We start from the raw sequence: 56952 nt of genomic DNA, 5'->3' as shown, positions 1-56952 counted from the left end.
AGCTGCTGTCGACGACGCTGCGCGCGGCGCTGCTGACCACCGGCGCGCAGGGCGGCTACTACGCGATCACGACCTGGCTGCCGACCTTCCTGAAGACCGAGCGGCACCTGACCGTGATGGGCACCGGCGGCTATCTCGCGATGATCATCTTCGGCTCGTGGGCCGGCTACCTGACGAGCGCGTACCTGACCGACCGGCTCGGCCGCAAGCCGAACTTCATCCTGTTCGCGCTCGGCTCGATGGTGATCGCGTTCGCCTACACGTCGCCGGTGCTGCACCTCACGAACGCGTCGATGCTGTGGCTCGGCTTCCCGCTCGGCTTCTTCGCATCGGGCATCTTCTCCGGGATGGGGGCGTTCCTCACCGAGCTGTTCCCGACGCGGGTGCGCGGCTCGGGCCAGGGCTTCTGCTACAACGTGGGCCGCGCGATCGGCGCCCTGTTCCCGTTCCTGATCGGCGCGCTGTCGAAGCACTACGGGCTCGGCGCGAGCATCGGGATCTTCGCGGTCGCCGCCTACGGCGTGTTGATCGTCGCCGCGCTGACGCTGCCCGAGACGCGCGGCCGCGAACTCGACGCCGCATAACGCCGCATGGGCGGGCGCCCGCCCGCCGCCTTTCTACCGCTCCCTTTTCATCGAAGCCCTCACGCGGCGCGCGACGCGCGCCGTGCGGCGGCGCTCGTCCTTCGTTCAACGACGCATCGAGTTCATCGCCATGACTGACCGACACACTTTCCCCGTTTCCTCCGACGCCGCGCGCTGGCAATTCTGGATCGACCGCGGCGGCACCTTCACCGACATCGTCGCGCGCCGGCCCGACGGCTCGCTCGTCACGCACAAGCTGCTGTCGGAGAATCCCGAGCAGTATCGCGATGCGGCCGTGGCCGGCATCCGCCACCTGCTCGGCCTCGCCGACGGCGAGCCGATCACGCCCGAGCGCGTCGACATGGTGAAGATGGGCACGACGGTCGCGACCAACGCGCTGCTCGAACGCAAGGGCGAACGCACCGCGCTCGCGACGACGCGCGGCTTTCGCGACGTGCTGCGCATCGCGTACCAGAACCGGCCGCGCCTGTTCGATCTCGACATCGTGCTGCCCGATGCGCTGTACGAGACGGTCGTCGAGGTCGACGAGCGGATCGGCGCGCACGGCGACGTCGTCGTGCCGCTCGACGTGCAACGCGCGGAAGCGGCGTTGCGCCGCGTGTTCGACTCGGGCGTGCAGGCGCTGGCCATCGTGCTGATCCACGGCTATCGCTACACCGCGCACGAGCGCGCGCTGGCGGACCTCGCGCGCCGGATCGGCTTCACGCAGGTGTCGGTGTCGCACGAGGTGTCGCCGCTGATGAAGATGGTGTCGCGCGGCGATACGACCGTGGTCGACGCCTACCTGTCGCCGATCCTGCGCCGCTACGTCGAGCAGGTCGCGCACGAGATGCCCGGCGTGAACCTGCAGTTCATGCAGAGCAGCGGCGGCCTGACACGCGCCGACGCGTTCCAGGGCAAGGACGCGATCCTGTCCGGCCCGGCCGGCGGCATCGTCGGGATGGTGCGCGCCGCGCGCGCGGCCGGCTTCGAGCGCGTGATCGGCTTCGACATGGGCGGCACGTCGACCGACGTGTCGCACTACAACGGCGAATTCGAGCGCGTGTTCGAGACGCAGGTGGCCGGCGTGCGGATGCGCGCGCCGATGATGAGCATCCACACGGTCGCGGCCGGCGGCGGTTCGGTGCTCGGCTTCGACGGCGCGCGGCTGCGCGTCGGGCCCGAATCGGCCGGCGCGAACCCGGGGCCGGCCGCCTACCGGCGCGGCGGCCCGCTGACGGTGACCGACTGCAACGTGATGCTCGGCAAGATCCAGCCCGATCACTTCCCGCGCGTGTTCGGCCCGCATGCGGACCAGCCGCTCGACCGCGACGGCGTGGCCGCGAAATTCGCGGCGCTCGCCGACGAGATTCACGCGGCGACCGGGCGGCGCGACACGCCCGAGGCGCTGGCCGAAGGGTTCCTGGAAATCGCGATCGGCAGCATGGCGAACGCGATCAAGAAGATCTCGGTGCAGCGCGGCCACGACGTGTCGCGCTACGTGCTGACGACGTTCGGCGGCGCGGGCGGCCAGCACGCCTGCGGCGTGGCCGACGCGCTCGGGATGACGCAGGTGTTCGCGCATCCACTCGCGGGCGTGCTGTCCGCTTACGGGATGGGGCTCGCCGACCAGACCGCGATGCGCGAGCGCGCGGTGGAAGCCGTGTTGTCCGATGAATCGTTGCCGGCGCTGAACGCGGCGCTCGACCGGCTGGCCGACGACGCGGTCGGCGCGCTGCTCGAACAGGGCGTGGCGCCGGAGCGCATCGCGACCGAGCGGCGCGTGCACCTGCGCTACCAGGGCACCGATTCCGCGCTCGACGTGCCGGCCGGCAGCGTCGCCGCGATGCAGCAGGCGTTCGAGGCCGCGTACCGGCAGCGCTATGCGTTCCTGATGCCCGGCACGCCGCTGGTCGCCGAGCTGGCATCGGTCGAGGCGATCGGCCGCTCGGATGCGCCGGTCGAGATCGCGCCGCTCGTGCCGCGCGACACGGGCGCGGCGCCACGCGCGCACAGCGCCGTGCGTTTCCATTCCGGCGGCCAATGGCACGACGCGGCGCTGTACGTGCGCGACGCGCTGCTGGCCGGCGACACGATCGACGGCCCGGCGATCGTCGCGGAGAAGAACGGCACGACCGTCGTCGAACCCGGCTGGCGCGCGCAGATGACCGCGCAAGGCAACCTCGTGCTGACCCGCACGACGCCGCTGCCGACGCGCCGCTCGCTCGGCACCGATGCCGATCCGGTGCGGCTCGAGATCTTCAACAACCTGTTCATGTCGATCGCCGAGCAGATGGGGCTGCGGCTGCAGAACACCGCGTATTCGGTGAACATCAAGGAGCGGCTCGACTTCTCGTGCGCGATCTTCGATGGCGACGGCAACCTGATCGCGAACGCGCCGCACATGCCGGTGCATCTGGGCTCGATGGGCGAGAGCATCCGCACGGTGATCGAGCGCAACCGCGGCCGCATGCGCGACGGCGACGTGTTCATGCTGAACGACCCGTATCACGGCGGCACGCACCTGCCGGACGTCACCGTCATCACGCCGGTGTTCGCGGACGGCTCGGACACGCCGCTGTTCTACGTCGGCTCGCGCGGCCACCATGCGGACATCGGCGGCACGACGCCGGGCTCGATGCCGCCCGATTCGACGCACATCGACGAAGAAGGCGTGCTGATCGACAACTGGCAGCTCGTGTCGGCGGGCGTGCTGCGCGATGCCGACACGCGCGCGCTGCTCGCGTCGGGCCGCTATCCGGCGCGCAACGTCGAGCAGAACATGGCGGACCTGCGCGCGCAGGTCGCGGCGAACCAGAAGGGCGTCGACGAGCTGCGGCGAATGGTCGGGCAGTTCGGCCGCGACGTCGTGCTCGCGTTCATGGGGCACGTGCAGGACAACGCGGAAGAAGCGGTGCGGCGCGTGATCGGCGCGCTGCAGGACGGCGCGTATCGTTATCCGCTCGACAACGGCGCCGAGATTCGCGTCGCGATCCGCGTGGACCGCGCGGCGCGGCGCGCGGAGATCGACTTCACCGGCACGTCCGCGCAGCTCGGCAACAACTTCAACGCGCCGAAGGCCGTCTGCATGGCCGCGGTGCTGTACGTGTTCCGCACGCTGGTCGGCGACGACATCCCGCTGAACGCCGGCTGCCTGAAGCCGCTGACGGTGATCGTGCCGGCGCGCTCGATGCTGAACCCCGAGTATCCGGCGGCCGTGGTATCGGGCAACGTCGAGACGTCGTCGGCGATCACCAACGCGCTGTACGGCGCGCTCGGCTGCGTCGCATCGAGCCAGGGGACGATGAACAACTTCACGTTCGGCAATGATCGCTACCAGTACTACGAGACCATCGCCGGCGGCAGCGGCGCGGGCGACGGCTTCGCGGGCGTCGGCGCGGTGCAGACGCACATGACGAACTCGCGGCTGACCGACCCGGAGGTGCTCGAATGGCGCTATCCGGTGCGGCTCGACTCGCATCGGCTGCGCGCGGGTTCCGGCGGCGCCGGGCGCTGGCGCGGCGGCGACGGCGCGGTGCGGCGGATCCGCTTCCTCGAGCCGATGACCGCGTCGATCCTGTCGAACAACCGGATCCACGCGCCGTTCGGCGCGGCGGGCGGCGAGGCCGGCGCGCTCGGTCGCAACACGATCGAGCGGGCGGACGGCACGGTCGAGACGCTCGAGCATATCGGCCGCGCGCAGATGGCGCCGGGCGACGTGTTCGTCGTCGAAACGCCGGGCGGCGGCGGGTACGGCGCGGCGGGCTGAGCGGCAGGGGGGCGCACGCGGAAAGCGGTGCGGCGGGGCGCCCGCCGCACCGCTTTCGCGCGTTCCGGGGCGGCGATCGCACCGGTTCCATTCATGCCGCTGCATCGGCTGCGCGGTCCGGCGATCTATTCGCTCGCACCGATCGACGCGATGTTGCAATAGCGCTGGGAATAAGGGCGCGCATTCACGCACGAACGGGCAACGAGAATCCCCGATTCCGCGCGCGGCGCAATGCGATCCGACCCCGCCGCAGCGCCGTGCCGACACATCGCTGCCGGGATGCCTCGATTTCCCGCAAACCGCCGTCCGGCGGGGCGCTCCGGCGATTCCACCGGCCGGGTTCGACGCGTTCGCGACCGGCTTCGTGCCTCCCGCCGATCACGAAAAATCCGTCATGCCAACCGAGTTCCGATTCCTTGACACCCCGTTCCAAATGTGAGTGCCAATCTTCTTCGTCATTTGATAAGATGGGTTCCATCATTCGTTTGGAAAACCTGCGCGCGAGATGCGCGAACGCCGGTTCGCATTGGTTGGAAACAAGTACGGAACGAGGGCCACTGGCACGGTCATCACGACTGCCCCACCAGGTACGCGCACTGCGCGCCCCGGGATCGGGGGCGGCCGGCTCGCCTCCGTCTACACTGTGCGTTTTTTCTGGATCGGGGCGTGTCCATGGATGACGAAAACGATCGCGCCGTGCTCGAAGCGCATCTCGGTACGCATAGCCCGTGCTGGCGGCTCGGCAGCGACAGCAATGCACTCGAGCTGGCCGCCGTTCGCGGCCTGACCAATGTCGCGGTGGCGCTGACCGGCGAGCAGGCCGCGCGAATCCGCGCGCTCACCGGCGTCACGTCGCACCTCGTGCTCGAACTCGCGCTGTTCGGCGATCCGGTCAGCCTCCATCTGGTCGGCAGGAAGGTCGACACCGCCAATTGGGCCGGCACCGCCTCCGCCTATTCCGATACCGCGTCCGTCGCGGGCGACCTCGCGCACGGGCTCGCGTTCGCCGAGCAGGTCGTGTCCGAGGTGAATTCGCTCGTCGTGATCCTCGACCGCAACGGCATGGTGCAGCGCTTCAACCGCCTGTGCGAGGAAGTGACCGGCAAGCGCGAGGTCGACGTGATCGGCCGCAGCGCGTTCGAGCTGTTCATGAGCCCCGACCAGGGTGCGCAGTCACGCAGCAACATCACCGGCTTTTTCGCGAGCAACCGGGCGTTCGAGGTCGAGCGCTACATCAACACGGTCAACGGCCCGCGCCTGTTCCAGTTCCGCAACAAGTTCGTGCAGAGCGGCAGCGGCGCCGACGAGCAGTTCCTGATCTGCTCGGGCGTCGACGTCACCGAGGAGCGCAACGCGCAGCAGCGGCTCAGCGAACTCGCGAATTCCGACGTGCTGACCGGCTTGCCGAACCGTCATGCAATCAGCGAGCGCATCCGCGTCGCGCTGGCCGCGGACCGCACCGACGTGCGCGGCCAGGTCGGCATCCTGTTCCTCGATCTCGACAACTTCAAGCGCGTCAACGACCACTACGGGCACATCACCGGCGACCGCCTGCTGCAGGACGTGTCCGCGGTCATCGGCGGCTGCCTGCCGTCCGGCGCGACGCTCGCGCGGCTCGGCGGCGACGAATTCCTGGTGCTGTTCGAGCACGGCACGCGGCCGCTGCTCGAGGCGACCGCGCAGATCATCCTCGAGCGGCTGCGTACGCCGATCCACCTCGGGCTGGTGGAGGTCTACACGAGCTGCTCGATCGGCATCGCGATGTATCCGCAGCACGGCGATTCGCTCGAAACGCTGATCCGCAGCGCCGACACCGCGATGTACGTCGCGAAGGAAGAGGGCAAGCATACGTACCGCGTGTTCTCGCTGGAGATGAACCAGAAGGTCGCGAAGTACATGTGGCTCGACACGAACCTGCGCAAGGCGCTCGAGGAAGAGCAGTTCGTGCTGCACTACCAGCCGGTCGTCGACATCGCGACCGGCGACGTGCACGCCGTCGAGGCGCTGATCCGCTGGCAGTCGCCGGATCGCGGGCTCGTCGCGCCGATCGAGTTCATCCGCTTCGCCGAGGAATCGGGGCTGATCGCGCCGCTCGGGCGCTGGGTGATGCGCACCGCGGCCGCGCAGGCCGCCGCGTGGAAGGCGAAGGGGCTCGACGTGCGGATCGCGGTGAACGTGTCCGCGCGGCAGTTGCAGGACATGAACATCGTCGATCAGTTCGCGTCGATCCTCGACAGCGCCGGGTTGAAGCCGAGCCTCGTCGACATCGAGCTCACCGAAAGCAGCTTCATCGAGGACGAAGAAGCGGCGCACGAGCTGATGAAGCAGTTCCGCCAGCTCGGCGCGGAGGTTCACCTCGACGATTTCGGCACCGGCTATTCGTCGCTGTCGCAACTGTCGCGGCTGCCGCTCGATTCGATCAAGCTCGATCGCAGCTTCATCACGGGCATCGACCGCAACCCGCGCTCGCAGGCGCTGGTGCGCTCGGTCGTGTCGCTCGCGCGGGCGCTCGGTTTCTCGGTGGTCGCCGAGGGCGTCGAGACGCACGCGGAAGCCGAATTCCTGAAGCAGATCAGCGTCGACCACGCGCAGGGTTTCTACTTCGCGCGGCCGATGCCGGCCCAGGCCTTCGAGGCCTGGCTCGCGGAAACCAGAAAGCTCAGGCTGATCGCCTGAGCCTCCCCGCATGACGGGCGCCGCCGCTTGCGCGGCGGCGCGCCGCTCACGTCACACCGTGCGCAGCTTCGATACGCGCCGGTTCTGCAGCATCACCAGGCGTTCCATGTACGCGAGATCCTTCGGCTCGATCGTGAACGCCGCGTGCACCCATTCCTCGGTGATGTCCATCAGCTCGGAACGCGTGAGATGGAACACGCGTTCGCGGGCGCGCAGCATCGCGCGGATGCCGTTCAGCTTCGGCTTCATCACGTCGATGAAGGTGCGTGTCGCGAGATATGCGTCGCCCGCGTCGAACGTCTGGTCGATCAGCCCGCGATCCTCGTACCACTCGGCCGCATGCGCCTCGCCGGACGAGATCAGCGATTCCGCGAGCCCGCGGTCCGCCTTGCGCGCGACCAGCGAATAGCCGCCCATGCCCGGGAACAGGTTGAACGCGATCTCGGGGAAGCCGAGCTTCACGCCCTTCTGCGCGAGCATGTAGTGGTGCGCGAGGGCGGCCTCGAAGCCGCCGCCCAGCGCGCTGCCCTCGACCATCGCGATCGAGATCGCCCCGGTGCCGAAGCCCGTGTAGATCTCGTATACGCCGTCGATGCACGAGCGCGCGTAGGCCATCAGCTGGTCGCGGCGGCCGCTGCGGATCGCGTCGACGAAGAAGCTCAGGTCGCCGCCGACGTTGAACAGCTCGGGGACGAGCGAGCCCGTCACCCAGAAGTCGAACGGCAGGCCCGAGTCGCGTGCGACGCGCGCGAGATGGATGATGTCGGTGACGAGTTGCTGGTTGAAGCACGGCCGCGGCTCCGATCGCAGCATCATCCACATGACGTTGCGGCCTTCTTCGTAGAACGCGGTCAGTTGCGTGAGTTCGCCTGCTTCGTAAAACGGACGGCACGCCGGATGGGATTGGAGTTGCATGGTATGTCCTCGAGAGATGTGGTTTTTCAGAGACCGACGCGGCCGGCGACGTGGAACCTGCCCCCGCACGGCGCCGGCCGCGAGGCACCGCCATTGTTGCGCGCGCACAAATGTCGAATTGCGGGGAACAACGCATGACGGGGGCGCGGGCGGGTATCGCGTCCGGCGCGAACCGTGCGGGTCATGCGGGTGATGCGAACGATGTGGTCGATGTGATCGCCCGGCGGGAGAACCGTGATGAGAGGTGGGCGGGATCGGGCCGGTGGTCGTCCGGGGCGGTGAAGGTAGCGAAGGCAGCGAAGGCAGCGAAGGCGGTGAGGGCGGCCGCGATGACGATGCCGTGCGCGATCCGCGCGATCCGCGCGATCGGCCGGCGGCCGGCGGGCGGTACGGGCACGCCGCTTCGGCCGACGCGCGGCGTGCCGGCCGCTTACGCGGTGAAAGCGACGCCGTGCCGCCGACCGCGTCTCATGGATTGTGCGGACTGGTGCAGCGGCCGGGCGTCGGCTAGCTTTAGAAGATGACGCCGCCGCGCCCGGCGTCCCGGGAGGGGACCGTGACCGCATTCCAGAAGATGTGGCAGCTGCTCGTCGGAAAGCCGCTGGACCCGCTCGATCCGCGCACGCGCCATGCGATCGCGGTGACGCCGTTGCTGGCCTGGGTCGGGCTCGGTGCGGACGGCCTGTCGTCGTCGTGCTACGGCCCGGAGGAGGCGTTCCTCGCGCTCGCGCACCACACGCCGCTCGCGCTGTTCCTCGCCTGCGCCACCGCGGCGACCGTGTTCATCATCGCGCTCGGCTACAACCAGGTGATCGAGCTGTTCCCGACCGGCGGCGGCGGCTATCGCGTCGCGACCTCGCTGCTCGGGTCGAAGCCGGGGCTCGTGTCGGGCGCGGCGCTGCTGGTCGACTACGTGCTGACCGTCGCGACGTCGCTCGCGAGCGGTGTCGACGCGTTCTTCAGCCTGCTGCCGGTCAGTGCGCAGGCGTTCAAGCTCACGACCGAGATCGTGCTGATCCTGCTGATGACGGGGCTCAACTTCCGCGGGATGCGCGAATCGATCATGGTGCTGCTGCCGATCTTCATCGGCTTCGTCGTGCTGCATTTCGGGCTGATCGTGTACGGCGTCGCGGTGCACGGCAGCGCGCTGGCGACGATCGTGCCCGACGCGGTGCACGAGGCGCACGGGATGTCGCAATCGCTCGGCGTGTTCGTGATGCTCGCATTGCTGATGCGCGCGTTCTCGCTCGGCGGCGGCACCTATACGGGCCTCGAGGCCGTATCGAACAACGTGAACATGCTCGCGGATCCGCGCGTGCCGAACGGCAAGGCGACGATGTGGTACATGTCGACGTCGCTCGCGTTCACGGCCGGCGGCATCATCCTGCTGTACATGCTGTGGCACGCACGGCCCGTCGAAGGCGAGACGCTCAACGCCGTCGTGTTCGGCAGCGTGATCGATCATCTCGGGCTCGGCTCCGCGGTCGCGCGCCACGCACTGCTCGCGGCGGTGCTCGCGTTCGAGGCAGGGCTGCTCCTGGTCGGCGCGCAGACGGGTTTTCTCGACGGGCCGGCGGTGCTGTCGAACATGGCGTCGGACTCGTGGGTGCCGCGCCATTTCCGCGACCTGTCGACGCGCCTCGTGCGGCAAAACGGCATCATCGTCGTCGGCCTGTCGGGCCTGCTGATCCTGCTGTGGACGCACGGCAGCGTCGACGTGCTCGTCGTGCTGTACAGCATCAACGTGTTCCTCACGTTCAGCATGTCGCTGCTGGGGCTGTGCACGTACTGGTGGCGCCATCGCAGCGAGCGCGGCTGGTTCAAGCACTTCTTCCTGTCGGCGCTCGGGTTCAGCGTGACGTCGACGGTGCTCGTCATCACGCTGATCGAGAAGTTCACGGCCGGCGGCTGGCTCACGGTGCTCGTGACGAGCGCGGTGATCGCGCTGTGCGTCATGATCAACCGCCACTACGCGTACACGCGCGCGCAGCTCGCGAAGGAAGACGCGCTGTTCTCGGGGCCGCCGCCGGCAGTCGACGAGGCGACGGCGCCGGGCAAGCCCGACCCGTCGCAGCCGACCGCGGTGCTGCTGGTCGGCAAGCATCGCGGCGCGAGCATGCATGCGCTGCTGTGGGTGAACCGGCTGTTTCCCGGGCACTTTCGCAACGTGATCTTTCTCGCGGTGGGCGAGGTCGATGCGAAGGCGTACGACGGGCACGAGCATCTCGAGCGGCTGCGTCACACGATCACCGAAGCGCTCGACTACTACGTCGCGCACTGCCGCCGCAACGGCATCGCGGCCGACTACCGGATCGCGTTCGGCACGAACCCGGTCGTCGAATTCATGAACCTCGCGTCGTCGACGCTCGATGCCTATCCGAACGCGGTGTGCTTCGCGAGCAAGCTGATCTTCAGGCGCGTGAATTTCCTGACCGCGTGGCTGCACAACCAGACGCCTGTCGAGTTGCAGGCGCGGCTGCACGTCGAGGGGCGGCAGATGGTGCTGCTGCCGATGAACGTCGGGTAGCGATGCACGCGGGAGACGCCCGCGCACGCCTGGAAACGATTCAACATGACGTGGCGCGTCAGAACGTTCAGTATCCGAAAGCTATTGCCCGTTTTCCCGGAAAGATTTGATAAGATGCGCGCGCTTCGACGCCATCAACAGAACGACAAATCCTTTCCGAGGGGCTCAATGAAGAACGCAGCATCGTCCGTATTCCATGTCGCGCGCCGTGGCCGCAACGCACTGTTCGCCGCCGCGCTGCTGTCACTTTCGTCGCTGGCGAGCGCTGGCGGCGACAAGCCGGGTGCGAAAGATCATCCGTTGCTCACGCGTTTCGCCGGCGCGACCATCACCGCATATTCGCAGACGCCGTTCGACGAGGCCTTCCTGCCGAACCAGCCGATCGACGACGAGAGGACCGCCAAGGGCCTGAATCTCGAAGGCAAGATCACGCGGATCTCGTACGCGATCGACGGCGGCCGGTCGACGCTGGAAGTCGAGCGCAACTATCTCGACGCGCTGCAGAAGGGCGGCTTCCAGATTCTGTTCCGCTGCACGGCGGAGCAGTGCGGAAAGAGCGGCGGCAACGACTTCCAGAGCGTCGTGATCAATTCCGGCCGGCTGCGGCAGGCGGGCGGCGGCGACGCGAACTTCGGCGACAAGCACCGCACGATCCTCGCGAAGCTGCCGCGAGCGTCCGGCGATGCGTATGTGTTCCTGCACATCATGGACAATTCGGCATCGAACAAGCGCACGCTCGTCTACGAGGAAGTCGTCGAAGTGAAGCCGATGCAGACCGGGCAAGTCAAGGTACTCGATTCCGGTGCGCTGCAGAAGGGCCTCGTCGCGACGGGCAAGGTCGCGCTGTACGGCATCTACTTCGACACCGACAAGGCGCAGGTGAAGCCCGAGTCGAAGCCGCAGCTCGACGAGATGGCGAAGCTGCTGACGGCGAATCAGGCGCTGAAGGTGTACATCGTCGGCCATACCGACAATCAAGGGCAGTTCGCGCACAACGCCGACCTGTCGCAAAAGCGTGCGGAGGCCGTCGCGCAGGCACTGGCGACGACCTACAAGATCGCGCCGGCGCGGCTCGTCGCGAAGGGTGTCGGGTCGCTGTCGCCGGTTGCGTCCAACGGCGACGACGCCGGCCGCGCGCAGAACCGCCGCGTCGAACTCGTGCAGCAATAACGCACGCCGGGCCGGGCGCACGCGCTGCGCGAACGAACAGGGCCGCGGCAACGCGACCGTGACGGGCGATGTGACGCCGACGCGCGACGACCTCAAGGGGCAATTGCACGGGCAGCATGCACAGGCCGGCGCATACACGCTCGCGTGGACGTGGCGCGGCAAGCGCGGCGGCGATTGCCATTGAGCGCAACGACGCTCGACGCGCAAGCAGCCGGACCGCGAGCGCCCTTCTGCGCCCGTTGATGTCCTCGAGAAACATGTGCCGCTATTCCGGGGCTGTACGCATGAAGGGGCTCGACGTGCGCGGCGCGCTTTCCGCTTACGAATGGTGATGCGTATGCGAGCGTGCCGAGCGCTGCGACGAGCGGTGCAGCAGCCGGTCGCGCGTGCGGTCGCGGCTGCGCCGTTCCGCGAAGAACAGCACTGCGAACACGAGGACCGCGAGCATCAGGATGATCGCGACGATAGCGTTTTCCATGTCGCCTCCGGCAGGTAGGGGCCGGTGCCGGTCGTTCCGACCCCGAGCCGCGAACGCGCACACGGCGCAGCGGAAAGGGGGGGCAAGAACGAGGGCCAGGCCGCGTTCGCGTCAGCATCGGCATCGCTTCGATCAGCGCGATTCCGAGCCGCGCGCCGATCGCGGCGCCGACACGTTCAGGATGCCACCGTTCGAGATGCAGCGCACCGATCGGGATCACGCCCGGCAGCGCGAACGCGATCACGAGATACCGATTTCGAATTCGTGTCGATCGGCACGATGTCTCCATCCCCATGTCGGCGTGTCGAATTCACCCGATCGTCATGCGTTTCGGCGACCTCGCACGCGCGCGTTACGCGCCCAAATAATATGTCGCGACATGACATAAATGGCGATCGCGCAGCCAGCAGGGCGCGAAAGTGCGACAGTCATGCCTGCATGACGCATGCGCGCTTCCTCGTGCGCCCGCTGCATGGCGGCGCGGGCCGCCGCCCCGTGGCTTGACGCTCGCGGGCACGTCACCCACACTGGGTTGAACGACGGGGCGCGGCGCGCGCCAATGCGTGCCCGTTGCGTCCCGACCTGAACACGAACGCGCGGAGAGCTTCGACGTGGTGCGTTTTCCGTTCCGATCGACCGGCAGGCTGCCGGGTCGCGCCGCAGCGCTCGCGGTTGCCGTGACCGCGATCGCGCTGGCGTTCGTGCGTCCCGCGTTCGCCGACGCGGGCGACGCCGCGCCCGTCACGCTCGTCAGCGACGTCCATGTATTCGTGATCCAGCACGACGGCTCGCTCGACGAGGACGACGATTCGACACTGCGCGCGAACGATGCGAACGGGATCGATGCGATCGCGCAGCGTTACGTGTGGTTCGACAAGAACCTCGAGAAGGTCGACCTGGTCGCGGCCGAGACGATCGATCGCGACGGCGTCGCGCATCCGGTCGGTCCGGAAGGCATCCGCGATGTGCAGGAGCCGCGCTCGGCCGGCGCGCCGACGTTCCAGGACGGGCTGCTGCGCACCGTCGTGTTTCCCGGCGTCGAAGCCGGATCGAGCACGCGCGTCGCGTTCCGCAAGTCGCGCACGAAGCCGGTCAACGCAGGTTACTTCGGCTACTACGTCGAACCGTCGCGTGAGCCGGTGGAGAACCAGCGGTTGATCTTCGACGTGCCGGCCGACATGCCGCTGCATGCGGACGCACGCGGTTACGTCGCGCTGCCGCCGGTGACCGCGAACGGCCGCACGCGCTACGCATTCGAATACCGGCACGGCACGTACGACCGGATCGAGAACGGCTCGGTCGGCTATCCGACCTACGGCGACCGGCTCGTGGTATCCACGCTACCCGACTACGCGGCGTTCGCCGCGCGCTACCGCAACGCGGCCGTCGACCCGGGCGCAAACGATCCGGCCGTCGTGCAACTGGCGCGCGCGCTCACCGCCGGCACCGCCGATCCGCGCGATCGCGCGCGCGTCCTGTACGACTGGGTGCAGGCGAACGTGCGTTACGTCGCGCTTTTTCTCGGCGAGACGGCCGCCGCGCCGCACCGCGTGACCGACATCCTGCGCAACCGCTACGGCGACTGCAAGGACCACGTCGCGCTGTTCGGCGCGTTGCTCGCGGCGGCCGGCATCCGCAGCGAAGCGGTGCTGATCAATCTCGGCTCCGTGTACACGCTGCCGTCGGTGCCCGGTTACGGCGGCGGCGCGATCAATCACGCGATCACGTGGCTGCCCGATCTCGGCGTCTACGCGGACACCACGACGGCCGGCATCGCGTTCGGCTACCTGCCGCCGATCGTGATGGACCGGCCGGCGCTGCTCGTCGACACCGGCGTGCTGTCGCGCACGCCGGCCACGCAGCCGAAGCACCGCGCCGCGCGTGTGGAGATCGATGCCGCGCAACCGGGCGCCGCGCGGTTTCATGCGCGCGTCGAGGACGACGGCTGGACCGCGGAACTCGAACGCACGCTGTTTCGCCGGGCGGCGCCCGACCGCATCCGGCAGCTCGCGAACGAACGCCTGCGGCAAAGCGGGCTGCGCGGCCGCGCGCAGATCGCGACGAGCGATCGCCGTGCGACGGACGGGCCGTTCGACGTCACGTATGCCGGCACGCTCGATCACTTCGTGTGGCCGGACGGCACGACCGCCGTGCCCGCGCTGTCGAGTCTCACGGGCGGCATCGCGACGCAGGTCGAGGGCTGGCTGGCCGAGCCCGTGCGCACGCAGCCGTGGGCATGCATCGGCGGCACGTTCGACGAGACCGGCCAGGTCGCGCTGCCGGCCGACGTCGCGGTGACCGACCTGCCGGCCGATACGGCCGTGCACGACCGTTTCGTCGAGTTCACTTCGCATTACGTATTCGATGCGGCCGCGCACGTCGTGCAGGTCACGCGGAGGATGAAGGCCGAATTCGGCCGCCAGGTCTGCACGCCCGACGAGTTCACGGCGCTGCGCGCGTCGCTCGAACGCATCGAACGCGACACGCAGGCGCAGATCGTCGTGCGGGCCAGGCAACGTTGAAGGTAGGGCGCGGCGCACGCGGCGCCCGGTGCAATCGCGCGTGCGGCCGAAGCCGGCCGGCGCGCAGGAGAGGAACATGACGGAACGGGAACACGAGATCGCCGACCTGTCGAAGGAATTGCTGGGCCGGATCGTGCAGGGCGCGGTGACGAACGGCGCGCCGGTGGATGCGCAACAGTGCGCGGCGCTGGCCGTGAAGTGCGCGACGGCGCTGATCGACGAGCTCGACGCGCGCAGCGGCTGAACGGAATCGTCACGCGCGGCGGCCGATCGTGCGATGCCGGGGCGACCCGGCAGGCGTTCGCTGCGCCGTGCGTTGCGCGTGACGCGTTACACGTCACGCATCGGCGTGCGTGTCGCCTTCGGCACGCACCGCGCCCGGCGGCCTGCCGACCACGCGCTTGAACGCGCGGCTGAACGCGGCGAGCGACCCGTAGCCGAGCCGGTACGCCACCGCTTCGATCGTCTCGCCCTCGCGGGCGATCCACTGCGCGGCGAGCCGCATCCGCAACTCGGTCAGGTAACGCACCGGCGTCATCCCGGTGGCCGCGAGAAAGCGCTCGGCGAATACCGAGCGCGACACGCCCGCTTCGGCGGCCAGTTCCGCGACGCTCCAGTTGCGCCCCGGATCGCGATGCAGCGCGACGATCGCGCGGCCGAGCTTCGGCTCGCGCAACGCCTGCACCCAGCCCGTCGCGTCGCCGCATCCGCACTCGACCCAGCCGCGCACGATGAACGCGGCGACCACGTCCGCGAGCCGCGCGAGGATGCCCGCGAACCCCGCGCGCGCGGCGCACGATTCGCGTTCCATCGCGTCGAGCATCGGGCGGATTTCCGGGTAGCGCGCGAGCAGCGTGCCGACGTGCATGAATGCCGGCATCGTCCCGACGAGCGGCTGCATGCCGCCGAGATCGAGCTCCATGCACGCGCTGAAGATCAGCGCATCGCCGGCGGCCGGCTCCGTCGCGGCGCACGTCGTCGCGCCCACCGACGCGACCGTGTCGCAGATCTTCGCGGCCGCGAAGCCGCCGATCTCGCGGCACGGCGCGTCCGGATCGGACACCAGCGCATGCGTGCGGCCGTGCGGCAGCAGGATCGCGTCGCCGGCCTCGAGCCGCACCGTCGTGCCGTCCGCGTCGCGCAGCAGCACGGGCCCGCGCCCGACGAAATGGAACTGCGCGCGGCCCGGCGCATGGCCGAAGCTCAGCCCGAACGGCCGCGGCACCTGGATCCGGCGATACTGCACGCCGCTCAGGCGCATCCCCAGCAGCAACTCGCTGACGAGGTCGTGTACGTCGGGCACGGGGGGAAGCAAGGGCTCGGACATCGCGAGATTCGGACGATCGATCAACAAGAACGGATTGTATGTCATAGACCGTCCTGCCGCTGTTCCTTACGATACGCCCTTATCAGTACTTTCCCTAACCGACACGGAACCCCGCATGAATCCCGGAATCTCCTCGGCCGCTTCGACGGCGGCCCCCCGTGAACCGGCCTGGGGCGCGGTATTCGCGATGACGCTCGGCGTGTTCGGCCTCGTCACCGCCGAATTCCTGCCCGCGAGCCTGCTCACGCCGATGGCCGACAGCCTCGGCGTGACCGAAGGCGTGGCCGGCCAGGCCGTCACGGCCACCGCGACGGTCGCGCTCGTCACGAGCCTGCTGATCTCGGCGCTGACGCGCACGATCGACCGGCGGCGCGTGCTGCTCGTGTTCTCGGTGCTGCTCGTCGCGTCGAACCTGGCGGTCGCGTTCGCGCCGAACCTGGCCATGCTGCTGATCGGCCGCGTCGTGCTCGGCATCGCGCTCGGCGGCTTCTGGACGATGGCGACGGCCACCGCGATGCGGCTTGTGCCGACCGCGATGGTGCCGCGTGCGCTGTCGATCATCTTCAGCGGCGTGGCGGTCGCGACGATCGCGTCCGCGCCGATGGGCAGTTATTTCGGGCACCTGATCGGCTGGCGCAACGTGTTCCTGATCGCGGCCGGGCTCGGCGCGCTCGCGTTCGTGTCGCAGGTCATGACGCTGCCGTCGATGCCGCCGAGCGGCACCACGCGGCTGCGCACGCTCGTCGACGTGCTGCGCCGGCCGACCGTCGGCCTCGGGATGTTCGCGACGATCCTCGTGTTCACCGGGCATTTCGCGTTCTTCACGTATCTGCGGCCGTTCCTCGAACAGGTCGCGGGCGTCGGCGTGAACGGGCTGTCGGCGATCCTGCTCGGCTACGGGATCGCGAACTTCGTCGGCACGTCGCTCGCCGGGCGCGTGCTCGAGCACCGGCTGCGGCCGATGCTGATCGGGATGCCCGCGCTGATGGTCGTGCTCGGCGTCGCGCTCGTCGCGCTCGGCCGCGCGCCGATGATCGACGCGGTGCTCGTCGCGTTGTGGGGGATGGCGTTCGGCGGCGTGCCGGTCGCGTGGTCGACGTGGGTCACGCGCACCGTGCCCGACGAAGCCGAGAGCGCGGGCGGGCTGATCGTCGCGGCGATCCAGCTCGCGATCGCGACGGGCGCGGCGGCCGGCGGCGTCGTGTTCGACGCGAACGGCGCGGGCGGCGTGTTCCTGGGCGCGGCCGCGGTGCTGGCCGTCGCGGTCGCGACGATCGTGACCGGCGTGCCGAAGCGGGTCGGCGTGGCACCGGCGCTGGCCGAGTGACGGATTACGGCACGCCGATGCGCGCGATCGCGCATCGGCTAGTGGCGCGGCGAGGTCGCGCACTAGCCGGCCCGAGTTATGCGGCGTGGCGTTGCCGAGTCAGTCGCGTCCGGCGGATAGCGGGACAGGACGCCTCCTGGGCGATGTGCGCCGCCGGCATGGAGGCGCAACGCCCGAAGCGTGCTTTCGGCATCTGCTCGCTGTCGATGAAACCGCCGGAAACCTACGCGCTGCGGCTCGCGACCGTCATCGACGGCGCGCTCAGCAGCGGGCAGGCACTGCATGCGCACGGGCCCGTGCGCTTCCTGCAGGAATGCGCGCAACTGCTGATGCCGAAGAAGGGCCGGAAGTGAATGACGTGACGCGCCGCTTCAGCCGCGCGTAGCCGGATCCTCCGACAGCGCGCGCAACTGGCCGCGCAACACATCGACTGCTTCCGGCGCGAACGGCCGTTCGATCTCGGTATGGGTCTGCTGCCAGAGCGGGAACGCTTCGGCCAGCAACTGATGACCGGCCGGCGTGAGTTCGAGCAGGCGGCTGCGCTTGTCGTCCGGATCCGTCGTGATAGTGAGCAGCCCGCGCCGCTCGAGCGGCTTGAGCGCGGCGGTCAGCGTGGTGCGATCCATCGCGAGCAATGACGCGACCGATTTCATCGCGGCCGGCTGCGGCCGGTTCAGCGACATCAACAGCGAGAACTGGCCGTTGGTGAGATCCAGCGGACGCAGCACATCGTCGAAGATGCGCGCGAGATTGCGCGCCGCGCGCTGCATGTGCAGGCACAGGCAGCAATCGCGCACCATCAGCGTCGTTTCGAAAGGGAGCTTTTCTTTGCGTGCCATGTTGCAATTGTGTTGATATCAACCTACTGTGTCAAGGGCGAGGTGCGGCAGCCCGCCGTGCCTGCCATCGGACGGAGGAAGCATGAGTGCTCAACAGCAGTTGTATCTCGCGGTATTCCTCGGCAGCAAGGATAGCCCGGGCATGAAGGCGTGGATGGCGTTGCCGGAGGACGAGCGGCGCACGCGGGAGCGCGAAGGGATCGCCGCGTGGCATGCGTGGGTCGAGCGGCATCGCGACGCGATCGTCGAGCCCGGCGGGCCGCTCGGCAAGACCAAGACGATCGGCAAGGGCGGCGTGACGGACACCGCCAATGCGATGAGCGGCTTCACGGTCGTGCGTGCCGCATCGCACGACGCGGCCGCCGCGCTATTCGAGGGCCATCCGCATTTCACGCTGTTCCCGGGCGATGCGATCGACGTGATGCCGGTGCTCCCGGTACCCGGCATGTGAGCGGCGACAGGCGCTGCATGCGCGGGCGAAGCGGCCGAAGTGATCGAAGCGTTCGAAGCATTCACATCATTCGAAGCACTCGAAGCACTCGAAGCACTCGAAGCACTCGAAGCACTCGAAGCACTCGAAGCACTCGAAGCACTCGAAGCATTCGAAGCACTCGAAGCATTCGAAGCGGCCGATTGGCCGTCGCCTGCGCGCGGCGATTTTTCCCGACATTATCGATGGAGACATTGCGATGAAGCTTTACGGATTCGCCGGCACGCGCACGCAACGCGCGCTCTGGGGGCTCAAGGAACTGGACGCGGATTTCGAGTTCGTGTCGGTCGACCTGCTAAAAGGCGAGCACAAGCGGCCCGAATTCCTGCGTCTCAATCCGGCCGGCAAGGTGCCCGTGCTGGTGGACGGCGACCTCGTGATTCCCGAGTCGGCCGCGATCGTGCTGTATCTCGCGGACAAGTACCCGGAGAAGGCGCTGCTGCCTGTCGATCTCGCTTTGCGCGCGCAGGCCTATCGATGGGTCATGTTCGCGGTGACGGAGCTTGAACAGCCGTTGTGGCGGATTACGCGCCATTCGTTCCTCTATCCGCCGGAAAAGCGCTCGCCGGCCGATATCGAGCTGGCACGCGAGGATTTCGCGACGATGGCCGCGATCCTCGACAGGCATCTCGAAGGGCGCGAATTCATCGTCGGCGACACGCTGACGGTGGCCGATTGCGTGACGGTCTACCTGATCGACTGGGCGAGCGAATGCCACCTGATCGAACCGTTCCCGCAATTGCGTGCGTACCTCGAGCGGCTTTATGCGCGGCCGAAGGCGCCGCAACGGATCGCGGACGCACGCAAGGCGGCGTGAAGCGGCGGTCGGTCATGTCGACGGGCGTGATCGACCGCGGCCGCGCGATCTTGCGGGCTTGCGGTTACGACACCGCGTCAGGCGCACCCAGCGCGCGACACAGCACTGACAAGTCGCGAACGGTCAGATGCGGCGACGGGGCACGATGCGCAGCATGCTCCGCTTGCGCCCCTGCGTGACGCACGACCCACGCTGCCTGAAGCCCCGCATTCAACGCGCCGACGATATCGAAGTGAAAGTCGTCGCCGACGTGCAGCAGCTCCGCCGCAGGCACGCCGAGCGTCGCGGCGGCCGCATGGAAGATTTCCGGCTCGGGCTTCGCGAACCCGAACGCACGCGCGCTGAGCGTTTCACGGAAGAACTCGCCGCCGCCGGTCAGTTGAAGGTCCGCATTGCCGTTCGTCACCGCGATCAGCGGAAACCGCGCGCTCAACCACGCGAGCGCCGGCAATGCATCGTCGAAGAACTCGACCTGGTTTCGCGCCGAATAGAACACGTCGTATGCGCGGTCGGTCAGTGAGACGTCTTCGTTCGCGCGCTGCAACGCCAGCCGGATCGATCCGATGCGCAACGCGCGATAGTCGCCGACGAGATCCGGCCGCGAGCGTTCGTATTCATCGCGCAGTTGAGCCAGCGTCTGCGACGTCGGCAGCACGCTCGCGGTATCGGGGGCGTGCGCGATCAGCCACGCATGCAGCGACGCCTCGGCCCGTGCGACGGAAGGGCCGAACGGCCATAGCGTGTCGTCGAGATCGAACGAGATGGCGGAAACTTTGGATAGACGCATGGCGATGGAAGATATCACGCCGTTGCCGTTCACCACGGCCACGGGATCGAGCGTCCCGTGCCGCGCTCGACGGCCTGCCGATACAGGAAGCGCGCCACGGTCAGGTCCTGCAGCGCGAGCCCCGTCATGTCGAATACGGTGATCTCGCCCGGCGAGCGATCGACCGACACGGTCCCGGCGAGCACGTCGCCGATTTCGGTGCGCGGCAGATCGGGCGCCCATTGGCACTCGCCGATGCCGCGCGCCTGCTCGTGATCGTCCACGAAAATGCGCGCGCGCTGCAGCACGCCTTCGGGAAGCTCGCGCTTGCCCGCGGTGTCCGCGCCGACGCAGGTCAGGTGGGTGCCGGGCTGAACCGCGTCCGCATCGAACAGCGGGCCGCCGCCCGGCGTGGCCGTGATGACCACGTCGCTGTCGGCTACCGCATCGTTTCGGTCGCGTGCGACGCGGATGTCGCAGCGTTCGCGGAATGCCGATTCGAACACCGCGTCCGCTTCGCCGCGCGCGTTCACGTACTGCACCGTGCACCGTTGCGGCAGCAGCGTGAGCGCATGGTCGAGCTGGACGCGCGCCTGCACACCGGTGCCGAACACGCAGATGCGCGTACTGTCGCGGCGGGCCAGCGCCTGCAGGCCCAGGCCGCCGGCCGCGCCGGTCCGGGCGGTGGTGATCGCGTTGCCGTCCATGATGCAGAGCGGGCGGCCGGTGGCCGGATCGAACAGCGCGATCGTCGCCTGGTGCGGCTCGCCGCCCAGGCTGCGATTGCCGGGCCAGAATCCGGCCGCCTTGAAGCCGAGCAGATCCTGGCTCGCGACGTCGCCCGACTTGATGCCGAACACGCCGCCGGTATGCAGCTTCTCGCGCACGACCGGGAACACGCGCCCCGCGCGTTGGCTGTGCAGCACGAAGGCTTCGCGGACCGCTGCCATCACGTGTTCGGCTTGAAGGGCCGGTTCGACGACATCCCGGTCGAGAAGAAGGAGGTGGGCGTCGGTCGGCATGGTGGGGGAGCCTGTCGGATGCAATGTGAATCGCGGGTTTATAGTTTGTATAGAATTGGACAAATAGTCAATGTTGGGAGGGCGGTCAGTCGGTCGCGCGCGGCGGCCGGTTGCGTCGCCGGACGTCGGCGTATCAGTTCGCCGCACCGGCGAACGCCACCGCGCCGCCTCTGCTTACCACCCATAGAAGCGCGGCCAGCTCTGCACGATGCCGTCGTCGCCCACCGCGTGGTATTCCGGATGTTGCGCGCCGGTCGCGCACGCGTGGTTCGGCAGAATCCGCAAACGGGTCCCGATCGGAAACCGCTTCGCGATATCCGTGTCCGGCGTCCCGATGCGGGACACGATGCCGTGCTCCTGATTGGCCGCGCTCATCACGTACTCGCCGAGCACGTCACCGTCTTCGCTACACACCTGCCCGTAGCCGAAATCCCGCGCCTGCCGCTGCGTGCCGCGATCGCGGCTCATCGCCATCCAGCCCGCGTCGACGATGGCCCAGCCTTTTTCTTCCTGGTGCCCGATGACGGTGGTCAGCACCGACAGCGCGATGTCGGACAGCGCGCACACGCCGACGTTGTGCATCACGAGGTCGAACAGCACGTACACGCCCGCGCGGACTTCGGTCACGCCGTCGAGACGCTCCGCGGACAGCGCGGTCGGCGTCGAACCGATGCTGACGACCGGGCAGGGCAGCCCGGCGGCCCTGAGGCGCTCCGCGGCGTGCACGGTCCGGCTGCGCTCCTGTTCGGCGATCGCGACCAGCGCGTCGCGGGTGTCGTATTCGTAGCTGGAGCCGGCGTGCGCGAGCACGCCGCCGAGCGTCATGCCGCCGTCGACCAGCGCGCGGCCGACGTCGATCAGCAGGTCGTCGTCGGGGGCGATCCCCGAGCGATGGCCGTCGACATCGACCTCGATCCAGACTTCGAAGCGCTCGCCGTGCTCGCGCCCGAACGCTGCGATCGCATTCGCGGCCTGCAGGCTGTCGGCGACGATCTTCAGGTCGCAGCCCTGCCGGCGCAACGCGAGCGCCTGGCCGAGCTTCGCGGGAATCATGCCGACCGCGTAGACGATGTCGCGCACGCCGCCCGCGAAGAACTGCTCGGCTTCCTTCAGCGTCGACACCGTGATGCCTTGCGCGCCGGCCGCAACCTGCGCGTCGACGACGTGCTGGCACTTGGTCGTCTTCACGTGCGGCCGGAACCTGACGCCGAGCGCGTCCAGACGCGCCTGCATGCGCGCGATGTTGTCACGCATGCGGCCGACGTCGATCAATGCGGCGGGGGTGTTGAGAAGGAGGGGAATGCCCATGATGCGTTGCCTCGGTGGATTGCCGACAGCGAACACAGTAGGGCGTTTGGCGTGCAGCGTGTTTAACGCGTGCCAAATCGAGCATTAAGCAGCATTTAATCCCGGGACCGCGCTCATGCCTTGCCGCGCCACGGCGGCGGAGCGAGGAATTGCGTCGCGGCTTCGAGGAAAACCCGCTGCCGCGCGGAGCGGCCCGTGCGTGACGGCAGCAGCGCGGTCACGGGCGCGGGCGGCAAATGCCAGTCGGGCAGCAGTCTGACCAGCTTGCCGTTCGCCAGCAGCGGCGCGACGTCCCACTCGGAGCGCTCGACGATGCCGAGCCCGGCCAGTGCCCAGTCGGTAATGACGGTGCCGTCGTTCGACGACAGCGCGCCCGTGACGCGAATCACCGCCGATCGTCTGGATTCGCCCTTGCCGTCGCCGGCTTGCGAGAAGCGCCAGCGCGGCACGTCCTCGTCGTTCTCGCGCAGGCACAGGCAGTCGTAGCGCGCGAGGTCGGACGGATGGTCCAGTTGCTTGATGCGCCGCGCGTAACCGGGGCTCGCGCACAGGAAGCGCTCGTTGGGCGCGAGCGGATAGCCGATCCACGACGACGACTTCAGGCTGCCGACATGGATGACCACGTCGGCCCCCGACGCGCTGGTCAGCGGACTCTCCGACAGGTGCAGCGAGATTTCGAGCTTCGGATGCGCGCGTTGCACGTCGCGCACGATCCGCGCGACGTACTTGCGTCCGAAGCCGAACGGCGCGACGACGCGCAGCGTGCCCTGCACGTCGCCGCGATCGCCCGCGATGTTGCCCGGCAGCGCGTCCACGCGCTCGAGAATCTCCACGGCTTCCTGATAAAGCCGCTGACCTTCGTCGGTCAACTCGATCCCTTTCGGCTGCCGCACGGCGAGCCGGACGTCCAGCCGCGCCTCCATCCGCTGCAGGCGGATCGTGACCGCGGGCGGGGTGAGGTCGAGCAGGCGCGCGGCGGATGCCAATGAACGCGACGCGCCGATCGCGCGCACGAGGCGAAGGTCGTCGAGGTCGAGCATTGCGTGTCCTTTAATGCTGGCGTTGCCGGGCATTAAACATCACATTGCATGAAGCATGTAGCGCTACGCCGCCGCGGTCCCCATGCGGGGGCATGCGTTTCACGTCGCGCGCCCGAATTCGCGCGATTTTGGGGTGAAGGCGGTACGCCGCCGCAAGCCGCGCTGACGCGCCGCAACATCGCGGCCGACACCCGGCCGACCCCCGATAGCCGGCAGTCCGATGCAATCCGGCGCGGCGCAAAACCCGCGCGCCGCTGTGTTCTGTCCCCCAACTTCTGCCCGGTTCGCCCGCCACAGGGCAAAATACGGGTTTTCCGCACCCGAGAGGGCGCGCCCGAATCACGCGCCGGGCGGCGGCAGTGCGCATTCGCACGCCGCCGCCCGGCGCCCAGGCAAGCTGCTCGCCGTGTCGCGAGCCCACAGGAGTCCAGACCCCATGCCCGAATCCAACCTGTCCTTCTTCGGCCGGCTGTCGCTGGCCGTCGGCACGTTCTTCTCCGTGATCGGCAACCGCGAGTTCGCGGCCGGCGTGCTGCGCGTGCGCGACGGCGCCCCGGCACCGGTCGCGCCGGCGCCGGTTGCGCCGGCCCCCGCGGCAGCCCCGGCGCCCGCGCCCGTGAAGGCGCCGGCCCCCGAGCTGCGCGAAGCGAGCCCGCAAGCCGCGCTGCAACTACTGGGCCTGCTGCAGCGCGATGCGCGCTTCATCGACTTCGTCGAGGAAGACATCGCCGGCTACGCGGACGCCGACATCGGCGCCGCCGCACGCCTCGTGCACGACGGCTGCCGCGCCGCGCTGCGCGAACATTTCACGATCGTGCCGGTGCGCGACGAAGCCGAAGGCAGCCGCGTGACGCTGCCGGCCGGCTTCGACGCGACGGCCGTGCGTGTGACGGGCAACGTGGTCGGCGCCGCGCCGTTCACGGGCACGGTCAGCCACCGCGGCTGGCGCGTGGCCGACGTGCGCCTGCCGAAGCTGACCGGCAGCCACGACGCCTCGGTGGTCGCACCGGCGGAGGTGGAACTGTGAACGATCCGCGCTATTCGATCGGTATCGACCTCGGTACGACCCACTGCGCGCTGTCGTACGTCGACAGCGCCGCGAGCGACGGCGAAACGATCACGCAGCAGGTGCTGCCGATCGCGCAGCTGACCGCGCCCGGCGCGCTGGAGTCGCGCGACCTGCTGCCGTCGTTCCTCTATCTTCCGCATGAAAGCGAGCTGACGCAGGGCGACCTGACGCTGCCGTGGACGGCCTCGCGCGCGTTCGCGGTCGGCGAGATAGCGCGCACGCGTGGCGCCGGCACGCCGATCCGCCTCGTGTCGAGCGCGAAGAGCTGGCTGTGCCACCCGGGCGTCGATCGCCGCGCGGCGATCCTGCCGAGCGATGCGCCGCCGGAAGTGGCGCGCGTGTCGCCGCTGGAAAGCTCGATCCGCTACCTGACGCACCTGCGCGAAGCGTGGGACCACGCGCATCCCGACGCGCCGTTCGCCGACCAGGACGTGACGGTCACGATCCCCGCGTCGTTCGACCCGGCCGCGCGCGAGCTGACGGCGGAAGCCGCGCGTGCCGCCGGCTATTCGCGCATGACGCTGCTCGAGGAGCCGCAGGCGGCGCTCTACAGCTGGATCCAGAAGAGCGAAGGCGGCTGGCGCAAGCAGGTGCAGGTCGGCGACCTGATCCTGTGCGTGGACGTCGGCGGCGGCACCACCGACCTGTCGCTGATCGCGGTGGTCGAGCGCGACGGCAATCTCGAACTGCATCGCGTGGCGGTCGGCGAGCACATCCTGCTCGGCGGCGACAACATGGACCTCGCGCTCGCGCACGTGGTCGCGCGCAAGCTCGCGCAGCAGGGCACGCAGGCCGACCCGTGGCAATTGCGCGCGCTGACCTACGCGTGCCGCTCGGCGAAGGAAACGCTGCTGTCCGACCCGACGACCGACGCTGTGCCGCTCGTCGTGCCGAGCCGCGGCTCGAAGCTGATCGGCGGCTCGATCCGCACGGAACTGACGCGCGCGGAACTCACGCAGACGATCCTCGAAGGTTTCTTCCCGCAAGTCGACGCGGCCGCGCGCCCGGTGAGCCGCGCGCGCGTCGGCCTGACGCAGCTCGGCCTGCCGTATGCGCAGGACGCGGGCATCACGCGCCACCTCGCGGCGTTCCTCGGCCGCCAGGTCGCGGCGCTCGACGCGCTCGAAGGCGTGCAGCGCACGCTGCCGCAAGGTGCGACGTTCCTGCATCCGACCGCGGTGCTGTTCAACGGCGGCGTGTTCAAGTCGCCGCTGCTCACGCAGCGCGTGCTCGATACGCTCAATAGCTGGCTCGCCGCCGAAGGCGCGCCGGCCGCGCGCCTGCTCGAAGGCGCGGACCTCGATCTGGCGGTCGCGCGCGGCGCGGCGTATTACGGCTACGTGAAGCGCGGCCGTGGCGTGCGCATTCGCGGCGGCACGGCGCGTGCGTACTACGTCGCGATCGAGTCGGCGATGCCCGCGGTGCCGGGGCTGGAGCCGCCGGTGCAGGCGCTCTGCGTCGCGCCGTTCGGGATGGAGGAAGGCTCGGATGCGGCGTTGCCGCCGCAGGAGTTCGGCCTCGTCGTCGGCGAGCCGGTGCAGTTCCGCTTCTTCGGGTCGTCGGTGCGTCGCCAGGACCAGGTCGGCACGCTGCTCGACTACTGGTCGCCTGAAGAGCTGCAGGAACTCGAGGAAATCCAGGCCACGCTGCCCGCCGAAGGGCGCACGATCGGCGAGGTCGTGCCGGTGAAGCTGCATGCGCGCGTGACCGAAGCCGGCACGCTCGAACTCGAGGCGATCCCGAGCGGCACGAACGAGCGCTGGAAGGTCGAGTTCGACGTGCGCGGCGCCGCCTGAGCGCGATGAAGCGCTATACGGTCGGCATCGACCTCGGCACGAGCAACACGGTCGTCGCATACGTCGAGGCCGGCTCCGACGCGATCCGCGTGTTCGACGTCGAGCAGCTGGTCGGCCCCGGCGCGGTGGCCGCGCAGCCGCTGCTGCCGTCGGTGCGTTATCACCCGGCGGCGGGTGAACTGCCGCCGGACGCGCTGCGGTTGCCGTGGGCGGCCGATTCGAAGGCGGGTGCGAAGGCTGATCCGAAGGCCAACGCGAATGCGGCCGGCGCACCGCCGGCCGTGATCGGCCGGTATGCGCGCACGCTCGGCGCGCAAGTGCCGGGGCGGCTCGTCACCAGCGCGAAGAGCTGGCTGTCGCACGCATCGGTCGACCGGCTTGCGGCGATCCTGCCCTGGGGCGCGGCCGACGGCGTCGACAAGGTGTCGCCGGTCGACGCGAGCGCGAGCTATCTCGCGCACGTGCGGGCCGCGTGGGATGCGCGTTTTCCCGATGCGCCGCTCGCGAAGCAGGACGTCATTCTGACGGTGCCGGCGTCGTTCGACGACGGCGCCCGCGCGTTGACGGTCGAGGCGGCCAAACGCGCGAAACTGCCGGCGCTGCGCTTGCTGGAAGAACCGCAGGCCGCGTTCTACGACTGGTTGTACGGCCAGCGCGCGACGTTGCGCGACACCTTCGCCGCACCGCGCCGCGTGCTGATCTGCGATGTCGGCGGCGGCACGACCGACCTCACGCTGGTCGATGTCGCGCCGGGCGACGACGGCGAGCCGTCCTTTACGCGCGTCGGCGTCGGCAATCACCTGATGCTCGGCGGCGACAACATGGACCTCGCGCTCGCGCGGCTGGTCGAGACGCGGCTGACCGAGCCCGGCACGCGGCTGTCGGCCGCGAGCCTGTCGCAGCTCGTCGAGCGCTGCCGCGCGGCGAAGGAGCGGCTGCTCGGCGACGACGCGCCGGCCTCCGTCACCGTGACGCTGCTCGGCGCGGGCAGCAAGCTCGTCGGCGGCGCACGCTCGGCCGAGCTGACGCGTCAGGAAGTCGAGCAGATCGTCGTCGACGGCTTCTTTCCGCAGGTCGAGGCCGGCGAGCTGCCGCGCCGCGCGCGGGCCGCGATCGTCGAATTCGGCTTGCCGTATGCGAGCGACCCGGCCGTCACGCGCCACGTCGCCGCGTTCCTGAATCGTCATGCGGAAGGCCCGCTGCCCGACACGCTGCTGCTCAACGGCGGCGTGTTCCGCGCGGGTGCGCTGGCCGGCCGTCTCGCGCAGACGCTCGGCGCGTGGCGCGGCGCGCCGCTCGACGTGCTGCACAACGCGCATCCGGACGTGGCGGTCGCGCGCGGCGCGGTGGCCTATGGCCTGGCGCGGGCGGGGCATGCGCCGCGCATCGGCGGCGGTTCCGCGCGCAGTTATTTCCTCGTGCTCGACGACGGCGAGGGCGCCACGGCGGCGCGCGGCGTCTGCCTGCTGCCGCGCGGTGCCGAGGAAGGCCGCGAGATCCGGCTCGAGGAACGCACGTTCGCGCTGCAGCTCGGGCAGCCGGTGCGTTTCCACCTCGTGTCGACGGTCGCCGACACCGCGTACCAGCCGGGCGATCTGGTCGAGCTGGACGGCGGCGACTTCGTTCGGCTGCCGCCGATCGCGACGGTCGTCGACGCGAAGGCCGGTAGCGATGCGCGCGAAACGCCGGTGAAACTCACCGCGTCGCTGACCGAGGTCGGCACGCTCGAAATGCACTGCATCGCGACCGACGATGCAGCGCGCCGCTGGCGGCTCGAATTCCAGTTGCGCGGCGATGCGCCCGCGCAAGGCGACGATGCCGCGTTCGCGCGCCATCCGCGCGTCGATCACGCGATCGAGCTGATCGACCGCTCGTTCGGCAGCAAGGCCGCGGACGTCACGCCGAAGGACACGCGACGGTTGCGCGCGCAACTTGAACAGGTGCTCGGCCCGCGCGACGAGTGGGACGTCGCGCTCGCGCGCGAGCTGTTCGACGCGTTGCTTGCGCGCGCGCGTCGCCGGCGGCGCTCGGCCGATCACGAACGCGCGTGGCTGAACCTCGCCGGCTATTGCCTGCGCCCGGGCTTCGGCCATCCGCTCGATGCGTGGCGCATCGAGCAGCTGTGGCCGCTGTTCGACGACGGGATCCAGTACGTGAACGACGCGCAGGTGTGGTCCGAGTGGTGGACGTTGTGGCGGCGCGTGGCCGGCGGCCTCGACGACGACGCGCAGACGCAGGTGCGCGATGCGATCGCGTTCCTCGAACCGTCCGACGACAAGCGCCGCAAGCTGCCGTTCGACCCGGCCAAGGTCGGCCCGGCCGACATGACGCGCCTGTCCGCGTCGCTCGAACGACTGCCGGTCGAGCGCAAGGTGGAACTGGCCGAGCGGTTGATCGTGCAATTGCAGAAGCCGGCCGAGCGCACGCTGTGCGCGTGGGCGCTCGGGCGGATCGGCGCGCGCCGGCCGTTCTACGGCAGCGCGCACAGCGTGGTGCCGGCCGACGTCGCGAACCGCTGGCTCGACGCGCTGTTCGCGCTGGACTGGAAGCAGGTCGAACCCGCGGCGTTCGCGGTCGCGCAAATCGCGCGGATGACAGGCGACCGCGAACGCGATTTGCCGGATGAAACGCGTGAGGCGGTGATCAAGCGCCTGTCTTCCGCGAATGTGTCGGCCGCGTGGATCGACATGGTGCGCGAGGCGATTGCGTTCGACGAAGCCGACACCGCACGTGTGTTCGGCGAAACGTTGCCGGCCGGGTTGAAGCTGCTGGCGGGGTGATGAACGGGCGGGACGATGCTTCGATCTGATTCGCAGATCGAAGCATCGTCCGGCGACGCCATCGGGCTATTCGCGCAGGATGTCCGTTCAGGCCAAAGCGTCGTCCGGCTGCGCCATCGGGCTATTCGCGCAGGATGTCCGCTCAGGCCGAAGCATCGTCCGGCGGCGCCATCGGGCTATCCACGCAGGATGTCCGCTCAGGCCGAAGCGTTGTCCGGCGGCGCTTTCGGGGCTATCCGCCGCAGGATGCCTGCTCAGGCGTGCGGCACCGGTTCGCGTTGCCGTGCCGCCGAATCCATTTCCTTCACGTCATGTGCTGCGGCTCGCCGCGCGAGATGAATGCCTGCGAGCATGCAGCGCACCGAGCCGCCTGCCAGTTCGATCATCGACACGTCGAGCGGCAGCAGCCGCGCGGAGCGTTCGATCGTCGCGCGCTGGCCGCCGGTGAGGCAGTCGAACGCGCGCCGCGACAGCGCGAGCACGCGCCCGTCCTTGCCCGACAACTCAAGCGTATTGCCCGCGAAATTCGCGATCTGCGCATGATCGAGCGCGATCACGGTGCGGCCCGTTTCGGTCAGGCGTTGCGCGATTTCGTCGCGGCGCCGGCGGTCGGCGATCAGGTCGAGGCCGATCATCGCGAACTCGGTGGCGACGCTCATCATCACGTTCGTGTGATAGATCGGGTTGCCGTTCGCATCGGCCGTATCGAAGCAGATCGGCTCGAAGTTGAAGTTCGTGCAGAAACGCTCGAGCGCGACCGGATCGGCGCGGCGCGAACGCGCGGTGTACGCGATGCGTGCGACGTGGTCGAGCACCATCGCGCCGGTGCCTTCCAGGAACACGTCGTCGTATTCGAGCCCCGAGTAGTCGATCACGTCCTGCACGCGGTATTCCGCTTTCAGCATCTCGACGATGTCCGCGCGCCGCTCGCGGCGGCGGTTCGGGCTATGCATCGGAAACAGCGCGATATGCCCGCCCGGATGGGTCGAGAACCAGTTGTTCGGGAACACGGAGTCGGGCGTGTCGCGCTCGCCGTGATCGTCGAACACGTGCACGCGCACGCCTGCATCGGCGAGTGTGCGCGCGGCGGCCGTGACTTCGTCGCGCGCGGCGGCCGACACCGACAGCGTGTCGTGCGCGCCGCCGACGGCCGTGCGCTGGAACGCGTTGTCGGCCGCGGTCTGCGGATTCGGCAGGAAGCGGTGCGGCCGGATCATCACGACGGCGGCCGGCGCCTGGATCGATACGAGATTCATGAACGTTTGAAGAGACAGGCGGAGAATCGGGCGGCGCGCCGGCCGCCCGGGATGACGATCAGCGTGCGAACGCGGCGACGGCTTCGGTCACGAACGCCGCATGACCCTGCGCGATCGCGGCCGGATCGTCGATCAGCGCGAACAGGTTTTTCGGATCGACGGCCGGCGGAATCAGCGCGATCTCGACGCCCGCGTTGTGCTGCTGCGCGAGCGCATACAGGTAGCGCAGCGCCGAGTAGTCCTCGAGCGCGAAGCCGACCGAGTCGAACACCGTGACTTCATCTGCGCGCTCGCGGCCGGTCGTCTCGCCCTGCAGCACGCGCCACAGTTCGGTCACCGGGAAGTCGGCCGGCATCTGCTGGATCTCGCCCTCGATGCGCGACTGCGGCTCGAATTCGACGAACACGCGGCCCGCCTGCAGCACGCCCGCGTCGAGCTCGGTCTTGCCCGGGCAATCGCCGCCGACCGCGTTCACGTGCATGCCGGGCTCGATCATGTCGGCCGTGACGATGGTCGCATACGCCTTGTCGGCGGTGACGGTCGTCACGATGTCGGCGCCACGCACGGCGTCGGCGGTCGACGCGGCGCGCACGACGCGCAATTCAGGGTAAGCGGCGAGGTTCTTCACGAGCTTGTCGGTCGCGAGCGGATCGACGTCGAACACGCGGATTTCCTCGATGCCGAGCAGCGTATGGAATGCGATCGCCTGGAATTCGCTCTGCGCGCCGTTGCCGATCAGCGCCATCGTGCGCGCGTCGGGGCGGGCGAGCGCCTGCGCGGCCAGCACCGACGTCGCGGCGGTGCGCAACGCGGTGGTCAGCGTGAGTTCGGCGAGCAGCAGCGGGTAGCCGGTGTCGACTTCGGCGAGCGCGCCGAACGCCATCACGGTGTGCATCCCGCGCGCGGCGTTGACGGGGTGGCCGTTCACGTACTTGAACGCGAACAGCGACGCGTTCGCGACGGGCATCAGCTCGATCACGCCGTCGCGCGAGTGGCAGGCGACGCGCGGCGACTTGTCGAAGTCGGCCCAGTGCAGGTAATCGGCGCGCAGCGTGTCGACGAGCGCGCGCAGGAACGGCGTGACGCCGGTCTGGGCGATCAGTCGGGCGGTGGCGGGAACGTCGAGGAAGCGGGTCATAGGTCTGTCTCCATTTTGTTGCCCCGGACGCGTGTCCAGGCGTTCTGGTCGACCGGGGCGGGCGTGTCGGCCCGGGCCCCGGCTCCATCAAAAGCGGCGTTGCGGCCCATGCGGCCGGTCGATGGAGTCATTATTTCCGTGAGTCGAGCCAACAAAAAGACGGCAAAAATGGCAGATTTCTCGATAGACTTGGCAGATTGCTGGCCGGATATGGCAGTTTGTTCAAATCATGCTGGTCGAAATGCGTGCCGTCCGGCACGCTGGCGGCCGTGTCACGTTCAACAGGAAGGTCCGTTCATGATTACGCTCGACGACGTCGACCGGCAACTCATCGCGCTGCTGCGCGACAACGCGCGGATGCCCGTCGTCGCCCTTGCGAAGGCGTTGCGCGTCGCGCGCGCGACCGTGCAGAACCGGCTGACGCGGCTGGAGAAGAACGGCGTGATCGTCGGCTATACGGTGCGGCTCAAGCCGGCCGCCGAGCGGCACCGGATCCGCGCGCTGATGTCGATCGCGGTGCAGGGCAATCGCGGCGCGGAAGTGGTGAAGGTGCTGCGCGGGCATCCGAACGTCGCATCAATCCACAGTACCAACGGGCGCTGGGATCTGGTCGCCGAGCTGCACGCCGATTCGCTCGAGCATTTCGATCGCGTGCTCGGCGCGATCCGGTTGATCGACGGGATCGCGAATACGGAGACGAGCATTCTGTTGTCGACGCACAAGGCGTGACGCGCGGCGGCGCGCGTCGGCCGGCGTGCTCGCCTGCGCCCGCGCCGGCGCGGCGGCGAGTCAGTTGCCCGCTGCGGATTCGGGAAACACCGGTTCGCCCAGCGTCAGCATCAGCCGGTTCGCCCACGCGAAGATCGCGACGGCGTGCGACAGGTCGAGAATTTCTTCGTGGGTGAGCCCTTCGGCTTCGAGCGCGGCGATGTCGCGTTCGTCCACCGTGTCGGGCCGCTCGGTCAGCGCGACCGCATAGCGGATGATCGCGCGTTCGCGCGCGGTCGTGCCGGCTGTCGACGGATCGTCGAACACCTGGTCGATCGCATCGGTGCGTTTCGCGAGCTGCGCGAAGCGTTGTGCGTGCACCGATGCGCAATACACGCAGCCGTTCACGCGCGACACGGCCGTGCTTGCCAGCTCGCGTTCCGCGCGCGACAGTCCGCCGGGACCGTACATGATCGCGTTGAACACGCCGGAACGCTGCCGCAGGATGTCGGGCAGGTGGACGAGCAGCAGGTAGTAGTCCGACGTTTTCGCTTGCGGATGGCTCGCTTCGAGCACCGCGAGCTGGTCGGCCGTGGCGCGCTCGAGCGGCACCGTGTCGAGCCATGCACGCCAGCCGAGCGTGGCGGACGTGAAACCGTGCGTGGCCATCGTCATGCGGCCTCCCGGGCGGCCCGCGCCTGCAACGCTTGCGCCGCTGCCGCGACACGCAGCTGATACGAGACGAAGGCGACGAGCTGCGACAGCGCGACGATCGCGGGTGTCGTGAACCCGGCCGACTTCAGTGCGTCGAGATCGGACGGGCGTGCGTCGGCGGGCGAGCGCGTCAGGCGCCGCGCATGCGCGAGGAGCGCGCCGAGGCGTCGAGGCAGCGCGTCGAATGCATCGGCATCCGCGCGGGCAATGTCGTCGGGCGTGCCGCCTGCGTCGATCAGCCGTGCGCGATAGGTTGCGGCCAGTGCGTGCGCATTCGAGCGCTGCGCGACGTACCGCGCCGCATGCAATCGTTCGATCAACGAAAGATCGGGCAGCGCGGTGTCGAACAGCGCGGCTTCGCTGAGCCGCGTATGGAGCAGCACCTTGTCGCGTGCGCGACGCAGCGCGGCCACGGCATCGCCTTCGCGCAGGCCGGCGATGGCGTCGATCGTATCCGGCGCGGCGGCCGGCGGGATGGGTTCGGTCATCGTGATGGATTCCAGTCGTCGTGAGTAGCGTGGATCGCGGCGGCGCTCATGCGTCGGCGTCGCGCCATTCGTCGCCCTGCAGCTCCGCGGTCGCGAACGCGACGAGCGCGTCGTAGTGGCGGTCGCGATCGGCGTCGAACAGCCGGCTCGCGATGCCGCGTGCGAGCCGCCCGGCGCCCGCGCTGATCGCGGGGATGTCGCCCGACAGCTTGCCGTGGCTCAGGCTCGCCGCATGGTTGAAGCAATGGATGCGCGTGACGGCCGGGCAGGCGCCGCGCTCGCGTTCCTGGAACGCGAACGCGGGGCCGAGATCGGGCGACTCGGCGAGCTCGTCGAGCCATGTGCCCGGTTCCGGTTGATAGCGATCCTTCCAGCGCCGCACATGCGGCCCGAACGACGCGAATTCCGCGCGTGTCGTCCAGTCGGAATGAAAGCCCGTCGCGAAGATCAGGAAGTCGACCGTGTAGCGGCCGCGCGGCGTGACGACGTCGAGGCCGTCCGCGTGTTCGACCAGCGTTTCGATCGGGCTGGCTGCATGGAAGTGTGCGTGAGCATGCCGCGACACGCGCAGCACGCTGTCGCGCGGCGGCGGTGTCTGCGACGTCAGCGCGTAGTGCATGAAGCGCCACTTCGTCGCATCGTCGAGATCGGCATAACCGTGCACGAGGCCCGGGCTGCCGATGCCCGTCAGCTTGTTGATGCGCGGAATGTCCGCGCGACGGAAGAACAGGTCGACGCGCGCGGCGCCCGCTTCGAGCGCGGTGCCCGCATTGTCGAACGCTGACGCGCCCGCGCCGACCACGCCGACGCGCTTGCCGGCGAGCGAAGCGAAATCGATCGGCTCGGACGAATGGGCCCAACGCGAGCGCGGCGCGCGTTGCGCGACGGGCGGCACGTACGGGCCGCCGAGCCCGTCGCGGCCGGTCGCCAGCACGACGTGTCGCGCGAGCACGGTCTGCGCCTGGCCGTTCGCGCGCAGGTCGAGCGCGAGCAGGCCGTCGTCGCGCGGACGCAGTGCCACGAGCGCGGTGTCGTTGCGCACCGGCAGGTCGAGCACGCGGCGATACCAGCGCAGGTATTCCATCCATTGCGTGCGCGGAATCTTGTAGAGCGCATCCCACGCGTCGCGGCCGTATCGTGCTTCGAACCACGCGCGGAACGTCAGCGCGGGCAGGCCGAGCGCGGGGCCGGTGAGCTGCTTCGGCGAGCGCAGCGTCTCCATCCGCGCGAACGTGATCCACGGGCCTTCGTAGCCGGCCGGTGCGCGGTCGATCACGCACTGGTTGTCGATGCCGAGCAGGCGCAGTTCGGCGGATGCCGCGAGCCCCGCCATTCCGCCGCCGACGATCGCGACGTCGAGCACGCGCGTGCCGTCGACGTCGCGCGGCGGCACCCACGACGGCGCGGGCAGGTCGAGCCAGCGCAGGTCCTGGGCGAGGCGGGCTTCGAGTGCGTCGAGCGTGTCAGGTGTGTCGGGTGTGTCGGGCGTCGCCGTCATGCGGCCTCCGGGCGGGTACCGCGTGTGCGTGCGGTTCGTGTGGCGCGTGTCACGCGAGGCGGGCGATCGATGCGCAACCGGTCGCCTCGCAACAACGCGTCGTGCACGGATGCATCGTGAAAGGTCACGTCGTCGAGCAGCGCGCGCGTCGTGTTCTGCAGTGCGTCGAGCAGCGCCTCGACGGCGGCCGTGCGCGTCTTGCCGGCGGGCGTCGCGACACCGAACGCGAACGGGATGTCGACATCGAGCGGTCGTGCGACGACGCCGTCCACCGGCAGTGCCACGCCGGTCGCCGGGTCGACGATGCCGATCCCGACGCCAGCGCGCGCGGCCATCACCGCGTTCAGCGATGCATTGGTTTCGATGAACACGTGCGCGTCGACGCGTGCGGCCGCGAATGCCGCATCGATCCGCTGGCGCAGCCGGTGCCGGTTCGCGACCGTCACGATGCGGCGGCCCGCGAGATCGCGCAGCGCGATGCGCGGCTTGCCCGCGAGCGGATCGTCGGCCGGCAGCACGGCGACGCAGGGCGTTTGCGCGATCCAGTGCACGTCGAGCCCCGCATGCGCCATCGGCAGCGTGACGACGCCGATATCGGCCGTGCCGGCGAGCACTTCGTGCACGACGTGTTCGGCCGACTCGCTGCGAAACTGGTAGTGCGGCGCGTGCGCGCCGTCGGGCAGTGCGGCGAGCGCGGCCGGCACGAGCGTGGCCGCGAGTGAAGGCGTGGCCGCGATGCGCACGGGTTCGGCGGTTTCGTCGCCGAGTGCGCGCGCCCGCGCTTCGATCGCGCGCAGGCCGACGAGCGAGCGTTCGACTTCCTCGTAGAGCAGGAATGCACGGCGCGTCGGCGTGACGCGCGGGCCGTGCCGGTCGAACAGCGCATAGCCGAGATCGGCTTCGAGCTCCTGGATCTGTCGCGTGACGGCCGGCTGCGAGCGGCCGAGCAGCTCGCCCGCGCCGGTCACGCTGCCGGCCGACATGACCGCGGAAAAGGCTTCGAGTTGATGCAACTCCATGACGCGTTCCGATGATGCGATTTTCGCATTGTAGGAGTGCGAGCATGCACGATTCATATAATGATTTTTGCTATCGACAGTGCCAAACATGCGAAGGGCACGCGCGCCGGAACGACGAGCCGTGCATGCATGCGCGTCGGCCGGCAGCGCTGCACGACGGCAAACGTCAATCGAATCAATGCGCTGCAGCGCATGCCGATGCGTCGCGCGGGACGCGCCGTGCAGGAGACCGTGGCAGTGATGTTGCGCTTCGCGCCGCGCACGATATCGATATGCGCAAAACTTCGTTGGAACGCCCTGAACCGGATGGTTACATGCCCTCACTCTTTTCGACTGACTGAAGCTGGGGGGACGCATGAACGTTTCGGGGAACGACGCACGCGGCGCATGGCGGCGCGTGCTGGGCACGGTGGCGGCACTGGCTGCCGCATGGGGCTTGTCGACGGGCGGCGCGCTCGCGGCGGGCGTGTCCGGCGAGCCGGTGGTGATCGGCGTGAGCGGGCCGCTCACCGGGCAGGACGCGCAATACGGCGAACAATGGAAGCGCGGCTTCGATCTCGCGCTCGACGAGATCAACGGCAGCGGCGGCATCCACGGCCGGCCGCTCGCGGTCGACTTCCAGGACAGCCGCAGCGATCCGCGCCAGGCGGTGGCGATCGCGCAGAAATTCGTCGCGGACCCGCGCATCGTGATCGAGCTCGGCGACTTTTCCAGCGCGACGTCGATGGCCGCGTCGCCGATCTACCAGCGCGGGCAGCTGATCCAGTTCGGCTTCACGAATTCCCATCCGGATTTCACGAAGGGCGGCGACTACCTGTGGAGCACCGCGCTGAGCCAGGCCGAGGAGCAGCCGCTGCTCGCGCGCTACGCGGTGAAGGAACTCGGCTTCAAGCGGATCGCGGTGCTGTACCTGAACACCGACTGGGGCCGCACCAGCAAGGACATCTTCGCGAAGGCGGTGACGGGGCTCGGCGCGCAGGTCGTCGCGGCCGAAGGCTACCAGCCGGCGGAGAAGGATTTCCGCTCGACGCTCGTGCGGATCGGCGCGTCGAAGCCCGATTCGATCGTGCTGATTTCCTACTACGCGGACGGCGCGCAGATCGTGCGGCAGACGCGCACGTCGGGGCTCACGCTGCCGATCGCGGCGGTCGGCTCCGTGTATTCGCCGAAGTTCCTCGAACTCGGCGGCACGGCCGTCGAAGGCGTCTATACGGAATCGAACTTCTTCCCGGCCGAACCGCGACCGGAGGTGCAGGCGTTCGTGCAGCGCTATCGCGCGAAATTCCATGCCGATCCCGATTCGTTCGTCGCGCGTGCATACGATGCGCTGATCCTGTCGGCCGAAGTGCTGCGCCGCTACGGCGTGACGCGCCAGGCCGCGCACGACGGCTTCGAGAAAGTGAGCGACGTGCCGAGCGTGATCTTCGGCAAGGTGCGTTTCGATCCGCAGACGCGCCGCGTCGCGGGCGCCCGCACCGTGTATCTCGTCGTGAAGCAGGGGCAGTGGGCGCTGTGGGACGGCGCGAAGCCGCAGCTCGCGGCGCGCTGACCCCGACCCGGAACCGCATGCAAATGACGGACGCATCGTGATGGCTTCCTGGCTCGACTACACGCTCAACGGCCTCATCGTCGGCAACATCTACGCGCTGCTCGCGGTGGGGCTCGCGCTGATCTTCGGCGTGTCGCACCTGATCAACTTCGCGCACGGCTCGGTCTACATGGTCGGCGCCTTCATCGGCTGGCTGTGCCTGACGCGCTTCGGCTTGCCGCTGCCGGCCGCGCTCGCGGCGGTCGTCGTCGGCTGCGGCGCGCTCGGCATCGCGATCGAGCGGGTCGGGCTGCGGCCGTTGCGCCACGCCGCGCGCATCGCGCCGCTGCTCGCGACGATCGGCATCAGCTTCATCCTCGACCAGCTCGCGCAACTCGCGTTCGGCGCGGACCCGCGTGCGGTGCCGACGCCGCTGCCCGACTGGCACCTGCGCATCGCCGGCGCGACGCTCGGTGCGCTCGACCTGCTGATCGCCGGCATCGGCCTCGCGGCGGCCGCGCTGCTGTACGGCTTCCTGCGCTTCACGCGGCTCGGCTGGGCCGTGCGCGCGACCGCGCAGGATCGCGACGCGGCGCTGCAGATGGGCGTGGACGTCGATCGCGTGAACCAGACGGTGTTCGCGATCGCGTGCGCGCTCGGCGGTGTCAGCGGGCTGCTGGTCGGCATGTACTACAACAGCATCGATCCGGCGATGGGCTTCCAGGCGACGCTGAAGGGCGTGGTCGCGCTGCTGATCGGCGGGCTCGGCAACGTGCCCGGCGCGATCGCCGGCAGCCTGCTGCTCGGCCTCGTCGAAAGCTACGGCGTCGCGCTGTTCGGCACCAGCTATCGCGACCTGTTCGCGTTCGGGCTGCTGATCGTGTTCCTCGTGTGGCGGCCGAACGGCCTGTTCAGCGGGAAGCGCGCGCTGCCGCCGGAGCCGATGACGGGCACCTTCCTCGCGGCCGCGAAAGCCGTGCGCGTGCCGCGCCCGGTGCTCGTGGTGCTGATCGTGGCGGCGGCCGTGCTGCCGTGGCTCGGTGCATCACCTTATGTGCTGCAGACGCTGACCAACGCGTGGCTGTACGGGCTGCTCGCGCTGAGCCTCACGCTCGTCGCGGGCACGGTCGGGCAGATCTCGCTTGGCCACGCCGCGCTGCTCGTGATCGGCGCGTATGCGTCGGCGCTGCTGTCGTCGGATCTCGGCTGGTCGCCGGCCGTGACGATTCCGTGCGCGGGCGCGATCACCGCGGTGCTCGGCACGCTGCTCGTCTATCCGGCGTTCCGGCTGCGCGGGCACTACGTGTCGATCGCGACTCTCGGGATCGGCGAAGTGGTGAGCCTCGTGATCCTGAACTGGGACGGTCTCACGCGCGGCCCGCTCGGCATCACCGGCATCGCGCCGCTGCCGTGGGCGACGACCGCGCGCGCCGCGTACTGGTTCACGCTCGCGGTGCTCGTCGCGTTCGCGCTCGTGCAGGTGCGGCTGCTGCGCTCGCATCTCGGCCGCACGCTGCGCGCGGTGCGCGAGGACGACGTCGCCGCACGTGCGCACGGCATCGCACCGAACCGCTACAAGGCGATCGCGTTCGCGGTCGGCGGCGTCGCGGCCGGCGTGAGCGGCGGCATCGCCGCGCACCTGTACAGCTACATCAATCACCAGACCTTCGATTCGCAGGTGTCGATCCTCGCGCTGACGATGGTGATCCTCGGCGGGCTCGGCAACGTGCTCGGCGGCGTCGTCGGCGCGATCGCGCTGATCGGGCTGCCCGAGCTGTTCCGCTGGGCGGCCGACTACCGGATGCTGATCTACGGCCTCGTGCTGCTGCTGCTCGTCCGGTTCCGGCCGCAGGGCCTGCTCGGCACGGTGTGAGGAGGAATGCGATGACCACCACTCGACCCTTGCTCGACGTACGGGGTTTGACGCGCCGCTTCGACGGCGTGACCGCGCTCGACGCGGCAAGCCTGACGCTCGCCGACGGCGAGCTGCTGAGCGTGATCGGCCCGAACGGCGCGGGCAAGTCGACGCTGTTCAACCTGATCGCGGGCGCGGACCGCCCCGATGCCGGGCGCGTGACGTTCGACGGCCGCGACATCACCGGCACGCCGCCGGAACGGCTCGCGGCGCTCGGCATCGCGCGCACGTTCCAGCACGGCCGCGTGTTCGGCAACCTGAGCGTGCTCGACAACGTGCTGATCGGCGCGCACGCGCGGTTGCGCGCGGCGCGGCCGGGCTGGCCGGCGCTCGGCGCGGCGGCCGAGGTGTGGCGCGCGCTCGTGCGGCCCGCGTCGGTGCGGCGCGAGGAAGCGGCGCTGCGCGACGAGGCGCGCGACATCATCGCCGGGTTCGGCGAGCGGCTCACGCCGCGCATCGATCATCCGGCGCACAGCCTGTCGTATGCGAACCGGCGGCGCGTGGAGATCGGCCGCGCGCTCGCGCTGCATCCGCGCCTGCTGCTGCTCGACGAGCCGACCGCCGGGATGAACGAGACCGAGACCGCCGAGATGCTGCAACTGATCCAGTCGCTGAAGACGCGCGGCCTGACGATCCTGCTGATCGAGCACAAGCTCGAACTCGTGATGCGCGTGTCCGACCGCGTGATGGTGCTCGACAACGGCGTGAAGATCGCCGAAGGCGCGCCACGCGACGTGCGGCACGATCCGCGCGTGATCGAGGCTTATCTCGGTCGCCGCCATGCAGGCGGCACGGCGGCCGAGCGCACCGTGCAGGCGGCCGCATGAGCGCACCTTCTTCCGGACCCGACACGACCATGACCGACGCGCTGCTGAAACTCGAACACCTCGACACGTTCTACGGCCCGGTGCAGGTGCATTTCGACGTGAACGTCGAAGTCGGCCGCGGGCAGATCGTCAGCATGCTCGGTGGCAACGCGAGCGGCAAGTCCACGACGATGAAGCTGATTCTCGGGCTGATGCGGCCGCGTCGCGGCGTCGTGCGTTTCGACGGCGACGACGTGACCGCGCTCGCGACGCCGCAGCGCGTGCGGCGCGGGATCGCGGCCGTGCCCGAGGCGCGGCGGCTGTTCGGCGACATGAGCGTGCGCGAGAACCTGCTGATGGGCGCCTATACGCGCGGCGATCGTACGGCGGTGGCCGACGACTACGCGCGCGTGCTCGAACTGTTTCCGCGCGTGCGCGAGCGGCTCGCGCAGCGCGCGGGCACGCTGTCGGGCGGCGAGCAGCAGATGCTCGCGATGGCGCGCGCGCTGATGGCGCGTCCGAAGCTGATCTGCATGGATGAGCCGACGATGGGGTTGTCGCCGCTCTACGTCGACAAGGTGCTGGAACTGATCGACACGATCAACCGGCAGGGCGTGACGGTGTTCATGGTCGAGCAGAACGCGAGCCTCGCGCTGGAGATCGCGCATTACGGATACGTGCTGCAGACGGGGCGCGTCGTGCTCGAAGGGCCCGCGAAAACGCTGCTCGACGACGAACGCGTGCGCGATGCGTATCTCGGCGGGGAGGCGGTGGCGGCGTAGTCGACGGAAGGGGCGCCGCATCCCGCCGATTCATGCGTGACCGGCGTGCGCCGTTGCCGGCCGCGGAAACGTCAGCACCACCGCGAACCCGCCCGCATCGGGAAACGCGAACCCGACGCGCCCGCCGTGCGCCTTCATCACTTCCTGCACGATCGCGAGCCCGAGCCCCGACCCGGTGCGGCGTTCGCTGCCGTCCGGCGCGATCCGCACGAACGGCTGCAATGCCGCGTCCCAATGCTCGCGCGGAATGCCGCGCCCGTTGTCGGTGACGGTCAGCGTCACCGACCGATCCGCGTTGCCCGCGGTGGCGACCGACACGACGATATCGTCCGCATGCCCGTGCAGCAGCGCGTTGTGCAGCACGTTCGACAATGCCTCCTGCAGACTGATTGCATCGCCATCGATCCACGCATGCGGCGCGTCGCTCGCGAACGCGACGGCCACGTCGCGCGCGTCCGCGAGCGGAATCGTGCGGCCGAGCACGTCCTTCGCGAGCGCGACGAGATCGACGGGCTGCAGCGGCACGACCTCGGTGCGATGAATCACCATCGCATGATTGAGCAACTGCCCGGTGAGACGCCCGACATCCGAGCAGGTCGCGCGCAACGCATCGAGCCGCGCCGCATGACGCGCGGGATCGATCTCCCCGTCGAGCAGTTCGATCTGCGCGTCGAGCCGTGCGAGCGGCGTGCGCATCTGGTGCGCGGCGTCGGCGATGAAACGCTGCATCGCGTTGATCCGCTCGGCGAGCCGCCGCATCAGCCCGTTGATCGACCCGATGATCGCGTCGATCTCGCTCGGCGTGTCGACGGCCACCGGCCGCAGGTCGGCCGGGTCGCGCGCGGCGATGATCGCGCCGATCTGCGCGAGCGGGCGCAGCCCGCGCCGGATCGCGAGGCCGCTCGCGCCGATCGCGAGCACGCTCATCAGCAGGATCAGCGTCCACACCTTGATGCTCATGTCGTTCGTCAGCTGTTGCCGCGCATTGGTTGTCTGCGCAACCGTCACGAGCGCCCAGCCCGGCGTGCTTTCCTCCGGCATGTAGCGCGCGATGGTCGCGGTGCGGATCCGGTGACCCTGGTAGACGGCGTTCGCGAATGACGGGCCCTGTTTCGCGGCCGCGAGCGTCGCGGGGCTCGCGAGATCGTTGTAGCCGGCCACGACGACGCCGCGCGAATCGACCACCTTGTAGTAGACGAGGTCGTAGCGCGACAGCGTCGACAGCGCGGCGACGGGCGGGTTCAGCGCGAGCACGCCGCCTTGCACATACAGGTTCTCCGCGACCTGGATCGACGCGCCGGCGAGCAGCTGGTCGTACGCGCGCTCGGCCGCGACGCCCGCGTAGTAGCGCGCGATCGCGGCCAGCGCGAGCGCACCGGTCGCGACGACGAGCGCGATGAACAGCAGCGTGCGCCCGAACAGCGTCTTCGGGAACCAGTCAGTGCGCGGCAATCTGATACCCCATCCCGCGCGCGGTGCGGATCTCGACCGAGCTGCCCTGCAGCTTCCTGCGCACGCGCGTCACGTATTGCTCGACCGCGTTCGCGGTCGGCTCGTTGCCGAAGCTGAACAGCTGGTTCAGCAGTTCGTCCTTCGAGAATATCCGCTGCGGACGGCTCGCGAGGATCTCCAACAGCGCGAATTCCTGGCGCGACAGCGACAGCGGCTGGCCGTCGAGTTCGGCAAGCCGGCTGCTGCGGTCGATCACGAGGCCGCCGAGCGTCAGCACGTCGTTCGCATGGCCGCTGTTGCGGCGCAGCAGCGCCTGCACGCGCGCATCGAGCTCGCGGTAGTCGAACGGCTTCACGAGATAGTCGTCGGCGCCGAGGCCGAGGCCGCTCACGCGGTCGTCGATCGCCGAGCGCGCGGTGACGAGCAGCACCGGCGTCGTGCTGCCCGACGCGCGCAGGTTGCGCAGCACCGCGAAGCCGTCGAGGCCGGGCAGGTTCGCATCGAGCACGACGAGGTCGAAGCGCTCGACGCGCAGCAGGCCGTTCGCGGTCGAGCCGTCGGTTTCGAGATCGACGGCATGGCCGAGCCGCGCGAGGCGGCTGCGGATCGCCGCGCCGATTTCGGCATCGTCCTCCACGACGAGAATGCGCATGGTGCCGTTTGCAGGGTGAGGGGTTAGGGGTTTTCCCGGGGGCGGGATGTCAGTATTTTCTCAGACTCGCTCGATAACCTGTGTTCAGCCGGAGCAAGCGACGACGGCATTAATACCAGAGGAGACGGCAACATGCAGCATGTCACGGGCACGACGAAGGCGCGGCCGGATGCACGGCGTAGCCTGACGCCGGCTGCCGCGTTGCGGCTGGTCGCGCGCCGCATGGAGGCATGCGCATGAAGACGTCGCCGTGCCGCCGCGCGTTGCTCGCCGCCGGCCTCGGCATGCTTGCCGCACCGTCGCTGGTGCGCGCGAAGCCACGCACGGTGCGGATCTCGAAAGGCTATGGCGTGTTGTACCTGCCGCTGCTCGTGATGGAGAAGCAGCGCCTGTTCGAGCGGCATGCGGCGCGGCACGGCCTGCGCGACGTCGCGGTCGACTGGGTGCTGCTCGATGGCGGCAATTCCGTCAACGACGCGATGATGGCCGGCACGCTCGATTTCGCGGGTGCCGGCGCGCCGGGCTTCATCGAGCTGTGGGCGCGGGCGCGCGGGATTCCGAACGTCGAGGTGATCGGCATCAGCGGATTGTCCACGACCTCGCTGTCGCTCAATGCAAACCGTCCGGGCCTGACGTCGCTGCGCGACTTCACGCCGTCCGACCGGATCGCGGTGCCGGGCATCCGCACGTCGCTGTCGGCGGTCGTGCTGCAGATGGTCGCGAGCCGGCAGCTCGGCGCGCGACATTTCGCGCAGCTCGACTCGATCACCGTGAACCTGCCGCATCCGCAGGCGATGCAGGCGCTGATCCGCCGCGAGAACGGCGTCACCGCGCACTTTACGTCGCCGCCGTTCTCGACCCTCGAATTGCGGCAGCCGGGCATTCATCGTGTCGTGAATTCGGTCGACGTGCTCGGCCCGCTGACGCTCGACGTCGTGTTCGCGCCGAAGCGGCTCGTCGATACGGAGCCCGCGCTGGCTGCGGCGTTTCTCGGTGCGCTCGACGAAGCGAACCGCCTGATCGCGCAGGACCCGCGCGCGGCGGCCGCGCTGTATGCGGCGTCGTCGGGCGTCGCCGTGTCGCACGACGATGTGATGCAGATGCTCGCCGCGCCTGACACGCGTTTCTCGGTGCGGCCGAACCAGCTGATGGACTACGTCGAATTCCTGTATCTCGCCGGCACGATCAAGGCGAAGCCGCGCGCGTGGCACGAGATGTTCGCGCCGATGCTCGACGACTACCGGACCGGCTGACGACGGCGGCCATCCGTTTCCGGATCACGATTTCATCGAACCCCACCGCGCCCGCGCGTTCGTCGCGCGCGGCGCCGATTCAACCGACAAGCAACCGCTTCACGGAGGAGCCCGCAGTGAATGCCACCGAAACCCTGGACCCCGCGTCCGCCGAAGAGCAGCGCATCATGTCGAAGATGGCGCGGCGCCTGATGCCCATCCTCGTCGTGATGTTCCTGATCGCGTTCATCGACCGGCAGAACGTCGGCTTCGCGAAACTGCAGATGGTGCACAGCCTCGGGATGACCGAGGCCGCGTTCGGTCTCGCGTCGTCGCTGTTCTTCATCGGCTACCTGCTGTTCGAGGTGCCGAGCACGCTCGCGCTGCATCGCTACGGCGCACGCGTGTGGCTCGCGCGGATCATGCTGACGTGGGGCCTCATCACCGTGCTGATGGGCTTCACGACGTCGATGCCCGCGTTCTGTTCGCTGCGCTTCCTGCTCGGGATCGCCGAGGCCGGCTTCTATCCGGGCGTGATCTATTACCTGACGCTGTGGTTCCCGCAGAGCTATCGCGCGAAGGTGCTCGGCATCTTCACGCTCGGCAGCGCGCTCGCGAACATGCTCGGCTCGCTGGTCGGCGGCGTGCTGCTGAGCCTGAACGGCGTGTGGGGGCTCGCGGGCTGGCAGTGGGTGTTCGTGGCGACGGGCATCCCGGCCGTGATCGTCGCGATCGTCGTGTTCCGCGTGCTGCCGGCGTCGTTCCGAGAGGCGCCGTTCCTCGACGAACGCGAGAAGCAGATCGTCGCGGCCGCGCTGGAGCGCGAGAAGCCGGCGCAGGCCGAGCATGCGCAGCCGTGGAAGGCGCTGCTCGATCCGCGCGTGATGCTGTTCGCGGCGACCTACATGCTGATGTCGACGTCGCTGTACGGCGTCACGTACTGGCTGCCGACGCTCGTGAAATCGTTCGGTGTGTCGAGCAGTACGAACGGTTTGCTGAGCATGCTGCCGTGGGCGCTCGCGGTGGTGCTGCTGGTGTGGCTGCCGTCGAAGCTGCGCCGCGCGAAGAGCATCCTGCGCACGATCGCGATCGTCGCGGCGCTCGGCGCGCTCGGCTTCCTGCTGAGCCTCGTGCTGCCGTCGACGCCGCTGCGCTTCGTCGCGCTCGTGCTGGGCGGGGCGTGCATCCCGCTGCTGTATCCGTGCTTCTGGTCGATGCCGCCGCGTTACTTCACCGGCGCGCGTGCGGCGGCGAGCGTCGCGGCGATCAACTCGATCGGCAACCTCGGCGGCTTCTTCAGCCAGAACCTGATGCCGTTCGCGGGCAAGGTGACGGGCACGGCGTTCGGGCCGATGATCGTGCCGATCGTGTGCCTCGCGCTGCTCGGGATCGGCGCGCTCGTCGCGTGGACGCGCTCGGAGCGGGGGATGGTGGCGGCGCGGGTGTGATGGGCGGCGGCGGCCGGGGGCTGCGGTATCGCGCAGTCCCTGCTGCCGATCGGGCCAACGGTCGAACAAGTCACGATCCTCACCGTTCGGCATCAGCGGGAAGAGGACTACGACTGACCCCCATGGCAGCACAGCGCCGCTACTGCTTCGCCCTTACCTCTTCCGTCCGTGACGTCCCCCGTCCGTCATGCGCGATCGCCACATGCGCCGACGCCACCGGAATATCCACTTCCACCGTCGTTCCTTCGCCGAGCGTCGTATCGATCCGCAGCGTGCCGCCGACGAGATACGCGCGCTCGCGCAGGCCGACCAGCCCGAACGATCCCGACTTGCGCGGCGCACCGGGATCGAAGCCCGCACCGTCGTCGCGAATCGTCAGCGCGATCGTCTCGTCACGGTAGACGAGCGCCACGGTCGCGCTCGACGCGGCCGCGTGCCGCGCGACGTTCGCGAGCGCTTCCTGCGCGATACGGAACACGGCCGTCGCATACGGTTCGTCGAGCAGCAATTCGCCCGGCTCGACGTGCAGCGCGCACGCGATGCCGTGACGGCGCTGGAAATCCTCCACGAGCCATTGCATCGCGGCCGCGAACCCGAGGTCGTCGAGCATCAGCGGACGCAGGTCGGACGCGATGCGCCGCGTGGCCGTCACCGCGCCGCGCGCGAGCGCATGCATCGCCGCGATCTTGCGCGCCAGCGGCGCGTCGTCCTGCGGCACGCGGTCGAGCAGCCATTCGAGATCGTTCTTCAGCGCCGCGAGCGTCTGCGCGAGTTCGTCGTGCAGTTCGCGCGCGATGCGGCGCTGTTCGGCCTCGCGTGCGCTCGCGCTGATCGCCGCGATCTCGCGCAACTCCTCGCGCGACGCCTGCAGCGCCCGCTCCGCGCGCACGCGCTCCTCGACTTCGCGCCGCAGGTCGCGGTTCGACGCGCTCAACTGCGCGGTGCGCGCCGCGACGCGCTGCTCGAGCCGTTCGTTCGCCTCGTTGAGCTGCACGCTCTTCTGCACGACGAGCAGGTGCTGATAGCGCGCGCCGGCCAGCGCGCGCACCGTCTGCGCATGCAGCCGGCCGTTCTCGAACAGCAGCGCGAACAGCACGACGCACGATGCGACGAGGCCGTAGGTCCGCCCGGCGTAGAAGCCCAGGTCGAAGCGACCGTGGTTCAGCATCGCCGACAGCGCGATGTCGAACAGCCAGGCGACGAGCACGATCATCACCCACAGATCGAGCACCGAATGACGGCGCCGCAGCCGCCACATCAACACGAGCGCGGCGAGGTTCAGTGCCCAGACGATCGTGATCGCGTGCGTCATCGTCGACGCCATCCGGTTGCCCTGCATGATGCGCGGCAGCAGGTCGTGGCCGGCGGTCGCGAGCAGCGCGAGCGCGACGGTCGCGCCCGCGGCCGACGCGATGCAAAGCAGGATCGGGATCGCCGCGCGGCGCTGCTCGAGCGACGGCGGACGCGCGCGCGCCGCCGCGCGCAGCAGCACGTACGCGATGACCGTCAGCGGAAAGCCGCCGTGCCAGAACAGATAGAGCCACGCGGTGGTCTGTTCGCCCGCGCCGAGCAGGCCCGTCGGCGAGAACAACCCCGGAAAGGTCAGCATGTGCGTGCCGGCCATGAAGCCCGTGAACAGGTAGCCGCCCGCGAGCGCGAGCAGCGATCTCTCGCGCAGGATCGCGTACTGGCCGAGCAGCAGGCCGGCCGTCACCATGTCGTTGATCACGATCGCCGACTGGTACACGGGAATGAAGCCCAACACGCGCGCGAGCGGCACGCCCGCGAACGGCGCGAGGGCGGCGAAGATCACGGCCGACACGATTACCGTCGCGATCGCGAGCCGCCGCTCGCGCCGGTCGGGCGGCAGCGACGACATGAACAGGCGCGACGGATCCGACGCGTCGTCGTCGTCGGGGGCGGCGGAGCGGACGCGGAACGCGGGCATCATGCGTCGTCGACGCCGAGGTCGAGATCGTGGCGCATCGCGTAGCGCACCAGCGCGGCTTCGTGCGGCAGTTCCATCTTCTCGAGGATGCGGGTCTTGTAGGTGCTGACCGTCTTCGCGCTCAGCGTGAGTTCCGCTGCGATCCGCGTGACCGTCTGGCCCGCGACGATGCGGCGCATCACGTCGAGTTCGCGCGCGGACAGCCGCTCGTGCGGCAGCATGTCGGCCGGCGTGCGCAGCGTGCGCGCGAGGCTCTCGGCCGCCGACCGGCTCACGTACACGCCGCCCGCCGCGACCTTGGTGACGGCCTCGACGAGTTCGGCGGTCGCGCTGTCCTTCGTCAGGTAGCCGGTTGCGCCGGCCTTGAACGTGCGCGCCGCGTACTGCGCCTCCGCATGCATCGTCAGCACCAGCATGCGCAGCGACGGCGCATGCGTCCTGACCAGCCGGATCAGCTCGATACCGGTCGGCGCGGGCATCGACAGGTCGAGCAGCAGCACGTCGGCGGCGCGACGCTCGGCCAGCGCGAGCGTGGCCGCGCCGTCGCTCGCCTCGCCGACGATTTCGAAACCGCCGGCCGTTTCCAGGATGTGACGCAGTCCGTCTCGCATGACTGCGTGATCGTCAGCCAGCATTACCCTGATCATCTAGCGGTCCTCTTCGGGATGATGCCGCGGGCTGCTCCGCCGGTAGCCGCCGCGGCCGTTCTTCTGACCAATATATTCCGCCGAAACCAAAAATGGTGCACCTGCGGGAAATTTTTGAGATACGAGAGTGTCGAATCTGTCTTGAAGCGAAATAATCGGCGTGAAATGGTACAGGCGATAGGGCCAGATGGGGCGGGTATTCCCGAGGAATGGTCGCCGTCGGGCGGGCGGCATGCGTCGCGGACCGCCCTGATTCAGAGATAAACTGGTGCCTGATTGCACCGTCCCGACCCGAGGAGCCGCCACGATGATCGATCTCGCCGACATCCTGCCGTCCGCGTTGCCCGACGCCGTCGCGTGGGCTGACGCGCAGGCGGCCCACGGGCTCGCGCAGGGCGTGCCGCTGACGCCCGCGCAGGCCGACGACGCGCGCACGGTGGGCGTCGCCCGGCCGGAGCGGATCCGCGTCGTGGTCGCCGACCGGCTGCCGTTCCCGGACACGCCGGCGCTGGGCGCGATCGCGCGCGACACCGGCCTGCTGTCGCCGGGGACGATCGGCCTCACGCTCGGCCATGCGGTGTTCGTGCTGCGCGGCCACGACACGCGACGCCTCCTTACGCACGAATTCCGCCATGTGCATCAATACGAGGAAGCCGGGTCGATCGGCGCGTTTCTCGCGCGCTATCTGCACGAGATCGCGACCGTCGGCTACCACGACGCGCCGCTCGAGGCCGACGCACGCCAGCACGAGTTCGACTGACACCGCCCGCCGGCGCGACCGCGCGCACACGCCGATGAACCTTCCCCACGCCACCGCCGGCCCGGTGCAGACACGCCGCGCCGCCACGCCGCGCGGCCTGCGATGAGCGACACCATCCACGCATGGCTCGGTGCGATCGGCGCGCATCCGGCGCTCGTGCTGGCGATCGTGTTCGCCGCCGCCTGTGCCGAGGCGATCGCGCTGATCGGCACGGTCGTGCCGGCCGGTGCCGTGCTGTTCGCGGCCGGCACGCTGATCGGCGCGGGCGCGCTCGACGGCTGGACGACGATCGGCGTCGCGGCCGCCGGCGCGATCCTCGGCGACGGGATCAGCTACGAGCTCGGACGCCGCTACCGCGGCGCGATTCGAAACGGGTGGGTCCGGCTGGGCTACGCGGATGCCTATGCGCGCGGCGAGCAGTTCGTGCTGCGCCACGGGACGAAGAGCATCGTGCTCGCGCGTTTCCTGGCGCCGGTGCGCGCGGTCGTGCCGGTCGTGGTCGGCTGCGCGACGCTGCCGCGCCGGTCGTTCTACCCGGTCAATGTCGTGTCGGCGCTGATCTGGGCGCCCGTGCACATCGTGCCGGGCATCCTGTTCGGCGCGTCGGCGGTGCTGGCCGCCGCGATCAGCGTGCGGGTCGCCGCGATCCTGCTCGTGATCGCCGCGCTGGTCGCGCTCGTGTGGATCGGCGTGCGCGTCGCGCTGCGGCGCGGCTGGCCGTTGCTGCGCCGCGCGGCCGGCGCGGCCGTGCATGCATGCGCGCGCCGCTGGCCGCGCGTCGGCGGCTGGCTGCACGACGCGATCGAGAAGGGGCGCCGCGTGCCGGGCGTGGTGCCCGTCTTCGCGCTGCTGTTCGCCGGCTGCGTGTGGCTGTTTGCCGGCATCGTGCAGGACGTCGTCGCGAACGATTCGCTGATGCACGCCGACATCATGGTGTATGCGTTTCTGCAGGACCTGCGCACGCCGCCGGTGGATGCCGCAATGCGCGCGCTCGCGGTGCTGCACGGACACGATACGGGACTGATCGTCGCGGCCGCGTTCCTGGTCTGGCTGATGATCCATCGCTGCTGGGTGACGTCCGCGTGGTGGCTTGCGACGGTCGGCATCGCGGTCGTGCTCGTGCCGGCGTTCGGCACCGGCGTGCCCGGCATGACGCCCGCGAGCCTGCCGCCCGGCGCGCTGCACGTGCCGCTGCCCGACGCCGACGCGGCGTTCGCGATGCTCGCGAGCAGCGGCATCGGCTGGGTGATCACGCGCGACCGGCCGGCGCTGTGGCGCATTCCGGTCGTGACCGCGGTCGTGTTGTGGATCGTGCTCGGCGGTTTCGCGCGGCTTTACGTCGGCGATACGTGGCTGTCGGGTCTGCTCGGCGGCTGGAGCCTCGGGCTCGCGTGGTTCGCGGTGCTGGCGGGCGCCTATGCGTACTGGCAGGTGCGCGAGCATGTGCAGCCGCGGGGCGCGCTCGTCGCGGTGCTCGTCGTGCTCGCGACGGCCGGCGTCTGGACCGTGCCCGCGCAATGGCAACTCGATCGCGCGGCGCGTCCGCACGTGGGCGACGTCGTCGCGATGACCGTCGATCAATGGATGCGCGGCGGGTGGCCGCGCGTGCCGACGCGGCGCACCGAGATCGGCGGCGATCGCGAGGAATATCTGCCGTTGCAATGGTGCGCGACGTCGGACACGCTCGATCGCCATCTTTCGCTGGCCGGCTGGCAGCGCGCGACGCCGTGGTCGGCCGCCGCCGCGCTGCGGTGGCTGCTGCCGCAGGGGCCGGCCGACGCGCTGCCCGTGCTGCCGCGCTATACGCACGGCGAAAGTACGCGCCGCGTGTTCGTGCGTGTCGATCCGGCCCGTCCGGACAGCCGCCTCGTGCTGCGGCTGTGGCGTTATCCGTACGCGCTGCAGGATGCGCTCGGCACGCGGCCGCTGTGGTACGGCGCGCTGTATCGCGAGACGCTGCATCGGCCCGCACGGCTGATGACGGTCGTGCGCACGACGACGATCGACGATGCGGCGACGATCGCGCAGGCGCTGCAGGTCGAGCCGACGCTCGCGCGGCCGCCGGCGGGGACGAGTGGGGCGCCGGCCGCGGTGCTGCTCGTGTGGATGGTGCAGCCTTGAAGCGCGTGCGCCGCGTTATGCGTGCGACGGTTGCGCGGGGACGACGGACAGGCGCAGGCCGACCGTCTTGAGCACCGCGAGCAGGGTTTTCAGCGTCGGGTTGCCGTTGGGCGACAGCGTGCGATACAGCGATTCGCGGCTGATGCCGGCGTCGGCCGCGACCGCGCCGAGCCCGCCATACGCTTCCGCGACCGTGCGCAGCGCGAGCAGCGCGGCCGCGCGGTTGTCGGGGTCGTCGAGCGATTCCATCGCGACGCGCAAATAGGCCACCGCGAGCTCGCGGTCGGCACCGAGTTCGGCGACTTCCGCGTCGTGGTGCGATACCGCGCCTTTGAGCTTGTTCATGCTTGCCTCCGTTTCCAGTCCAGCCAGTGTTCCTTCGCATGCCTGATGTCGTCGGACTGGCTGTGCTTGTCGCCGCCGTACAACAGCAGCACCAGCGCACTGCCGTACCGGCCGAAGTACACGCGATAGCCGGCACCGACGTGGATGCGCAGTTCGATCACACCTTCACCGACGGGCTCGCAATCGCCGAAATTTCCGGTCTGCACGCGACGCAGCCGCTCGCGAATCCGCGCCTGGGCGACCTTGTCGCGCACGGCGTTCAACCATTCGGTGAAAGGCTCGCGACCGTCGGCGCGCTGATAGCGAAGCAGTTCGAACTTGGAGAGCATTGTAGCTTATAAGTTACATGAGGGGCATGGATATCGGCGTGATTGCGTTGTGGGCCCGATGAGGCGGATGACGTGAAACGCACGCGGGCCGACTGCCGAATCGAGACGAAGCACGACGCGAAGGCGCTGCGCGGGAATGCCTGCAGTGCCTTCGTGGCTCGGGGTGTCGGGCGGCGAGACCGGTTGCCCGAATGAAAATCATTCTTTCATTCGGGGCGTCGGATGACGATTCGGCCGAACGGCTGATCTCGTCGGCGCGTACGGGAAACGCGCCGTGCGGGGGAGGGACTGCGCGTTTCCCGACCGGCCGCTGCCGCACGCGAACCCGCTGACCGTTTCGATGTGCGAGCAGATGTGCAGCCAGTTGGTCGACGCGCGGCGCGCGCGGGTCGGCACGTCGGAGAGGGTCCGGTAATATCTGACGGCGACGCCCGGCAACGTGCCGTTCTCGCGCGAGGACATGGCGCGGCTGATCAGCTCACCCAGACGCAGGGTCGCGCCACGCGCGCATTCCCCAACCCCTTCACGAGAGTACCCGCATGATCACGCTTCGCCCGATGACCGAAGACGACTTCCCCCGCTTCTGGCCCACGTATCACGCGATCGTCGCCGCGCAGGAGACCTACGCATTCGATCCGGCGCCCACGCGTGAAGCCGCCCGCGCGCTGTGGCTCGATGCGCCGCTTTGCACGTGGGTTGCCGAAGAGGATGGCGTGCTGCTCGGCTCGTACTTCCTGAAGGCGAACGCGGCCGGCCCCGGCAATCACGTGTGCAACTGCGGTTACATGGTCAGCGAGGCCGCGCGCGGCAAGGGCGTCGCGCGCCTGATGTGCGAGCACTCGCAGCAGGTGGCGCGCGAACGCGGCTTCCTCGCGATGCAGTTCAATTCGGTGGTCGCGACGAACGAGGTGGCGGTCGCGCTGTGGCAGAAGCTCGGCTTCGAGATCGTCGGCCGCCTGCCGCGCGCGTATCGTCACGCGCGGCTCGGCTTCGTCGACTGCTTCGTGATGTTCAAGTGGCTCGGCGACGCGGCGGCCGCCGACGCCTGATGCCAAGGTCAGACGGCGAACGCGCCGTCGAACACGATCCGCTCGTCGAACGCGAGCGTGCCGCGCGCGAAGATCAGGTCGAGGTGGTGGCTGCCGTTCGCGCCGCCGCCGAGGCCGAGATGCAGGCCCGGATGGCGTTCCTCGAAGCCGGCGTTGCGGCCGTATAGCCCGCGGATGCCCAGGTTCGTGCCGATGCCGAATTCCTCGATGCGCCGATGATTGTCGTGCCGGTCGAGGTACGACGCGAAGTCGCGCCGGAAGCCCGCGTCGTCGCTGTCGAAATCGACGATCAGGCTGTCTTCGACATGCAGCGTCGCGAGCCGCTCCGTCACGCGGTACTTGATCGCGAACGGCACGGTGCCGAGGAACGTGCCGCTGAACACGATCGAGCCGTGCAGGTCGGTGACGTGCGTCGCGATCTCACCGGGCACGACGTCGAGATTGCCCATCCCGTCCACGCTCGTCCATTTCTGGCCCGGCGCAAGCGAGCCGGTCAGCGTGTTGCCGGCTTCGTCGATGAAATGGATCTGCGATGCGCGCGCGGCCGCTTCGATCAGCCGGCCGTTGCGCGCGGCGATGTCGTCGAGAGATTCGGCGAACGCCTCGTCGAGATGCGGGCCGTAATCCTTGAACAGCACCGACTTGCTCCAGTGCCTGACGATCGCGGGACGGATCGCGGCCAGGAACGGCGGGCCGCTCGGCGACGGCGTCGGCAGGCACGACGAGTCGTACAGCAGCACGAACAGGTCCGCATGCGTGAGCGCGGCGGCGATGTCGGCGGGCGGGGTGGTGTCGAGGCAGAGGATCGTCGCGTCGAGCGAGTCGGGCAGGGCGGAAAACGCACGCAACGCGGTGTCGCGGTTGCGGCTGTCGTAGCCGACCAGCAGTTTGCCCGTCTCGCCGCGTGCGAGCTTGTCGCGCAGCGCCGGGTGATACCCCAGCGCACGGTGCAGGTTCAGCATGCGTGTCTCCGGAGGCGGCGGAAGGGCCGCGGCCCTTCCGCGGGAACGGGCTGGCCGCTCAGACCGGCCAGAGCGCGGTGCCGAACGGCACCACGGCATCCTCGACCATCATGTCGACGGCCTCGGGGTGCGTGTCTTCCTGCATCCAGTCAAGCAATTCGATCTGCCGGGTTTCCTGCATGTCAATTCTCCTGTGGTGAACATGAGCGATTCAACATGAAAGCGCGGTAACGGGATTACCGCGGCTCATCCGATGTTTTTTGAATACCGGACGAGTGGCGTCGATATTAGTCTGATGATTTGGCGAATGCAATGCGCGGCGAGGTTTTTAGCCGCGGCGTGCTAAACATGCGGGTTCGTTGCATTTCGCGCGGTGAAGGCGTATGAATCCAATCGCAAAACCCGAGGATTTTTTCGAATATCGGGGCCGCAATCGATTGATTGATTCATTCAAGCGATTTTTTGAATCGCGAGTTCAATCGCGTCGATCGTTTCGATTTCCGCCATTCACGAACAATGCGCGCGGTTATCGTGGACGCGAACCGGCTCCAGCGGTTTTCTGGCACCATCTGACGACCTCGCGCGCGGGCCGCAGCCGCGCGCCTGCCGCCGTCCCGGCGGCACGATGCGAACCACGATGGAGACACCGCGATGCGCGCAGCGCCGCAACCGGAGCACGCCGGGCCAGCACGACAGGGCGCCGGCGCCACCGAACCCGACCGCATGACCGCGTGGCGGCTCGCGATCTGCCTGTCGCTCGGCAGCGCGATCGCGCTCGGTCTCGCGCGCTTCTCGTACGCACTGCTGCTGCCGCCGATGAAGGCCGATCTCGGCTGGACCTTCGCGCAGGCAGGCGCCTTGAACACGGCCAACGCGGCCGGCTACCTGATCGGTGCGCTCGTCTTTCCGTTGCTGTCCCGCCGCTGGCGCACCGGCACGCTGCTGGCGGCCGGCTGCGCGCTGACCGCGGTGCTGATGGCCGCATGCGGGCTCACGTCCGGCATGAACGCGCTGCTCGTCGAGCGGCTCGCGACCGGCGTCGGCAGCGCGCTGATCTTCATCAGCGGCGGCGTGCTGGCCGCGCGGCTCGCGTCCGCAGCGCCGCGCGACGCGGGGCTGCTGCTCGGGCTCTATTACGGCGGCACCGGGTGGGGCATCGTCGCGTCGTCGCTGCTCGTGCCCGCCACGCTCGTGCAGCGCGCGCACGGCTGGCAACCGGCATGGTTCGCGCTCGCGTTCGCATGCGTGCTGTTCTCGGCGATCGCCGTGTCGGCGGCGCGTCGCATCGAGCATGCGCACGCGGCACCGGCCGCGCGGCGTGACGGTGCCGCGCCGGCGGCGACCGCGAGCCCTGCGCGCTTCGCACTCGCGCTCGCCGGCTACGGCCTGTTCGGCGTCGGCTACATCGGCTACATGACGTTCATCGTCGCGCTGCTGCGCGGCGCGGGAATGAGCGGGACGGTCGTGTCCGCGTTCTACGTGATGCTCGGCGTCGCGACCGTCGTGTCGGCGCGGCTGTGGTCGGGGCTGCTCGACCGGATGCGTGGCGGCCAGGCGCTGGCCGTGCTCAACGCATTGCTCGGCGTGGCGACGCTGATGCCGGCGCTGTTCGTGCATCCGGCGGCCGCGTTCGCGTCGGGCGTGCTGTTCGGCGCGACGTTCCTGTCGGCGGTCGCGTCGACGACCGCGTTCGTGCGCCACAACCTGCCGCCGGAAGGCTGGGCGAAGGGCATCAGCGCGTTCACGACGATCTTCGCGTTCGGGCAGATCGCCGGGCCGGTCGCGATCGGCTGGGTGTCCGACAGCGCGGGGCTTGCGCGCGGGCTCGTCTATTCGGCGCTGACGCTGTTCGCGGGCGCGGCCCTCGCGGCCGGACAGCGTGCATTAAGGGCGTCGGCGTAGCTGATCGGGCCTGCAGCGACCGGCGAGCGCGACAACGTGAGCGCGACCGTTACCGTTACCGTTCCCGTCACCGCACGCAGGCCGTGCGCGACACGCGATGAAACGCGCGGCTGAAGTAGATGAGGCTGTCGCCGTCGTTGCGCACGCGAATCGACGTCGCCTCGATGAACATCACCGAATGCGAGCCGACTTCCTTCATCTCGGCGATCCTGCCCTGCAGGCTCGCGAGCGCATCGCGCAGCACGGGGACGTCCTGCTCGCCGCGATCCCACACCGGCAATTCGAAGCGGCGTTCCATCGGCAGCTCGGTCATTCCCGCGAAATGGCGCGCGAGCAGTTCGTGCTCGGCCGGCAGCACGTTGATGCACACGTGACGATTGCGCTCGAAGATCGCATGCATCGCGCTCGACCGGTTCAGGCACACGAGCAGCGTCGGCGGCGCGTCGGTGACGGAGCAGACGGCGCTCGCGGTGATGCCGCAGCGGCCGTGCGGCCCCGCGGTGGTGATCACGTTGACGGCCGCGCCGAGGTGGGCCATTGCCTGCCGGAATGCCTGTTGCGCGTCGGTGGGGGCGGCGCGTGCCGGTTGCGGGGTATCGGTCGTTGCGGACATGGGCGCTCCTGGGTGAATGAGGGCGGCGATCGTGCGCGTTGTCGATGCGGCAGCGGATCGTCGACGATGAACCAAGCGTACGTCGCGAAAAAGCCGGCGAACATTCGCACGATTGACGATGAAGATGGCGTTCCCGCCAGCGCATCTAAAGGTTCTACCTAGATGCGCGATACGACGCGCGAAAAAAAGTGCGATCGGGCGTTCGAGCGGTACGTAAGGGGTATTCAGCGCATTTTCGGCTCGTTATGATGTGCCGCACACCCCCGACGAACGACGCTTGCCTCACCCGCGGCGCGTGCGATACCGATACCGATATCTTGCGAGACAACCCGATGACGTCACCCGCTCCGATCGTATACATCGTCGACGACGACAGCGGCATGCGGACCTCGCTCGCGTGGTTGCTCGAATCGGTCGG

At 69.2% G+C, this 56952-nt stretch carries 51 protein-coding genes and 2 pseudogenes (2 of these 53 only partly in view); 28 read left to right on the top strand and 25 right to left on the bottom strand.

Annotation, left to right across the window (positions count from 1 at the left end):
- From DID99_RS15465 to pdeR, 3 genes are all read left to right on the top strand, one after another.
- On the top strand, positions 1-584 hold the 3' end of the coding sequence (locus tag DID99_RS15465) for an MFS transporter (protein WP_124667083.1). 721 nt of this gene lie to the left of the window's left edge; 584 of the gene's 1305 nt are visible here — the last part of the coding sequence; its start codon lies off the left edge, out of view; its stop codon occupies positions 582-584.
- 130 nt (positions 585-714) lie between these two features.
- Positions 715-4353 (top strand): hydantoinase B/oxoprolinase family protein, encoded by a 3639-nt coding sequence (locus tag DID99_RS15460; RefSeq protein WP_124667082.1) that lies wholly within the window; start codon positions 715-717, stop codon positions 4351-4353.
- 672 nt (positions 4354-5025) lie between these two features.
- Positions 5026-7029 (top strand): cyclic di-GMP phosphodiesterase, encoded by a 2004-nt coding sequence (gene pdeR / locus DID99_RS15455; protein WP_124667081.1) that lies wholly within the window; start codon positions 5026-5028, stop codon positions 7027-7029.
- A gap of 51 nt (positions 7030-7080) precedes the next feature.
- Here the strand turns inward: pdeR and DID99_RS15450 are convergent, their stop codons facing one another.
- Both DID99_RS15450 and DID99_RS15445 read right to left on the bottom strand, forming a co-directional pair.
- Positions 7081-7944 (bottom strand): crotonase/enoyl-CoA hydratase family protein, encoded by an 864-nt coding sequence (locus DID99_RS15450; RefSeq protein WP_124667080.1) that lies wholly within the window; start codon positions 7942-7944, stop codon positions 7081-7083.
- A gap of 181 nt (positions 7945-8125) precedes the next feature.
- Positions 8126-8341: a hypothetical protein gene (locus tag DID99_RS15445; RefSeq protein WP_124667079.1), complete on the bottom strand. Its 216-nt coding sequence runs from the start codon at positions 8339-8341 to the stop codon at positions 8126-8128.
- Positions 8342-8500: 159 nt separating this feature from the next.
- Here DID99_RS15445 and DID99_RS15440 point away from each other — a divergent pair, with 159 nt between their 5' ends.
- The 3 genes from DID99_RS15440 (at position 8501) to DID99_RS37865 (ending at position 11825) form a co-directional block, all read left to right on the top strand.
- Positions 8501-10471, top strand: coding sequence for an APC family permease (locus DID99_RS15440; RefSeq protein ID WP_124667078.1), 1971 nt, complete (start codon positions 8501-8503; stop codon positions 10469-10471).
- Between the two features lie 168 nt (positions 10472-10639).
- Positions 10640-11641 carry an OmpA family protein gene (locus tag DID99_RS15435; protein ID WP_124667077.1) on the top strand — a complete coding sequence of 334 codons (1002 nt, stop codon included), beginning with the start codon at positions 10640-10642 and terminating at the stop codon, positions 11639-11641.
- Between the two features lie 58 nt (positions 11642-11699).
- On the top strand, positions 11700-11825 hold the full coding sequence (locus DID99_RS37865; RefSeq protein WP_260444581.1) for a hypothetical protein: 126 nt from the start codon (positions 11700-11702) through the stop codon (positions 11823-11825).
- A 135-nt stretch (positions 11826-11960) separates the two neighbouring features.
- Here the strand turns inward: DID99_RS37865 and DID99_RS37280 are convergent, their stop codons facing one another.
- Positions 11961-12119: a hypothetical protein gene (locus tag DID99_RS37280; RefSeq protein ID WP_185500344.1), complete on the bottom strand. Its 159-nt coding sequence runs from the start codon at positions 12117-12119 to the stop codon at positions 11961-11963.
- A 109-nt stretch (positions 12120-12228) separates the two neighbouring features.
- Positions 12229-12408: pseudogene (locus DID99_RS37860) on the bottom strand (hypothetical protein); the annotation flags it as partial.
- 322 nt (positions 12409-12730) lie between these two features.
- On the opposite strand from DID99_RS37860, the gene DID99_RS15420 reads away from it, so the two are divergent.
- Positions 12731-14641: a DUF3857 and transglutaminase domain-containing protein gene (locus tag DID99_RS15420; protein ID WP_124667075.1), complete on the top strand. Its 1911-nt coding sequence runs from the start codon at positions 12731-12733 to the stop codon at positions 14639-14641.
- Between the two features lie 76 nt (positions 14642-14717).
- Positions 14718-14885, top strand: coding sequence for a hypothetical protein (locus DID99_RS37275; protein ID WP_185500345.1), 168 nt, complete (start codon positions 14718-14720; stop codon positions 14883-14885).
- Between the two features lie 93 nt (positions 14886-14978).
- On the opposite strand, the gene DID99_RS15415 is transcribed toward DID99_RS37275, so the two are convergent.
- Complete coding sequence (locus tag DID99_RS15415) at positions 14979-16013, bottom strand: AraC family transcriptional regulator (RefSeq protein ID WP_124487704.1); 1035 nt, start codon at positions 16011-16013, stop codon at positions 14979-14981.
- A gap of 70 nt (positions 16014-16083) precedes the next feature.
- On the opposite strand from DID99_RS15415, the gene DID99_RS15410 reads away from it, so the two are divergent.
- Both DID99_RS15410 and DID99_RS15405 read left to right on the top strand, forming a co-directional pair.
- On the top strand, positions 16084-17295 hold the full coding sequence (locus DID99_RS15410) for an MFS transporter (protein WP_124667074.1): 1212 nt from the start codon (positions 16084-16086) through the stop codon (positions 17293-17295).
- Between the two features lie 158 nt (positions 17296-17453).
- Positions 17454-17648: a hypothetical protein gene (locus DID99_RS15405; protein ID WP_260444580.1), complete on the top strand. Its 195-nt coding sequence runs from the start codon at positions 17454-17456 to the stop codon at positions 17646-17648.
- A gap of 18 nt (positions 17649-17666) precedes the next feature.
- Here DID99_RS15405 and DID99_RS15400 read toward each other — a convergent pair whose 3' ends face one another.
- Entirely contained in the window at positions 17667-18134 is a 468-nt protein-coding gene (locus tag DID99_RS15400) for a MarR family winged helix-turn-helix transcriptional regulator (RefSeq protein ID WP_044847277.1), read from the bottom strand.
- A gap of 82 nt (positions 18135-18216) precedes the next feature.
- Here DID99_RS15400 and DID99_RS15395 point away from each other — a divergent pair, with 82 nt between their 5' ends.
- Both DID99_RS15395 and DID99_RS15390 read left to right on the top strand, forming a co-directional pair.
- Entirely contained in the window at positions 18217-18585 is a 369-nt protein-coding gene (locus tag DID99_RS15395; protein WP_124487701.1) for a hypothetical protein, read from the top strand.
- Between the two features lie 238 nt (positions 18586-18823).
- On the top strand, positions 18824-19441 hold the full coding sequence (locus DID99_RS15390) for a glutathione S-transferase family protein (protein WP_124667073.1): 618 nt from the start codon (positions 18824-18826) through the stop codon (positions 19439-19441).
- A 64-nt stretch (positions 19442-19505) separates the two neighbouring features.
- On the opposite strand, the gene DID99_RS15385 is transcribed toward DID99_RS15390, so the two are convergent.
- The 4 genes from DID99_RS15385 to DID99_RS15370 all read right to left on the bottom strand — a co-directional run bounded on the left by DID99_RS15385 (position 19506) and on the right by DID99_RS15370 (position 23577).
- On the bottom strand, positions 19506-20228 hold the full coding sequence (locus DID99_RS15385; RefSeq protein WP_124667072.1) for an HAD family hydrolase: 723 nt from the start codon (positions 20226-20228) through the stop codon (positions 19506-19508).
- Between the two features lie 29 nt (positions 20229-20257).
- Positions 20258-21229 (bottom strand): ornithine cyclodeaminase family protein, encoded by a 972-nt coding sequence (locus tag DID99_RS15380; RefSeq protein ID WP_124667104.1) that lies wholly within the window; start codon positions 21227-21229, stop codon positions 20258-20260.
- A 174-nt stretch (positions 21230-21403) separates the two neighbouring features.
- A complete protein-coding gene (locus DID99_RS15375) occupies positions 21404-22537 on the bottom strand; it encodes a DSD1 family PLP-dependent enzyme (RefSeq protein WP_124667071.1) in 1134 nt (377 codons plus the stop codon).
- A 113-nt stretch (positions 22538-22650) separates the two neighbouring features.
- Positions 22651-23577 carry a LysR family transcriptional regulator gene (locus DID99_RS15370; protein ID WP_124487696.1) on the bottom strand — a complete coding sequence of 309 codons (927 nt, stop codon included), beginning with the start codon at positions 23575-23577 and terminating at the stop codon, positions 22651-22653.
- Between the two features lie 436 nt (positions 23578-24013).
- Between DID99_RS15370 and DID99_RS15365 the strand changes: the two genes are divergently transcribed.
- Genes DID99_RS15365 through DID99_RS15355 form a run of 3 tightly spaced genes read left to right on the top strand, consistent with a single transcriptional unit; the run spans position 24014 to position 29222 of the window.
- Entirely contained in the window at positions 24014-24604 is a 591-nt protein-coding gene (locus DID99_RS15365) for a DUF2760 domain-containing protein (protein ID WP_124521975.1), read from the top strand.
- On the top strand, positions 24601-26442 hold the full coding sequence (locus DID99_RS15360; RefSeq protein ID WP_124667070.1) for an Hsp70 family protein: 1842 nt from the start codon (positions 24601-24603) through the stop codon (positions 26440-26442). The genes DID99_RS15365 and DID99_RS15360 overlap by 4 nt, the downstream gene beginning before the upstream one ends.
- Positions 26443-26447: 5 nt before the next feature.
- Positions 26448-29222: an Hsp70 family protein gene (locus DID99_RS15355; protein ID WP_124667069.1), complete on the top strand. Its 2775-nt coding sequence runs from the start codon at positions 26448-26450 to the stop codon at positions 29220-29222.
- 254 nt (positions 29223-29476) lie between these two features.
- Here DID99_RS15355 and ctlX read toward each other — a convergent pair whose 3' ends face one another.
- Positions 29477-30478, bottom strand: coding sequence for a citrulline utilization hydrolase CtlX (gene ctlX, locus DID99_RS15350; RefSeq protein WP_124667068.1), 1002 nt, complete (start codon positions 30476-30478; stop codon positions 29477-29479).
- Between the two features lie 58 nt (positions 30479-30536).
- On the bottom strand, positions 30537-31616 hold the full coding sequence (locus DID99_RS15345) for an ornithine cyclodeaminase (protein ID WP_124667067.1): 1080 nt from the start codon (positions 31614-31616) through the stop codon (positions 30537-30539).
- Between the two features lie 297 nt (positions 31617-31913).
- On the opposite strand from DID99_RS15345, the gene DID99_RS15340 reads away from it, so the two are divergent.
- Complete coding sequence (locus DID99_RS15340; RefSeq protein WP_044845386.1) at positions 31914-32345, top strand: Lrp/AsnC family transcriptional regulator; 432 nt, start codon at positions 31914-31916, stop codon at positions 32343-32345.
- A gap of 60 nt (positions 32346-32405) precedes the next feature.
- Here DID99_RS15340 and DID99_RS15335 read toward each other — a convergent pair whose 3' ends face one another.
- From DID99_RS15335 to DID99_RS15320, 4 genes are read right to left on the bottom strand one after another with little or no spacing between them, the layout of a single operon-like run.
- Positions 32406-32999: a peroxidase-related enzyme gene (locus tag DID99_RS15335; RefSeq protein ID WP_124667066.1), complete on the bottom strand. Its 594-nt coding sequence runs from the start codon at positions 32997-32999 to the stop codon at positions 32406-32408.
- Positions 32996-33526 (bottom strand): CMD domain-containing protein, encoded by a 531-nt coding sequence (locus DID99_RS15330; RefSeq protein WP_124667065.1) that lies wholly within the window; start codon positions 33524-33526, stop codon positions 32996-32998. The genes DID99_RS15335 and DID99_RS15330 overlap by 4 nt, the downstream gene beginning before the upstream one ends.
- Before the next feature lie 46 nt (positions 33527-33572).
- Positions 33573-35024: an NAD(P)-binding domain-containing protein gene (locus DID99_RS15325; protein ID WP_124667064.1), complete on the bottom strand. Its 1452-nt coding sequence runs from the start codon at positions 35022-35024 to the stop codon at positions 33573-33575.
- Positions 35021-36043, bottom strand: a complete 1023-nt coding sequence (locus DID99_RS15320) for a LysR family transcriptional regulator (protein ID WP_124667063.1) — start codon at positions 36041-36043, stop codon at positions 35021-35023. The genes DID99_RS15325 and DID99_RS15320 overlap by 4 nt, the downstream gene beginning before the upstream one ends.
- Positions 36044-36398: 355 nt before the next feature.
- Here DID99_RS15320 and DID99_RS15310 point away from each other — a divergent pair, with 355 nt between their 5' ends.
- From DID99_RS15310 to DID99_RS15295, 4 genes are read left to right on the top strand one after another with little or no spacing between them, the layout of a single operon-like run.
- Positions 36399-37592 (top strand): ABC transporter substrate-binding protein, encoded by a 1194-nt coding sequence (locus DID99_RS15310; protein WP_124667062.1) that lies wholly within the window; start codon positions 36399-36401, stop codon positions 37590-37592.
- 40 nt (positions 37593-37632) lie between these two features.
- Entirely contained in the window at positions 37633-39444 is a 1812-nt protein-coding gene (locus DID99_RS15305; RefSeq protein WP_124520416.1) for an ABC transporter permease, read from the top strand.
- 11 nt (positions 39445-39455) lie between these two features.
- Positions 39456-40313, top strand: coding sequence for an ABC transporter ATP-binding protein (locus DID99_RS15300; protein WP_124571136.1), 858 nt, complete (start codon positions 39456-39458; stop codon positions 40311-40313).
- The gene (locus tag DID99_RS15295; RefSeq protein ID WP_124667061.1) at positions 40310-41074 is read left to right on the top strand and encodes an ABC transporter ATP-binding protein; all 765 of its coding nucleotides are present in this window, start codon (positions 40310-40312) and stop codon (positions 41072-41074) included. Before DID99_RS15300 ends, DID99_RS15295 begins: the two co-directional genes overlap by 4 nt.
- A gap of 30 nt (positions 41075-41104) precedes the next feature.
- On the opposite strand, the gene DID99_RS15290 is transcribed toward DID99_RS15295, so the two are convergent.
- A complete protein-coding gene (locus DID99_RS15290) occupies positions 41105-42526 on the bottom strand; it encodes a sensor histidine kinase (RefSeq protein WP_124667060.1) in 1422 nt (473 codons plus the stop codon).
- A complete protein-coding gene (locus DID99_RS15285) occupies positions 42513-43178 on the bottom strand; it encodes a response regulator transcription factor (RefSeq protein ID WP_124521995.1) in 666 nt (221 codons plus the stop codon). Before DID99_RS15285 ends, DID99_RS15290 begins: the two co-directional genes overlap by 14 nt.
- Before the next feature lie 236 nt (positions 43179-43414).
- On the opposite strand from DID99_RS15285, the gene DID99_RS15280 reads away from it, so the two are divergent.
- Positions 43415-44431 carry an ABC transporter substrate-binding protein gene (locus tag DID99_RS15280; RefSeq protein WP_124667059.1) on the top strand — a complete coding sequence of 339 codons (1017 nt, stop codon included), beginning with the start codon at positions 43415-43417 and terminating at the stop codon, positions 44429-44431.
- Between the two features lie 116 nt (positions 44432-44547).
- Positions 44548-45858 (top strand): MFS transporter, encoded by a 1311-nt coding sequence (locus DID99_RS15275; RefSeq protein WP_044845376.1) that lies wholly within the window; start codon positions 44548-44550, stop codon positions 45856-45858.
- Positions 45859-45997: 139 nt separating this feature from the next.
- Here DID99_RS15275 and DID99_RS15270 read toward each other — a convergent pair whose 3' ends face one another.
- Both DID99_RS15270 and DID99_RS15265 read right to left on the bottom strand, forming a co-directional pair.
- Positions 45998-47809: a sensor histidine kinase gene (locus tag DID99_RS15270; RefSeq protein WP_185733776.1), complete on the bottom strand. Its 1812-nt coding sequence runs from the start codon at positions 47807-47809 to the stop codon at positions 45998-46000.
- Complete coding sequence (locus DID99_RS15265) at positions 47806-48453, bottom strand: response regulator transcription factor (RefSeq protein WP_044845374.1); 648 nt, start codon at positions 48451-48453, stop codon at positions 47806-47808. The genes DID99_RS15270 and DID99_RS15265 overlap by 4 nt, the downstream gene beginning before the upstream one ends.
- 307 nt (positions 48454-48760) lie before the next feature.
- Between DID99_RS15265 and DID99_RS15260 the strand changes: the two genes are divergently transcribed.
- Both DID99_RS15260 and DID99_RS15255 read left to right on the top strand, forming a co-directional pair.
- Complete coding sequence (locus DID99_RS15260) at positions 48761-49213, top strand: hypothetical protein (protein WP_044845373.1); 453 nt, start codon at positions 48761-48763, stop codon at positions 49211-49213.
- 102 nt (positions 49214-49315) lie between these two features.
- Positions 49316-51334, top strand: coding sequence for an LssY C-terminal domain-containing protein (locus tag DID99_RS15255; protein ID WP_124667058.1), 2019 nt, complete (start codon positions 49316-49318; stop codon positions 51332-51334).
- A gap of 15 nt (positions 51335-51349) precedes the next feature.
- Here DID99_RS15255 and DID99_RS15250 read toward each other — a convergent pair whose 3' ends face one another.
- Both DID99_RS15250 and DID99_RS15245 read right to left on the bottom strand, forming a co-directional pair.
- Positions 51350-51679, bottom strand: a complete 330-nt coding sequence (locus DID99_RS15250; protein ID WP_044845371.1) for an addiction module antidote protein — start codon at positions 51677-51679, stop codon at positions 51350-51352.
- Positions 51676-52008 (bottom strand): type II toxin-antitoxin system RelE/ParE family toxin, encoded by a 333-nt coding sequence (locus DID99_RS15245; RefSeq protein ID WP_044845370.1) that lies wholly within the window; start codon positions 52006-52008, stop codon positions 51676-51678. Before DID99_RS15245 ends, DID99_RS15250 begins: the two co-directional genes overlap by 4 nt.
- A gap of 286 nt (positions 52009-52294) precedes the next feature.
- Here DID99_RS15245 and DID99_RS37855 point away from each other — a divergent pair.
- Together DID99_RS37855 and DID99_RS15235 are read left to right on the top strand one after the other, a co-directional pair.
- Positions 52295-52513: pseudogene (locus tag DID99_RS37855) on the top strand (AraC family transcriptional regulator); the annotation flags it as partial.
- A 34-nt stretch (positions 52514-52547) separates the two neighbouring features.
- Positions 52548-53057, top strand: a complete 510-nt coding sequence (locus DID99_RS15235) for a GNAT family N-acetyltransferase (RefSeq protein WP_044845369.1) — start codon at positions 52548-52550, stop codon at positions 53055-53057.
- An 8-nt stretch (positions 53058-53065) separates the two neighbouring features.
- Here the strand turns inward: DID99_RS15235 and DID99_RS15230 are convergent, their stop codons facing one another.
- Together DID99_RS15230 and DID99_RS37850 are read right to left on the bottom strand one after the other, a co-directional pair.
- Entirely contained in the window at positions 53066-54019 is a 954-nt protein-coding gene (locus tag DID99_RS15230; protein ID WP_124667057.1) for a leucyl aminopeptidase, read from the bottom strand.
- 58 nt (positions 54020-54077) lie between these two features.
- Positions 54078-54200, bottom strand: coding sequence for a hypothetical protein (locus tag DID99_RS37850; protein ID WP_006752127.1), 123 nt, complete (start codon positions 54198-54200; stop codon positions 54078-54080).
- 470 nt (positions 54201-54670) lie between these two features.
- On the opposite strand from DID99_RS37850, the gene DID99_RS15225 reads away from it, so the two are divergent.
- Positions 54671-55921: a YbfB/YjiJ family MFS transporter gene (locus DID99_RS15225; RefSeq protein ID WP_124667056.1), complete on the top strand. Its 1251-nt coding sequence runs from the start codon at positions 54671-54673 to the stop codon at positions 55919-55921.
- A 67-nt stretch (positions 55922-55988) separates the two neighbouring features.
- On the opposite strand, the gene hpaC is transcribed toward DID99_RS15225, so the two are convergent.
- Complete coding sequence (hpaC, locus tag DID99_RS15220; protein WP_044845366.1) at positions 55989-56534, bottom strand: 4-hydroxyphenylacetate 3-monooxygenase, reductase component; 546 nt, start codon at positions 56532-56534, stop codon at positions 55989-55991.
- A 332-nt stretch (positions 56535-56866) separates the two neighbouring features.
- Here hpaC and DID99_RS15215 point away from each other — a divergent pair, with 332 nt between their 5' ends.
- Positions 56867-56952: the beginning of a response regulator transcription factor gene (locus DID99_RS15215; protein WP_044845365.1), read on the top strand. It continues 547 nt past the right edge of the window; 86 of the gene's 633 nt are visible here — the first part of the coding sequence; the start codon lies at positions 56867-56869; the stop codon falls past the right edge of the window.

Origin of the sequence: Burkholderia sp. Bp8986, from assembly GCF_003854225.1 — a bacterium.
Taxonomy (GTDB): domain Bacteria; phylum Pseudomonadota; class Gammaproteobacteria; order Burkholderiales; family Burkholderiaceae; genus Burkholderia.
This window is presented reverse-complemented; position numbering and strand designations above follow the sequence as displayed.

Bases quoted from the DNA above. Each gene is read 5' to 3' on its own strand.
- DID99_RS15305 (WP_124520416.1), top strand. From the start codon at position 37,633: ATGGCTTCCTGGCTCGACTACACGCTCAACGGCCTCATCGTCGGCAAC.
- DID99_RS15395 (WP_124487701.1), top strand. From the start codon at position 18,217: ATGAGTGCTCAACAGCAGTTGTATCTCGCGGTATTCCTCGGCAGCAAG.
- DID99_RS15265 (WP_044845374.1), bottom strand. From the start codon at position 48,453: ATGATCAGGGTAATGCTGGCTGACGATCACGCAGTCATGCGAGACGGA.
- DID99_RS15345 (WP_124667067.1), bottom strand. From the start codon at position 31,616: ATGACCCGCTTCCTCGACGTTCCCGCCACCGCCCGACTGATCGCCCAG.
- DID99_RS15285 (WP_124521995.1), bottom strand. From the start codon at position 43,178: ATGCGCATTCTCGTCGTGGAGGACGATGCCGAAATCGGCGCGGCGATC.
- DID99_RS15235 (WP_044845369.1), top strand. From the start codon at position 52,548: ATGATCACGCTTCGCCCGATGACCGAAGACGACTTCCCCCGCTTCTGG.
- DID99_RS15380 (WP_124667104.1), bottom strand. From the start codon at position 21,229: ATGCCGACCGACGCCCACCTCCTTCTTCTCGACCGGGATGTCGTCGAA.
- DID99_RS15295 (WP_124667061.1), top strand. From the start codon at position 40,310: ATGAGCGCACCTTCTTCCGGACCCGACACGACCATGACCGACGCGCTG.
- DID99_RS15405 (WP_260444580.1), top strand. From the start codon at position 17,454: ATGGAGGCGCAACGCCCGAAGCGTGCTTTCGGCATCTGCTCGCTGTCG.
- DID99_RS15370 (WP_124487696.1), bottom strand. From the start codon at position 23,577: ATGCTCGACCTCGACGACCTTCGCCTCGTGCGCGCGATCGGCGCGTCG.
- DID99_RS37275 (WP_185500345.1), top strand. From the start codon at position 14,718: ATGACGGAACGGGAACACGAGATCGCCGACCTGTCGAAGGAATTGCTG.
- DID99_RS15260 (WP_044845373.1), top strand. From the start codon at position 48,761: ATGATCGATCTCGCCGACATCCTGCCGTCCGCGTTGCCCGACGCCGTC.
- DID99_RS15410 (WP_124667074.1), top strand. From the start codon at position 16,084: ATGAATCCCGGAATCTCCTCGGCCGCTTCGACGGCGGCCCCCCGTGAA.
- hpaC (WP_044845366.1), bottom strand. From the start codon at position 56,534: ATGTCCGCAACGACCGATACCCCGCAACCGGCACGCGCCGCCCCCACC.
- DID99_RS15255 (WP_124667058.1), top strand. From the start codon at position 49,316: ATGAGCGACACCATCCACGCATGGCTCGGTGCGATCGGCGCGCATCCG.
- DID99_RS37280 (WP_185500344.1), bottom strand. From the start codon at position 12,119: ATGGAAAACGCTATCGTCGCGATCATCCTGATGCTCGCGGTCCTCGTG.
- DID99_RS15450 (WP_124667080.1), bottom strand. From the start codon at position 7,944: ATGCAACTCCAATCCCATCCGGCGTGCCGTCCGTTTTACGAAGCAGGC.
- DID99_RS15460 (WP_124667082.1), top strand. From the start codon at position 715: ATGACTGACCGACACACTTTCCCCGTTTCCTCCGACGCCGCGCGCTGG.
- DID99_RS15280 (WP_124667059.1), top strand. From the start codon at position 43,415: ATGAAGACGTCGCCGTGCCGCCGCGCGTTGCTCGCCGCCGGCCTCGGC.
- DID99_RS15225 (WP_124667056.1), top strand. From the start codon at position 54,671: ATGCGCGCAGCGCCGCAACCGGAGCACGCCGGGCCAGCACGACAGGGC.
- DID99_RS15355 (WP_124667069.1), top strand. From the start codon at position 26,448: ATGAAGCGCTATACGGTCGGCATCGACCTCGGCACGAGCAACACGGTC.
- DID99_RS15325 (WP_124667064.1), bottom strand. From the start codon at position 35,024: ATGACGGCGACGCCCGACACACCCGACACACCTGACACGCTCGACGCA.
- DID99_RS15400 (WP_044847277.1), bottom strand. From the start codon at position 18,134: ATGGCACGCAAAGAAAAGCTCCCTTTCGAAACGACGCTGATGGTGCGC.
- DID99_RS15335 (WP_124667066.1), bottom strand. From the start codon at position 32,999: ATGACGATGGCCACGCACGGTTTCACGTCCGCCACGCTCGGCTGGCGT.
- DID99_RS15340 (WP_044845386.1), top strand. From the start codon at position 31,914: ATGATTACGCTCGACGACGTCGACCGGCAACTCATCGCGCTGCTGCGC.
- DID99_RS37850 (WP_006752127.1), bottom strand. From the start codon at position 54,200: ATGCAGGAAACCCGGCAGATCGAATTGCTTGACTGGATGCAGGAAGAC.
- DID99_RS15365 (WP_124521975.1), top strand. From the start codon at position 24,014: ATGCCCGAATCCAACCTGTCCTTCTTCGGCCGGCTGTCGCTGGCCGTC.
- DID99_RS15245 (WP_044845370.1), bottom strand. From the start codon at position 52,008: ATGCTCTCCAAGTTCGAACTGCTTCGCTATCAGCGCGCCGACGGTCGC.
- DID99_RS15250 (WP_044845371.1), bottom strand. From the start codon at position 51,679: ATGAACAAGCTCAAAGGCGCGGTATCGCACCACGACGCGGAAGTCGCC.
- DID99_RS15320 (WP_124667063.1), bottom strand. From the start codon at position 36,043: ATGGAGTTGCATCAACTCGAAGCCTTTTCCGCGGTCATGTCGGCCGGC.
- pdeR (WP_124667081.1), top strand. From the start codon at position 5,026: ATGGATGACGAAAACGATCGCGCCGTGCTCGAAGCGCATCTCGGTACG.
- DID99_RS15390 (WP_124667073.1), top strand. From the start codon at position 18,824: ATGAAGCTTTACGGATTCGCCGGCACGCGCACGCAACGCGCGCTCTGG.
- DID99_RS15300 (WP_124571136.1), top strand. From the start codon at position 39,456: ATGACCACCACTCGACCCTTGCTCGACGTACGGGGTTTGACGCGCCGC.
- DID99_RS15270 (WP_185733776.1), bottom strand. From the start codon at position 47,809: ATGATGCCCGCGTTCCGCGTCCGCTCCGCCGCCCCCGACGACGACGAC.
- DID99_RS15330 (WP_124667065.1), bottom strand. From the start codon at position 33,526: ATGACCGAACCCATCCCGCCGGCCGCCGCGCCGGATACGATCGACGCC.
- DID99_RS15230 (WP_124667057.1), bottom strand. From the start codon at position 54,019: ATGCTGAACCTGCACCGTGCGCTGGGGTATCACCCGGCGCTGCGCGAC.
- DID99_RS15375 (WP_124667071.1), bottom strand. From the start codon at position 22,537: ATGGGCATTCCCCTCCTTCTCAACACCCCCGCCGCATTGATCGACGTC.
- DID99_RS15385 (WP_124667072.1), bottom strand. From the start codon at position 20,228: ATGCGTCTATCCAAAGTTTCCGCCATCTCGTTCGATCTCGACGACACG.
- DID99_RS15435 (WP_124667077.1), top strand. From the start codon at position 10,640: ATGAAGAACGCAGCATCGTCCGTATTCCATGTCGCGCGCCGTGGCCGC.
- DID99_RS15310 (WP_124667062.1), top strand. From the start codon at position 36,399: ATGAACGTTTCGGGGAACGACGCACGCGGCGCATGGCGGCGCGTGCTG.
- ctlX (WP_124667068.1), bottom strand. From the start codon at position 30,478: ATGAATCTCGTATCGATCCAGGCGCCGGCCGCCGTCGTGATGATCCGG.
- DID99_RS15415 (WP_124487704.1), bottom strand. From the start codon at position 16,013: ATGACATACAATCCGTTCTTGTTGATCGATCGTCCGAATCTCGCGATG.